Source organism: uncultured Oscillibacter sp. (assembly GCF_910584465.1).
Lineage (GTDB): Bacteria > Bacillota > Clostridia > Oscillospirales > Oscillospiraceae > Oscillibacter.
This window is the reverse complement of record NZ_CAJUBK010000015.1, coordinates 1-45,159: the sequence shown is the minus strand read 5'-3', so window position 1 is coordinate 45,159 and position 45,159 is coordinate 1. Positions and strand designations below refer to the sequence as shown.

At 63.5% G+C, this 45,159-nt stretch carries 57 protein-coding genes, 1 other RNA gene and 1 pseudogene; 35 read left to right on the top strand and 24 right to left on the bottom strand.

Translation table 11 applies throughout. The annotated features are described in order from the left end of the window. Positions 1-640, bottom strand: a 640-nt coding sequence (locus QZ332_RS05810) for an aspartate-semialdehyde dehydrogenase (RefSeq protein WP_295763503.1), incomplete at its 3' end; no start/stop codon positions are given. A 187-nt stretch (positions 641-827) separates the two neighbouring features. Between QZ332_RS05810 and QZ332_RS05805 the strand changes: the two genes are divergently transcribed. The 5 genes from QZ332_RS05805 to QZ332_RS05785 are packed head-to-tail and all read left to right on the top strand — an operon-like array spanning position 828 to position 5,581. Continuing rightward, the gene (locus QZ332_RS05805; RefSeq protein ID WP_295763500.1) at positions 828-2,483 is read left to right on the top strand and encodes a SpoIID/LytB domain-containing protein; all 1,656 of its coding nucleotides are present in this window, start codon (positions 828-830) and stop codon (positions 2,481-2,483) included. 9 nt (positions 2,484-2,492) lie between these two features. After that, positions 2,493-3,518, top strand: a complete 1,026-nt coding sequence (gene queA, locus QZ332_RS05800) for a tRNA preQ1(34) S-adenosylmethionine ribosyltransferase-isomerase QueA (RefSeq protein WP_295763498.1) — start codon at positions 2,493-2,495, stop codon at positions 3,516-3,518. A 16-nt stretch (positions 3,519-3,534) separates the two neighbouring features. Beyond that, positions 3,535-3,807 (top strand): TfoX/Sxy family protein, encoded by a 273-nt coding sequence (locus tag QZ332_RS05795; RefSeq protein WP_295763496.1) that lies wholly within the window; start codon positions 3,535-3,537, stop codon positions 3,805-3,807. Beyond that, positions 3,800-4,933 carry a tRNA guanosine(34) transglycosylase Tgt gene (tgt, locus tag QZ332_RS05790; RefSeq protein WP_295763494.1) on the top strand — a complete coding sequence of 378 codons (1,134 nt, stop codon included), beginning with the start codon at positions 3,800-3,802 and terminating at the stop codon, positions 4,931-4,933. Before QZ332_RS05795 ends, tgt begins: the two co-directional genes overlap by 8 nt. Positions 4,934-4,945: 12 nt before the next feature. Continuing rightward, the gene (locus QZ332_RS05785; RefSeq protein ID WP_295763492.1) at positions 4,946-5,581 is read left to right on the top strand and encodes a class I SAM-dependent methyltransferase; all 636 of its coding nucleotides are present in this window, start codon (positions 4,946-4,948) and stop codon (positions 5,579-5,581) included. A gap of 69 nt (positions 5,582-5,650) precedes the next feature. Here QZ332_RS05785 and rpmB read toward each other — a convergent pair whose 3' ends face one another. Continuing rightward, positions 5,651-5,839 (bottom strand): 50S ribosomal protein L28, encoded by a 189-nt coding sequence (gene rpmB, locus QZ332_RS05780; RefSeq protein ID WP_204789381.1) that lies wholly within the window; start codon positions 5,837-5,839, stop codon positions 5,651-5,653. Between the two features lie 257 nt (positions 5,840-6,096). Here rpmB and hprK point away from each other — a divergent pair, with 257 nt between their 5' ends. The 8 genes from hprK (at position 6,097) to QZ332_RS05740 (ending at position 15,931) form a co-directional block, all read left to right on the top strand. Beyond that, complete coding sequence (gene hprK / locus QZ332_RS05775) at positions 6,097-7,026, top strand: HPr(Ser) kinase/phosphatase (RefSeq protein ID WP_295763490.1); 930 nt, start codon at positions 6,097-6,099, stop codon at positions 7,024-7,026. A 14-nt stretch (positions 7,027-7,040) separates the two neighbouring features. Continuing rightward, positions 7,041-7,955, top strand: coding sequence for an ROK family protein (locus tag QZ332_RS05770; protein WP_295763488.1), 915 nt, complete (start codon positions 7,041-7,043; stop codon positions 7,953-7,955). 170 nt (positions 7,956-8,125) lie between these two features. Beyond that, positions 8,126-9,043 (top strand): UDP-N-acetylmuramate dehydrogenase, encoded by a 918-nt coding sequence (gene murB, locus QZ332_RS05765; protein WP_295763486.1) that lies wholly within the window; start codon positions 8,126-8,128, stop codon positions 9,041-9,043. 22 nt (positions 9,044-9,065) lie between these two features. Next, entirely contained in the window at positions 9,066-9,929 is an 864-nt protein-coding gene (rapZ, locus tag QZ332_RS05760; RefSeq protein WP_295763485.1) for an RNase adapter RapZ, read from the top strand. An 11-nt stretch (positions 9,930-9,940) separates the two neighbouring features. Continuing rightward, a complete protein-coding gene (gene yvcK / locus QZ332_RS05755) occupies positions 9,941-10,969 on the top strand; it encodes a gluconeogenesis factor YvcK family protein (RefSeq protein ID WP_295763484.1) in 1,029 nt (342 codons plus the stop codon). A gap of 38 nt (positions 10,970-11,007) precedes the next feature. Continuing rightward, a complete protein-coding gene (whiA, locus tag QZ332_RS05750; RefSeq protein ID WP_295763483.1) occupies positions 11,008-11,907 on the top strand; it encodes a DNA-binding protein WhiA in 900 nt (299 codons plus the stop codon). A gap of 62 nt (positions 11,908-11,969) precedes the next feature. After that, the gene (locus tag QZ332_RS05745; RefSeq protein WP_295763482.1) at positions 11,970-12,413 is read left to right on the top strand and encodes a DUF3788 domain-containing protein; all 444 of its coding nucleotides are present in this window, start codon (positions 11,970-11,972) and stop codon (positions 12,411-12,413) included. Between the two features lie 20 nt (positions 12,414-12,433). Beyond that, positions 12,434-15,931 carry a DNA polymerase III subunit alpha gene (locus QZ332_RS05740; protein WP_295763481.1) on the top strand — a complete coding sequence of 1,166 codons (3,498 nt, stop codon included), beginning with the start codon at positions 12,434-12,436 and terminating at the stop codon, positions 15,929-15,931. A gap of 116 nt (positions 15,932-16,047) precedes the next feature. On the opposite strand, the gene QZ332_RS05735 is transcribed toward QZ332_RS05740, so the two are convergent. After that, positions 16,048-16,572, bottom strand: coding sequence for a DUF4364 family protein (locus QZ332_RS05735; protein WP_295763480.1), 525 nt, complete (start codon positions 16,570-16,572; stop codon positions 16,048-16,050). Positions 16,573-16,728: 156 nt separating this feature from the next. On the opposite strand from QZ332_RS05735, the gene QZ332_RS05730 reads away from it, so the two are divergent. Beyond that, complete coding sequence (locus QZ332_RS05730; RefSeq protein ID WP_295763479.1) at positions 16,729-17,811, top strand: DUF3048 domain-containing protein; 1,083 nt, start codon at positions 16,729-16,731, stop codon at positions 17,809-17,811. Between the two features lie 237 nt (positions 17,812-18,048). On the opposite strand, the gene QZ332_RS05725 is transcribed toward QZ332_RS05730, so the two are convergent. The 4 genes from QZ332_RS05725 to QZ332_RS05710 form a co-directional block, all read right to left on the bottom strand. After that, a complete protein-coding gene (locus tag QZ332_RS05725) occupies positions 18,049-18,882 on the bottom strand; it encodes a hypothetical protein (protein ID WP_295763478.1) in 834 nt (277 codons plus the stop codon). 100 nt (positions 18,883-18,982) lie between these two features. Beyond that, positions 18,983-19,507 carry a GNAT family N-acetyltransferase gene (locus QZ332_RS05720; protein ID WP_295763475.1) on the bottom strand — a complete coding sequence of 175 codons (525 nt, stop codon included), beginning with the start codon at positions 19,505-19,507 and terminating at the stop codon, positions 18,983-18,985. 156 nt (positions 19,508-19,663) lie between these two features. Beyond that, positions 19,664-20,656, bottom strand: coding sequence for an IS30 family transposase (locus QZ332_RS05715; RefSeq protein WP_295763472.1), 993 nt, complete (start codon positions 20,654-20,656; stop codon positions 19,664-19,666). Between the two features lie 289 nt (positions 20,657-20,945). Then, the gene (locus QZ332_RS05710; RefSeq protein ID WP_295763470.1) at positions 20,946-21,545 is read right to left on the bottom strand and encodes a SprT-like domain-containing protein; all 600 of its coding nucleotides are present in this window, start codon (positions 21,543-21,545) and stop codon (positions 20,946-20,948) included. A gap of 182 nt (positions 21,546-21,727) precedes the next feature. Between QZ332_RS05710 and QZ332_RS05705 the strand changes: the two genes are divergently transcribed. Next, positions 21,728-21,907, top strand: a complete 180-nt coding sequence (locus QZ332_RS05705) for an antitoxin (protein ID WP_295763467.1) — start codon at positions 21,728-21,730, stop codon at positions 21,905-21,907. Positions 21,908-21,929: 22 nt separating this feature from the next. Here QZ332_RS05705 and QZ332_RS05700 read toward each other — a convergent pair whose 3' ends face one another. From QZ332_RS05700 to QZ332_RS05670, 7 genes are all read right to left on the bottom strand, one after another. Continuing rightward, on the bottom strand, positions 21,930-22,553 hold the full coding sequence (locus QZ332_RS05700; protein WP_295763464.1) for a hypothetical protein: 624 nt from the start codon (positions 22,551-22,553) through the stop codon (positions 21,930-21,932). A gap of 75 nt (positions 22,554-22,628) precedes the next feature. Continuing rightward, a complete protein-coding gene (locus QZ332_RS05695) occupies positions 22,629-22,829 on the bottom strand; it encodes a hypothetical protein (protein ID WP_295763461.1) in 201 nt (66 codons plus the stop codon). A gap of 154 nt (positions 22,830-22,983) precedes the next feature. Then, complete coding sequence (locus QZ332_RS05690; protein WP_295763459.1) at positions 22,984-23,781, bottom strand: hypothetical protein; 798 nt, start codon at positions 23,779-23,781, stop codon at positions 22,984-22,986. 5 nt (positions 23,782-23,786) lie between these two features. Next, positions 23,787-24,071: a hypothetical protein gene (locus QZ332_RS05685; protein WP_295763456.1), complete on the bottom strand. Its 285-nt coding sequence runs from the start codon at positions 24,069-24,071 to the stop codon at positions 23,787-23,789. Positions 24,072-24,102: 31 nt separating this feature from the next. Further along, positions 24,103-24,246, bottom strand: coding sequence for a hypothetical protein (locus tag QZ332_RS05680; RefSeq protein WP_295763453.1), 144 nt, complete (start codon positions 24,244-24,246; stop codon positions 24,103-24,105). Between the two features lie 12 nt (positions 24,247-24,258). Continuing rightward, positions 24,259-24,420 carry a hypothetical protein gene (locus QZ332_RS05675; RefSeq protein ID WP_295763449.1) on the bottom strand — a complete coding sequence of 54 codons (162 nt, stop codon included), beginning with the start codon at positions 24,418-24,420 and terminating at the stop codon, positions 24,259-24,261. Further along, entirely contained in the window at positions 24,408-26,114 is a 1,707-nt protein-coding gene (locus tag QZ332_RS05670; protein ID WP_295763447.1) for a hypothetical protein, read from the bottom strand. Before QZ332_RS05670 ends, QZ332_RS05675 begins: the two co-directional genes overlap by 13 nt. A gap of 53 nt (positions 26,115-26,167) precedes the next feature. Between QZ332_RS05670 and QZ332_RS05665 the strand changes: the two genes are divergently transcribed. Continuing rightward, positions 26,168-26,515, top strand: coding sequence for a hypothetical protein (locus tag QZ332_RS05665; RefSeq protein ID WP_295763444.1), 348 nt, complete (start codon positions 26,168-26,170; stop codon positions 26,513-26,515). Here the strand turns inward: QZ332_RS05665 and QZ332_RS05660 are convergent. After that, positions 26,512-26,658, bottom strand: a complete 147-nt coding sequence (locus tag QZ332_RS05660) for a hypothetical protein (RefSeq protein WP_295763441.1) — start codon at positions 26,656-26,658, stop codon at positions 26,512-26,514. The two genes, QZ332_RS05665 and QZ332_RS05660, sit on opposite strands and share 4 nt — an antisense overlap. A gap of 14 nt (positions 26,659-26,672) precedes the next feature. Between QZ332_RS05660 and QZ332_RS05655 the strand changes: the two genes are divergently transcribed. Continuing rightward, on the top strand, positions 26,673-26,843 hold the full coding sequence (locus QZ332_RS05655) for a hypothetical protein (protein ID WP_295763438.1): 171 nt from the start codon (positions 26,673-26,675) through the stop codon (positions 26,841-26,843). On the opposite strand, the gene QZ332_RS05650 is transcribed toward QZ332_RS05655, so the two are convergent. The 5 genes from QZ332_RS05650 to QZ332_RS05630 all read right to left on the bottom strand — a co-directional run bounded on the left by QZ332_RS05650 (position 26,840) and on the right by QZ332_RS05630 (position 29,465). Next, positions 26,840-27,064, bottom strand: coding sequence for a hypothetical protein (locus QZ332_RS05650; protein ID WP_295763436.1), 225 nt, complete (start codon positions 27,062-27,064; stop codon positions 26,840-26,842). The two genes, QZ332_RS05655 and QZ332_RS05650, sit on opposite strands and share 4 nt — an antisense overlap. Positions 27,065-27,202: 138 nt before the next feature. Then, positions 27,203-27,445 (bottom strand): hypothetical protein, encoded by a 243-nt coding sequence (locus QZ332_RS05645; RefSeq protein ID WP_295763434.1) that lies wholly within the window; start codon positions 27,443-27,445, stop codon positions 27,203-27,205. Positions 27,446-27,456: 11 nt separating this feature from the next. Next, complete coding sequence (locus tag QZ332_RS05640; protein ID WP_295763432.1) at positions 27,457-27,612, bottom strand: hypothetical protein; 156 nt, start codon at positions 27,610-27,612, stop codon at positions 27,457-27,459. 485 nt (positions 27,613-28,097) lie between these two features. Next, complete coding sequence (locus tag QZ332_RS05635; RefSeq protein ID WP_295763429.1) at positions 28,098-29,084, bottom strand: hypothetical protein; 987 nt, start codon at positions 29,082-29,084, stop codon at positions 28,098-28,100. A 135-nt stretch (positions 29,085-29,219) separates the two neighbouring features. Continuing rightward, a complete protein-coding gene (locus QZ332_RS05630) occupies positions 29,220-29,465 on the bottom strand; it encodes a hypothetical protein (RefSeq protein ID WP_295763426.1) in 246 nt (81 codons plus the stop codon). Positions 29,466-29,656: 191 nt separating this feature from the next. Between QZ332_RS05630 and yajC the strand changes: the two genes are divergently transcribed. The 16 genes from yajC (at position 29,657) to QZ332_RS05550 (ending at position 40,623) form a co-directional block, all read left to right on the top strand. Then, complete coding sequence (yajC, locus tag QZ332_RS05625) at positions 29,657-30,001, top strand: preprotein translocase subunit YajC (RefSeq protein WP_295763424.1); 345 nt, start codon at positions 29,657-29,659, stop codon at positions 29,999-30,001. A gap of 102 nt (positions 30,002-30,103) precedes the next feature. Then, the gene (locus tag QZ332_RS05620) at positions 30,104-30,496 is read left to right on the top strand and encodes a hypothetical protein (RefSeq protein WP_295763421.1); all 393 of its coding nucleotides are present in this window, start codon (positions 30,104-30,106) and stop codon (positions 30,494-30,496) included. Positions 30,497-30,938: 442 nt separating this feature from the next. Further along, complete coding sequence (locus tag QZ332_RS05615) at positions 30,939-31,562, top strand: hypothetical protein (RefSeq protein WP_295763418.1); 624 nt, start codon at positions 30,939-30,941, stop codon at positions 31,560-31,562. Next, on the top strand, positions 31,559-32,494 hold the full coding sequence (gene xerD / locus QZ332_RS05610; RefSeq protein WP_295763415.1) for a site-specific tyrosine recombinase XerD: 936 nt from the start codon (positions 31,559-31,561) through the stop codon (positions 32,492-32,494). The genes QZ332_RS05615 and xerD overlap by 4 nt, the downstream gene beginning before the upstream one ends. Positions 32,495-32,622: 128 nt before the next feature. Beyond that, positions 32,623-33,132: a crossover junction endodeoxyribonuclease RuvC gene (ruvC, locus tag QZ332_RS05605; RefSeq protein WP_295763412.1), complete on the top strand. Its 510-nt coding sequence runs from the start codon at positions 32,623-32,625 to the stop codon at positions 33,130-33,132. A 21-nt stretch (positions 33,133-33,153) separates the two neighbouring features. Continuing rightward, entirely contained in the window at positions 33,154-33,759 is a 606-nt protein-coding gene (gene ruvA, locus QZ332_RS05600) for a Holliday junction branch migration protein RuvA (RefSeq protein WP_295763409.1), read from the top strand. Between the two features lie 274 nt (positions 33,760-34,033). Further along, on the top strand, positions 34,034-34,249 hold the full coding sequence (locus QZ332_RS05595) for a hypothetical protein (protein ID WP_295763406.1): 216 nt from the start codon (positions 34,034-34,036) through the stop codon (positions 34,247-34,249). A 58-nt stretch (positions 34,250-34,307) separates the two neighbouring features. Continuing rightward, positions 34,308-35,381 (top strand): Holliday junction branch migration DNA helicase RuvB, encoded by a 1,074-nt coding sequence (ruvB, locus tag QZ332_RS05590; RefSeq protein ID WP_295763403.1) that lies wholly within the window; start codon positions 34,308-34,310, stop codon positions 35,379-35,381. After that, the gene (locus tag QZ332_RS05585) at positions 35,378-35,878 is read left to right on the top strand and encodes a hypothetical protein (RefSeq protein ID WP_295763400.1); all 501 of its coding nucleotides are present in this window, start codon (positions 35,378-35,380) and stop codon (positions 35,876-35,878) included. The genes ruvB and QZ332_RS05585 overlap by 4 nt, the downstream gene beginning before the upstream one ends. 206 nt (positions 35,879-36,084) lie before the next feature. Next, positions 36,085-36,726, top strand: coding sequence for a sigma-70 family RNA polymerase sigma factor (locus tag QZ332_RS05580; protein WP_295763396.1), 642 nt, complete (start codon positions 36,085-36,087; stop codon positions 36,724-36,726). Between the two features lie 38 nt (positions 36,727-36,764). Continuing rightward, complete coding sequence (locus QZ332_RS05575; RefSeq protein WP_295763394.1) at positions 36,765-37,046, top strand: zinc-ribbon domain containing protein; 282 nt, start codon at positions 36,765-36,767, stop codon at positions 37,044-37,046. Between the two features lie 237 nt (positions 37,047-37,283). Next, positions 37,284-37,493: a DUF1858 domain-containing protein gene (locus tag QZ332_RS05570; protein WP_295763392.1), complete on the top strand. Its 210-nt coding sequence runs from the start codon at positions 37,284-37,286 to the stop codon at positions 37,491-37,493. An 11-nt stretch (positions 37,494-37,504) separates the two neighbouring features. After that, entirely contained in the window at positions 37,505-38,203 is a 699-nt protein-coding gene (locus tag QZ332_RS05565; RefSeq protein WP_295763388.1) for a class I SAM-dependent methyltransferase, read from the top strand. Further along, positions 38,187-38,975, top strand: coding sequence for a Nif3-like dinuclear metal center hexameric protein (locus QZ332_RS05560; protein ID WP_295763386.1), 789 nt, complete (start codon positions 38,187-38,189; stop codon positions 38,973-38,975). Before QZ332_RS05565 ends, QZ332_RS05560 begins: the two co-directional genes overlap by 17 nt. Positions 38,976-38,980: 5 nt before the next feature. Further along, positions 38,981-39,715: a YebC/PmpR family DNA-binding transcriptional regulator gene (locus tag QZ332_RS05555; protein WP_295763384.1), complete on the top strand. Its 735-nt coding sequence runs from the start codon at positions 38,981-38,983 to the stop codon at positions 39,713-39,715. 293 nt (positions 39,716-40,008) lie between these two features. Next, positions 40,009-40,623, top strand: a complete 615-nt coding sequence (locus QZ332_RS05550; protein ID WP_295763383.1) for a recombinase family protein — start codon at positions 40,009-40,011, stop codon at positions 40,621-40,623. A 274-nt stretch (positions 40,624-40,897) separates the two neighbouring features. On the opposite strand, the gene QZ332_RS05545 is transcribed toward QZ332_RS05550, so the two are convergent. Genes QZ332_RS05545 through QZ332_RS05535 form a run of 3 tightly spaced genes read right to left on the bottom strand, consistent with a single transcriptional unit; the run spans position 40,898 to position 44,164 of the window. After that, positions 40,898-42,790 carry a CotH kinase family protein gene (locus QZ332_RS05545; RefSeq protein WP_295763381.1) on the bottom strand — a complete coding sequence of 631 codons (1,893 nt, stop codon included), beginning with the start codon at positions 42,788-42,790 and terminating at the stop codon, positions 40,898-40,900. A gap of 6 nt (positions 42,791-42,796) precedes the next feature. Then, positions 42,797-43,471 (bottom strand): DUF4956 domain-containing protein, encoded by a 675-nt coding sequence (locus QZ332_RS05540; RefSeq protein ID WP_295763379.1) that lies wholly within the window; start codon positions 43,469-43,471, stop codon positions 42,797-42,799. A gap of 21 nt (positions 43,472-43,492) precedes the next feature. Further along, positions 43,493-44,164 (bottom strand): polyphosphate polymerase domain-containing protein, encoded by a 672-nt coding sequence (locus QZ332_RS05535; protein ID WP_295763377.1) that lies wholly within the window; start codon positions 44,162-44,164, stop codon positions 43,493-43,495. Between the two features lie 194 nt (positions 44,165-44,358). On the opposite strand from QZ332_RS05535, the pseudogene QZ332_RS05530 reads away from it, so the two are divergent. Further along, positions 44,359-44,472 (top strand): annotated as a pseudogene (locus tag QZ332_RS05530) (multiprotein-bridging factor 1 family protein); the annotation flags it as partial. A 59-nt stretch (positions 44,473-44,531) separates the two neighbouring features. Next, on the top strand, positions 44,532-44,768 hold the full coding sequence (locus tag QZ332_RS05525; RefSeq protein WP_295763505.1) for a hypothetical protein: 237 nt from the start codon (positions 44,532-44,534) through the stop codon (positions 44,766-44,768). A 53-nt stretch (positions 44,769-44,821) separates the two neighbouring features. Here the strand turns inward: QZ332_RS05525 and rnpB are convergent. Continuing rightward, positions 44,822-45,159, bottom strand: an RNA gene (gene rnpB, locus QZ332_RS05520) — RNase P RNA component class A; the annotation flags it as partial.

Here is a 45,159-nt window from a genome sequence, read left to right as displayed (position 1 = left end):
TCTTCTCCTCCTCGCCGCCGATGTAGGGGATGCAGTTGTCCACCATCTCCGGCCAGCGCTGGAACGTCTTGCCCGCGCCGGAGATGGCCTGATAGGTGCAGACCAGCGCCCGGTCGACGCCGTACTTCAGCAGGGGATGGAGGGCGGGGACATAGCTCTGGAGGGAGCAGTTGCTCTTCACGGCGATGAAGCCCCGCTTGGTGCCCAGGCGCGCGCGCTGGGCCGCGATAACTTCCAGGTGCTCCGCGTTAAGCTCCGGCACCACCATGGGCACGTCGTCCGTCCAGCGGTGGGCGGAATTGTTGGAGACGATGGGGCACTCCAGCTTGGCATACCGCTCCTCCAGGGCCCGGATCTCCTCCTTCCCCATGTCCACGGCGCAGAAGCAGAAGTCCACCCTGGAGGCCAGCTCCTCCGCGTCGGCGGCGGCATCCAGGACCACCAGGCCCTTGGCCTGCTCCGGTATGGGGGAGGCCATGGCCCAGCGGGGGCCCGCCGCATCTTCATAGGTCTTCCCGGCGCTGCGGGCACTGGCGGCCACCGCCGTCAGACGGAACCAGGGGTGGTCCTCCAAAAGGGTGACGAAGCGCTGGCCCACCATGCCGGTGCAGCCGATGACCCCGACCTTGTACTGTTCCATGATATGTTCCTCCTGCTGTGTTGTTGCGGGACCTCCGAAGAGATTTCCTGGTTGAATTGGACGCGTTTTTGTATTATAATATCCGCATGCGGCGGCGATCGTGCCTGACGCGCGGACAAATGTCTGCTGTACGTCATGGTAGCATGATCTCGAACGAACGTCAAGACGACGGATATTGGGAGGTCCCATGAAAAAAACACTGCTGACCCTGGTCTTCGTTGTGACTTTTTTTGCTCTCGGAGCCGCGCCGGCCTCCGCCGTGACCAACGGCATGGTGAAGGTGGGCCTGCGCTACGGCACCTCGGCCCTGTTCTCCGCGAACCTGGAGAACGCGGTGGGGTCCGGCTATGACTTCGGCTATTTCGAGGACGACCGCTCCTTCACCCCCCTGGGCTGGACGGAGGAGACCGCCATCTCCATGACCGCCGCCGGGACCATCTATATGGACGGCAGCGGGACCTATTCCCCCTCAGTGCCCTCCGGCGGCTACCGGAGCCTGGGGGAGTGGCACGTCCAGCTCGACGGCTTCCGCTCCTATGACGAGGCGCTGAGCCGGGCCCGGGCCGAGGGCGGCTGGCCCGCCTGGGTGGATTGGGAGCATGTGGTCCGGCTGGGCTGCTACGAGTCCCAGGCCGAGGCGGAGGACGCCGCCGGGCGCTGGGGCGGGCGGGCCGTGCGGTCCTCCTCCACCGGCGTGATCGTGACCCGGACGCGGTCCACGGACATCCTCTTCGAGTTCGACTGCAGCGGCGTGCTGGCGCTGGGCGTCCGGCCCTCGGGGCGGGACACGTCCACGTGGTTCAAGGGCTATAAGTACGGCGGGGCCTTCGAGTATCCCCGCGTCACCGGCGGGAGCCTGAACGTGGTGAACGTGATCGATCTGGAGGGCTATGTGAAGGGCGTCATCCCCTATGAGATGGGCGGCGCGTGGCCCCTGGCGGCGCTGGAGGCCCAGGCGGTCTGCGCCCGGACCTTCGTCCAGGGCCACAGCAAGCACCTGGGCGCCAACGGCTTCGACGTTTGCAGCGGTGTGGACTGCCAGGTCTACAACGGCCACGGCAGCGGCGGGGCCGGCCCCTCCGATACCAGCGACCGGGCGGTGGAGGCCACCGCCGGGGAGTGCATCTATTATGACGGCGCCCTGGTCCAGGACGCGGTCTACCACTCCTCCGACGGCGGGGCCACGGAGGACGGGGCCAACGTCTGGGGCACGGAGACCGGATATTTGAAGGGGAAGATGGACCCCTATGAGGCCCAGACCAGCGTCCCCAACAACAGCTGGTCCGTCACCTACACCGCCGAGCAGCTGAGCTGGATCCTGGACCAGAAGGGCCATCCCGTGGGCACGGTCCAGGACGTCTACGTCTCGGAGCACACGCCGCTCGGGAACGTGAAGCGGGTGACCTTCGTGGGCAGCGGCGGCACGGAGACCTTCACCGGCGACGACTGCCGGATGATCTTCTACAGCAGCACCTACCAAAAATCCGTCAACAGCATGCGCTTCGACATCAACGGCCGCCGGGGGGGCTCCGGCCTCGTCGTCAACGGCACGGACCAGCTCTCCTCGCTGCACGGCGTGTCGGTGATCTCCGGCGGCGGGGCCCTGGGCACGCTGTGGGGGGATACCGCCGCGGCGGCCACCTCCTCCGGCACCGTCACGGTCTCCGGCGGCGGCGGGCAGGACCACGGCGCTCCGGCCGGCGACGGGACCTTCACCATCACCGGCACCGGCAGCGGCCACAACGTGGGCATGAGCCAGTACGGCGCCAAGGCCATGGCAGAGCAGGGCCGCAGCTACCGGGAGATCCTGGAGTTCTACTATACTGATATCACGATTCGCTGAGGATATGACATGAAGACGACCGATTTTTATTATGACCTCCCCCAGGAGCTCATCGCCCAGGCCCCCATCGAGGAGCGGGACCGTTCCCGTCTCATGACCCTGGACCGCCGGACGGGGGAGACCGCCCACCGGAGGTTCTATGATCTGCCGGAGTCCCTGCGGCCCGGCGACTGCCTGATCTTGAACGACTCCCGCGTCCTGCCGGCCCGCCTGCTGGGCCGGCGGCTGCCGGGGGGCGGGGCCTGTGAGGTGCTGCTGCTCACCGACAAGGGGGACGGCGTCTGGGAGTGCCTGGTCCGTCCGGGCCGGCGCCTGCGCACCGGGGCCCGGATGACCTTCGGGGAGGGCGAGCTCACCGCCGAGGTGGTGGGGGAGGAGGCGGACGGCGGACGCCTGGTCCGCTTCGAGTATCCCGGCATCTTCCTGGAGGTCTTGGAGCGCCTGGGCAGGATGCCCCTGCCGCCGTATATCAAGGAGGAGCTCCGGGACCAGGAGCGGTACCAGACCGTTTACTCCAGGGTCCCGGGCAGCGCCGCCGCGCCTACGGCGGGGCTCCACTTCACGCCGGAGCTGCTGGAGGCGGTGGCGGCGAAGGGCGTGGGCATCGGCTATGTGACCCTCCATGTGGGCCTGGGGACCTTCCGCCCCGTGAAGGAGGAGACCGTCGAGGACCATCCCATGCACCGTGAGTTCTGCACCATCCCTCCGCAGACCGCGGAGCTCATCAACGCGACCAAGGCGGCGGGGGGCCGGTGCATCTGCGTGGGGACCACCTCCTGCCGGACGCTGGAATCCTGGGCGGGGGAGGACGGGCACATGGAGCCCAGGTCCGGCTGGACGGATATCTACATCTATCCAGGCTACCGCTTCAAGGTGATGGACGGCCTGGTGACGAATTTCCATCTGCCGGAGAGCACGCTGATCATGCTGGTGTCCGCCTTCGCGGGGCGGGAGGCGGTGCTGGCCGCCTATGCGGAGGCGGTGCGGCAGCGGTACCGCTTCTTCTCCTTCGGCGACGCCATGTTCATCTCTTGAAAGGAGGAGCGCGTCCATGACTTTGACCGACCTCCCCAACATCGGCCCCAAGCTGGCGGAGGACCTCCGCCGGGTGGGGATAGACGGCCCCGAGGCGCTCCGGTCCGCGGGGGCGGAGCGGGCCTTCCTGCAGATCCGCGCCCAGGTGGATCCCGCCGCCTGCTTCCACCGGCTCACCGCCCTGGCGGGGGCCGTGCAGGGGGTGCCGAAGGAGGCGCTGACGCCGGAGGAGAAGGCGTCGCTCCGGGAGTTTTTCGACCGTCTGCCCCGGGAGGTGCCCCATGTTTGAATTGCTGAAGACCGAGGGCCGGGCCCGGCGGGGCCGGTTCTCCTGCGCCCACGGCGGCGTGGTCCAGACGCCGGTGTTCATGAACGTGGGCACCCAGGCCGCCATCAAGGGCGGCGTGTCCGCTCAGGACCTCCGGGAGGTGGGGTGCCAGATCGAGCTGAGCAACACCTATCACCTCCACCTCCGTCCCGGCGACGAGCTGATCCGGCAGATGGGGGGGCTCCATGAGTTCATGGGATGGGACGGCCCCATCCTGACGGATTCCGGCGGCTTCCAGGTCTTCTCCCTGGCCCCCCTCCGGCGCATCGAGGAGGAGGGGGTCTATTTCTCCTCCCACGTCGACGGGCGGAAGATCTTCATGGGCCCGGAGGAGTCCATGCAGATCCAGTCCAACTTGGGCAGCGACGTGGCCATGGCCTTCGACGAGTGCGTGGAGAACCCGGCCGCTTATGGATACGCCAAAGCCTCCTGTGAGCGGACCCTGCGCTGGCTGGAGCGCTGCAAGCGGGAGCATGACCGGCTGAACGCCCTGCCGGGGACGATCAACCCCGGGCAGCTCCTCTTCGGCATCAACCAGGGCGCGACCTTCGCGGACCTGCGGGTCTGGCATATGGAGGAGATCGCCAAGCTGGGGTGCGACGGCTACGCCATCGGCGGCCTGGCGGTGGGGGAGCCCACCCAGGTGATGTACGACATCATCGAGGCGGTGGAGCCCCATATGCCCCGGGAGAAGCCCCGGTACCTCATGGGCGTGGGCACGCCCAGCAACATCATCGAGGCCGTGGCCCGGGGGGTGGACTTCTTCGACTGCGTCATGCCCTCCCGGAACGGGCGGCACGGCAAGCTCTTCACCTGGGAGGGCGTCGTGAACATCCTGAACGCCAAGTACGCCATGGACGACCGGCCCATCAGTGAGAGCTGCGGCTGCCCGGTATGCCGGGGCTCCTCCCGGGCGTACCTGCGGCACCTGTTCAAGGCGGGGGAGACCCTGGCCTTGCGGCTGGCGGTGCTGCACAACCTCTATTTTTACAACGAGCTGACCGCCAAGATCCGGCAGGCCCTGGACGAGGGCCGCTTCGCGGAGTTCCGGGCGGAGCACAGCGGGAAGCTGGCGGGAAGGGCCTGAGGCGGCGGCGGTATGCGGGACCACCCTTGGGAGACGATCCCCCTGCGCGATCACGAGGGGCACATGGGCCTGGAGCAGGTCGGGCAGCTGCAGGCCCTGAACGAGATGATGGAGGGCCAATTGGAGGCGCACCGCGCCCCCAAGGTGATGATCCTGGGCATCGCGGGCGGCAATGGCCTGGAGCATGTCCGGGAGGGGCAGTTCGAAACGATCTACGGGGTCGATATCAACGCCTCGTATCTTGCGGCGGCGGCCTCCAGATATCCTGAGCTGGCGGGGGTGCTGGAGTGTCTGCGGGCGGATCTGACGGAGGAGCCCTGCCCCCTGCCGGAGGCAGATCTACTCATCGCGGACCTGCTGGTGGAGTATATCGGCTGTGAGAGCTTCCAGAGGGCGGTGCGGCGGGTGAGGCCCCGCTGGGTCTCCTGCGTGATCCAGATCGACACGGGGGAGGGCTGGGTCTCGGAGTCGCCGTACCTGCATGTGTTCGACGGGCTGGAGCGGGTCCATCGTCGGGTGAGCGGACAGGCCCTGCGGCAGGCGATGCTCGCCATCGGCTATCAGGAGGCCGGGACGCTGACGCGCGGCCTCCCGAACGGGAAGGAGCTCCTCCGGCTGGACTTCGAACGGTGTGCCCGGCCCGGATGAGCGGCCCCGGACAGACGAAAAAACTCCCGGACAGATGTCCGGGAGCTCTTTTCCTCCAGTCGTCTGCGGTCAGACCGCTCGGGTGACCTTGCCGGAGCGCATGCACCGGGTGCAGACATACACGTGGCGGGGGGAACCGTCCACGATCGCCTTGACGCGTTTCACATTGGGCTTCCAGGGACGGTTGGAACGCCGGTGAGAGTGAGAGACCTGGATGCCGAAGGTCACGCCTTTGCCGCAATACTCGCACTTAGCCATCCATTGCACCTCCCTGCTGTCATGTACTGCGTGCGTATCTTCATAAGCACGGATGTTATAATAACAGGATCGGTCGGAAAATGCAAGAAGAATTTTCAAAATGTCCGAAGTTTTTTTCCGAGATCCCCGTCCATCTTCTTCCGGAAAGTGTTGCGCGTTGGGGAGACTTCATATATAATGGGGATAGACGCGCGAAGGACGCGTGAACGAAGGATCGCCCGGAGGGGAGCGGCCCCGCCGGGAAAAGGAGAAACACCATGCGTGAGAATGGTCTGAAAGTGAAGGATCTCGTGTCCCTCTTCAACCTGGAGGTGCTGAACCAGGGGAGCGATTTCGGCACGGCCGTGCTGACCGTGCCGGACCTGAACCGGCCCGGCCTCCAGTTCCAAAGCTTCTATGACTACTTCGACCCCTGCCGCCTCCAGGTCATCGGCAAGGCGGAGGTCACCTATCTGCGCGGGCTCAGCGAGGCCCAGCGCCGCAAGTGCTTCGACGACCTCTTCCTCTACGACATCCCCGCCCTGGTCATCGCCAGGAGCCTGGACTGCTTCCCGGAGTGCATCGAGAGCGCCGTCGAGCACCAGAAGACCCTGCTCCGGACCAGCGAGGTGACGGTGAGCTTCACCAGCCGCACGATCGAATACCTGAACAAGGTCCTGGCCCCCTGCGTCACCCGCCACGGCGTCCTGCTGGACATCTATGGCGAGGGCGTCATGATCACCGGCGACTCCGGCGTGGGCAAGAGCGAGGCCGCCATCGAGCTGATCATGCGGGGCCACCGCCTGGTGGCCGACGACGCGGTGGAGTTGCGGCGCATCTCCGGCCAGCTGATGGGCACCGCTCCGGAGGTCATCCGCAATTACATCGAGCTGCGGGGCATCGGCGTCATCGACGTGCGCCAGCTCTTCGGCGTCCGGGCCATCAAGAACGAGGCCCAGCTGGATCTCGTGGTGAATTTCGAGCCCTGGGACAGCAACAAGTTCTATGACCGCCTGGGCATCGAGGATCATTTCATCGACATCCTGGACATCCAGGTCCCCATCGTCACCATCCCGGTGCGGCCGGGCCGGAACCTCGCCAGCATCGTCGAGGTGGCGGCCATGAACAACCGCCACCGGAAATTCGGCTACAACGCGGCGGAGGAGCTGGCGAAGAAAGTGGACGCCCGGGCGGACGGGAAACTGTGAGGGAGGACAGGGCCATGTATATCGGCATCGACGTAGGCGGCACGAACCTGAAGGCGGGCCTCGTGGACGAGGCGGGCGCTATCGTGAAGGCGGAGCGGGTCCCCCTGGACTTCCAGGGCCCGGAGCCCTTCGCGGCGGCCCTGGCGGAGCTGGCGGGGAAGGTGTGGCAGGAGGGCGTCCAGTGGGTGGGCGTGGGCCTGCCCGGCGCGGTGGACGGCGGCGACGTGCTCTTCACCACCAACATCCCTATGGAGGACGTGCCCCTGGAGGCGCTGTTCCGCCGCCATCTGGACCTGCCGCTGCTGCTGGGCAACGACGCGGACTGCGCCGCGGCGGGCGAGTTCTTCAGCGGCGCGGGCCGGGGGGCCCGGGACCTCGTCGTGGTGACCCTGGGCACCGGCGTGGGCTGCGGAGCGATCTTGGACGGGAAGCTCCGGGGCGGCGCGGCCTCCAGCGAGGCGGGGCATATCGTCATCTGCCAGGACGGCGAGCCCTGCAACTGCGGCCGCCGGGGCTGCTGGGAGCGCTATGCCTCCGCCACCGGCCTGATCCAGCAGACGGAGCGGGCCATGGAGGCCCATCCGGAGAGCGCGCTCCACGCCTTCGCCGCGGAGCGCGGCGTGGAGGGCCGGACGGCTTTCCAGGCGGCGGAGGCGGGGGACGAGACCGCCCTGGCCGTCTGCCGGCAGTACGCGGGCTATCTGGCCAGCGGCCTGGTGAGCCTGATCAACGTCCTGCGCCCGGAGGTCGTGGCCATCGGCGGCGGCGTGGCGGGGGCGCCGGAGCGTCTGCTGCTGGAGCCGGTGCGGGAGATCGTGGACCGGGAGTCCTTCGCCAGCCACGGGGGCCGGAGGACCCGGGTCGTCACGGCGGAGCTGGGGAACGACGCGGGCATCATCGGCGCGGCCATGCTGGGCCGGGTGCTCTGAGGCGCGTGCCCTTGCATGGCTCGGGGCCTCCCGGCGGCTTTGCCGCCTCGGGGCCCCGCATGTCCGGCGGACCGGGAGCGCCCCGGCCCGCCGGACGGATTGCGCCCGCCGCGCGGCGGCGGAGAGCGGACTTATCGGAAGATCGAGATCGGCAGCAGGGAGGCCCTTGTATGGATTGGGTGAAACAGCTTGACGAACGAGCGGCGGCGCTTTTGCCGGACGTGCCGCTTTTGGAAGAGGAACCGATGGCGAAGCACACCTCCTTCCGGGTGGGCGGCCCGGCGAAGCGGATGGCGTTCCCGGAGAGGGGGGAGCAGCTGGTGCTGCTGCTGTCCATCGCCCGGGAGTGCGGGGCCCGGCCCTTGGTGATCGGCAACGGCACGGACCTGCTGGCCCCGGACGAGGGGGTGGACCGGCTGATCGTCGGCACCGGCCGCCTCAGCCGCCTGGAGGCGGGGGAGGAGCCGGGCAGCCTCGTCGCGGAGGCCGGCGTCCCCCTGGCCCGGCTGGCGGACTTCGCCTGCAGCCAGGGACTGACGGGCCTGGAGTTCGCCCATGGCATCCCGGGCACGGTGGGCGGCGGCGTGTATATGAACGCCGGGGCCTACGGCGGGGAGCTGGCGCAGGTGGTCGGCCGCGTGACGGTGCTCTTCCCGGAGGAGGGCGTGGAGACCCTGTCCGGGGAGGCGCTGGCCTTCGGCTACCGCCGGAGCTTCCTCACGGACCGCCCGGGAGCGGTGCTGCTGTCCGCGGTGTTCCATCTGTCCCCCGGCGATCCGGCGGCGATCCGGGAGACCATGCGGGAGCTGATGGCGAAGCGCAGGGCCAGCCAGCCCCTGGAATGGCCCAGCGCGGGGAGCACCTTCAAGCGCCCGGAGGGCCACTTCGCCGGGACCCTCATCGACCGGTGCGGCCTGAAGGGCCTGACGGTGGGCGGGGCCCAGGTGTCGGAGAAGCACGCGGGCTTCGTGATCAATCGGGGCGGCGCTACCTGCGCCGACGTCCGGGGACTGATCCGGAAGATCCAGGAGACGGTCTATGAGGAGACCGGGGTCCGCCTGGAGCCGGAGGTCGGATTCATAGATTGAATGTTTGTTGGGGGGCGTTATCATGGAGATCCTGATCATCTCCGGCCTTTCCGGCGGGGGGAAGAGCAAGGCGGCGTCCTTCCTGGAGGACAGCGGCTTTTATATCGTGGACAATATGCCCGCCGCCATGATCTTGAAATTCGCGGAGTTCTGCGCCGCAGGCGGCGGACGCTACGCCCGCGTGGCCCTGGTGTACGACGTGCGGACGGCGGAGTCCTTCACGGAGCTCTTCGGCGTGCTCGATCAGCTGCGGGGCATGGAGGCCACCTGCCGGATGCTGTTCCTGGAGGCGTCCCCGGCGGCCATCATCAAGCGCTATAAGGAGACCCGCCGCCGCCATCCTCTGGAGAAGGAGTCCGATTCCCTGGAGGAGGCCGTGGAGAAGGAGCGGGAGCTGATGGAACCGGTCAAGGAACGGGCGGACTTCGTGATCGACACGACCCGGCTCTCCACCGCCCGCCTGCGGCGGGAGCTCCTCCGCCTCTTCGACGGGGAGGGGGAGCAGGCGGGCATGAGCGTGAGCGTCACTTCCTTCGGCTTCAAGTACGGCCTCCCGCTGGAGGCCGATCTGGTGCTGGACGTGCGGTTCATGCCGAACCCCTTCTATATCGAGGAGCTGCGTCATCAGACCGGCCTGGACGGGCCGGTGGCGGACTATGTGTTCAGCTTCCAGCAGACCCGGGATTTCCTCCGCAGGGTGGAAGACCTCCTGTCGTTCACCCTGCCGCTTTACGCGGAGGAGGGGAAGACCGGCCTGGTCATCGCCGTGGGCTGCACCGGCGGGCACCACCGCTCCGTGGCCATCGCCCACGCGCTGTCGGAGTTCGTCCGGCGGCAGGGCTACCGGACGGCGGAGCACCACCGGGACATGGAACGGGCAGTTTAGAAAGGAGCCCTATGGGATATCGACCTTACCGCACGCCCCGGGGACAGGGGCCCCGGATCGCCGTCATCGGCGGCGGCCACGGCCTGTCCAACATGCTCCGGGGCCTGAAGGACTATACGGAGGATCTCTCCGCCATCGTCACGGTGGCGGACGACGGCGGCGGCTCCGGCGTGCTGCGCCAGGACCTGGGGATGCCCCCGCCGGGGGACATCCGCAACTGCCTGGAGGCCCTGGCCAATACGGAGCCGCTGATGAAGCAGCTGATCGATTACCGCTTCCAGGAGGGGACCCTGGCCGGGCAGAGCTTCGGCAACCTCTTCCTGGCGGCGCTGAACGGCATCTCCCCCAGCTTCGACGCGGCGGTCCGGCGGATGAGCGAGGTCCTGGCCATCACCGGCCGGGTCCTGCCCGTGACCACCGCCGACGTGCAGCTGGAGGCGGAGTTCGAGAACGGCGCCTCCGTCATCGGCGAGTCCAAGATCTCCTACTGCAAGAAGAAGGAGGACTGCCGCATCACCAAGGTGCGCCTGCTGCCGGAGCACCCCAAGGCCCTGCCGGAGGCGCTGGCCGCCATCGATGCGGCGGACATGATCGTCCTGGGGCCCGGGAGCCTCTACACCAGCATCATCCCGAACCTCCTGGTGGACGGCATCGTGGAGGCGATCCGGGCGTCCTCCGCCTTGAAGGTCTATGTCTGCAACGTCATGACCCAGGAGGGGGAGACCGAGGGCTATACCGCCTCGGACCACATCGCGGCCCTCTTCCAGCACTCGGTGGAGGGGCTGTTCCACCTGTGCCTGGTGAACTCCTCGCCCATCCCGGAGGGCGTAGCGGCCCGCTATGCCGAGGAGGGGGCGGAGATGCTTCGCTACGACACGGACCGCTGCGCCGCCCTGGGGGTGGAGCTGGTCAGCCGCCCCATCATCATGGTGCAGGACGGCTTCGTCCGCCACCATCCCGACCGGCTGGCCCAGGAGCTGATCTTGCTCCACGCGGAGCGGAACGTCCGCATCGCGGGCGGACGCTACTGCAAGGAATAAGGCTTTATATGGACTGATCTCAGAGAGGAGGACGGCGGGTGTCCTTTTCCTTCGACACGAAGAACGAACTGTGCAGGCTGCCGGTGCAGCGGCGCTGCTGCGCCCAGGCGGAGGCTTACGGCATCCTGCTCTACTGCCATACCTTCAGCTCCTCCGAGGTCCGCATCATCACGGCGAACCCCAATCTCGCCGCCCGGCTCCCGAAGCTGTTCCACCGGGCCTTCGACCTGCGCTTCGACCGGCAGCCCGCCGTCGAGGAGGGGCGGAAGATGGTCTTCCAGATCACGGAGCGGGAGAAGCTGGACCACATCATCGACCTCCTGGGCTATGCGCCCCGGCAGAGCCTAGCCCTCCACATCAACTTCGCCATGCTGGAGGAGGACCATTGCCGGGCGGCGTTCCTCCGGGGGTGCTTCTTCGCCGGGGGGAGCATCACGGATCCCTCCAAGCGCTACCACCTGGAGCTGACCAGCTCCCACCTCCAGGCCAGCCGGGAGCTGGAGGTGCTCCTCCGGGAGAGCGGATACCCGCCCAAGAGCGTCGCCCGGAACGGGAGCTCCGTCACCTATTTCAAGCAGAGCGACCAGATCGAGGATTTCTTGACCCTCATCGGCGCGCCGGTAGCGGCGATGGAGATCATGTCCACCAAGCTGGAGAAGGGCCTGCGGAACAGCGTGAACCGCCGGCTGAACTGCGACAGTGCGAACCTGGACAAGGCGGTGGAGGCCGCCCAGAGCCAGGGGGAGGCCATCCGGAAGCTCCAGGCGGCGGGGCGGCTCATGGAGCTGCCGGACAAGCTCCAGCAGACGGCGGCGCTGCGGCTGGAGTTCCCGGAGCTGAGCCTGTCCGAGCTGGCGGAGGAGTTCGATCCGCCGGTGACGAAGTCCTGCCTGAACCACCGGCTCCGGAAGCTGGTGGAGCTGGCGGAAGGACTTTGACCCCCACATGTGATGCGTGAAGCGGTATCGCTTTACAGAGATGACAGGAGGATGCTTTTACGATGCCAGAGATGCGGGAGTGGGCCCTCCGGTACCCCATGGACCGGGAGCCCTCTATGGAGGAGATCGACCGCTATGTGGACGGGCCCCTTTGGCCGGAGCTGCGGCGGTACTTCAAGGACGCTTACGGGGCGGAGCCCCAGATGGGATACAGCCGGTGCGGCCTGGAGCCGGGATGGAACGTGAAGTTCAGGAAGGGGAGCAGGCCCCTGGCGACCGTGTATCTCCGGCCGGGCTATGTGACGGCGATGATCTCCGTCGCGCCAAAAGACGAGGCCGCGGCGGAGCGGGTCCTCCCGCTCTGTACGGAGCGCACCCGGACGCTGTACCGGGAGACGGCGTCCTCGAAGATGGGGCGCTGGCTGATGATCGACCTGACTTCCCCGGAGATCTTGGAGGACATCAAGGCCCTGCTGGCCCTCCGGGCGAGGCCGGCTGCGAGATGAGAGAGGGGAGGTGAGGCCCCATGGCCTTCGTGCACCTGCATGTGCATACGGAATACAGCCTCCTGGACGGCGCGTGCCGCATCCGGGACCTGCCGAAGATCGTGAAGGGGATGGGCCAGACGGCCTGCGCGATCACCGATCACGGGGTCATGTACGGTGCGGTGGATTTCTACCGGGCCTGCAAGGCGGAGGGGATCGAGCCCATCATCGGCTGCGAGGTCTACGTGGCCCCGGAGGGCCGGACCCGGTTCGACAAGGTCCACGAGTTCGACGCGGAGAGCCGCCACCTGGTCCTCCTCTGCGAGGACGAGGAGGGGTACCGCAACCTCTCCTACCTGGTCTCCATGGGCTGGACGGAGGGCTTCTACATCCGGCCCCGGATCGACCTGTCCCTCCTGCGGGAGCACAGCAGGGGACTGATCGCCCTGTCCGCCTGCCTGGCGGGGGAGATCCCCCGGCGGCTGCGGAACGGGGAGTATGAGAACGCCAAGCGCTATGCCCTGGAGCTGGCGGGGATCTTCGGCCCGGACCATTTCTATCTGGAGCTCCAGGACCACGGCATCCGGGATCAGGCCGTGGTGGATCGGGGGATCTTGAAGATCCACCAGGAGACGGGCCTGCCCATGGTCTGCACCAACGACGCTCACTACCTGCGGAAAGAGGACGCGGAGGCCCACGACGTGCTGCTTTGCATCCAGACCGGCAAGACCCTGGACGACGAGGACCGGATGCGCTACGAGCCCCGGAACTTCTACCTCCGGAGCGAGGAGGAGATGGCGGAGCTCTTCGCCGGCTATGAGGGCGCGCTGGAGAACACGGTGAAGATCGCGGGGATGTGCCATATGGACTTCATCTTCGGCAAGTACCACCTGCCGGAGTTCCAGCTCCCGCCGGGCTACGACAGCTTCTCCTATTTGAAGGAGCTCTGCGACGAGGGCTACCGGGCCCGCTACGGCAGGGACGAGGCCCATCGGGAGCAGCTGGAGTACGAGCAGGACATGATCGAGAAGATGGGCTTCACGGACTACTTCCTCATCGTCTCCGACTTCGTCCGCTACGCCCGGAGCGCAGGCATCCCCGTGGGGCCGGGCCGGGGCAGTGCGGCGGGATCCATGGTCAGCTACTGCCTCCACATCACGGACATCGACCCGGTGAAGTACGGCCTCTATTTCGAGCGGTTCCTGAACCCGGAGCGGGTGAGCATGCCGGATATCGACATGGATTTCGGCGACACCCGCCGGGGCGAGGTCATCGAATACGTCCGCCGGAAGTACGGCGAGGACCATGTGGCCCAGATCGTGACCTTCGGCACCATGGCCGCCCGGGGCGTGGTCCGGGACGTGGGCCGGGTGATGAACCTGCCTTACGCCGAGGTGGACCAGATCGCCAAGCAGATCCCCAATCCCCCCGGCTCCCACATCACGCTGGCCGAGGCCCTGCGCCTGACGAAGTCACTCAGCGACCTCTATGGCAGCGACGAGACGGTGAAGCGCCTGATCGACACCGCCCGGATGCTGGAGGGGATGCCCCGGAACGCCTCCACCCACGCCGCTGGCGTGGTCATCACGAAACGGCCCGTCTACGAATATGTGCCGCTGGCGCGGAACGACGACATCGTGGTCTGCCAATACGGTATGGTGACGCTGGAGGAGCTGGGCCTGCTCAAGATGGACTTCCTGGCCCTCCGGAACCTGACGGTGCTGGAGGACGCGGTACAGCTCCTGAAAGAGCGCCAGCCGGGGTTCCGCCTGGAGGACATCCCGGAGGACGACCCGGCGACCTATGAGATGCTGGCGGCGGGGAAGACCTCCGGCGTGTTCCAGATGGAGTCCACCGGCATGACCGGCGTGTGCATGGGGCTGAGGCCCCGGAGCATCGAGGACATCACCGCCATCATCGCCCTCTACCGCCCGGGCCCCATGGACTCCATCCCCCAGTTCCTGGAGTGCGCGCACGACCCGCAGAAGGTGAAGTACGACCACCCCCTGCTGGAGCCCATCCTGGCCAACACCTATGGCTGCATCGTCTACCAGGAGCAGGTCATCAAGATCTTCCAGGTCCTGGCCGGGTATTCCCTGGGACAGGCGGACATGGTCCGCCGGGCCATGAGCAAGAAGAAGGCGAAAGACCTGGAGAAGGAGCGCGAGGCGTTCCTGCACGGTGACAAGGGGAGGGGCATCACAGGCTGCGCCGCCAACGGGATACCGGAGGAGACCGCCCGGCGGATCTACGATAAGATCTACGATTTCGCGGAGTACGCCTTCAACAAGGCCCACGCCGTCAGCTACGCGGTGGTGGCCTACCAGACGGCTTATTTCAAATGCCACTACACCCGGGAGTACATGGCGGCGCTGCTGACCAGCGTCCTGGACAACTCCGACAAGGTGGCGGGCTATATCAACGAATGCCGGGACATCGGCATCGCCCTCCTGCCGCCGGACATCGACCGCTCTTTGGACCGCTTCACCGTGGAGGAGGGGGGCATCCGCTTCGGGCTGGTGGCCATCAAGAACATCGGCCGGGGCTTCATCCAGGCCGTCATGAAGGAGCGGGAGGAGAACGGCGCGTTCGCGTCCCTCCACGACTTCTGCCGCCGGATGGCGGGCAGCGACATGAACAAGCGGGCGGTGGAGAACCTGATCCGGGCCGGCGCCTTCGATTCCACCGGGGCCCGCCGCTCCCAGCTGATCCAGGTCTATGAGAAGGTGCTGGACGCCGCCGCCGCCCGGCAGCGGCAGAACCTGGAGGGGCAGATGGATTTCTTCAGCCTCGCCGCCCCCGGCGGGCTGCCCGCCGCCGGAGAGGATCCCCACCTGCCGGACATCCCGGAGTTCACCGCGCAGGAGCGGATGAACATGGAGAAGGAGACCACGGGCCTCTACCTCTCCGGGCATCCGATGGACGCCTATCGGGACATCGTGCGGCGGCTGCGGGTCCCGCAGATCGGCGCGGTCATGGAGGACTTCGCGCAGGAGACCGGGCCCGGCCGCTTCGCCGACGGGCAGTACCTGACCCTGGCCGGCGTGGTGACCTCCAGCAAGACCAAGACCACGAAGAACAACTCGCTGATGGCCTATGTGGTCCTGGAGGACGAGACCGGGTCCATCGAGATGCTGTGCTTCAGCAGGACCCTGGACCTCTGCGGCTCCTACCTCCGGGAGAACCAGGCCGTGGTGGTGAAGGGGAAGCTGTCCGTCCGGGACGAGAAGTCCCCGCAGCTCATGTGCGACTCCGCCTATCCGCTGGAGATGGCGGAGGCGGGCGCGCCCGCCCGGCCCCCCGCCGCGGCGCCGGGCAAGCTGGTGGAGGGGGAGACGCTGTACCTGAAGTTCCCCTCGCTGGAGGACCCCAGCGTCCGGCACATGAAGCTGGTGTTCACCATGTTCCCCGGCACGACCCAGGTGAAGATGGTCATGGCGGACACCCGGAAGATGTTCGGCACCCAGGTGCTGCTACACCGGGCCCTGATCCGGGAGGCCCGGGAGACCCTGGGGGAGGAAAACGTCGTGGTGAAGTGAACGAGGCGCGGGTACGGGACGGTCCCGCACCCGCGCCGGCTCGCCGGAAGAAGAGGCGCACGCGCTGCGAGAGGGGCCCCCGCGGGGGCCCCCTCTCGTTTTCGATCGGGCGTTTTTCACGGCGCGTCCGGCAAGAGGAGCTGGATGATCTGGCCGTAGAGCTCCTCCGGGGAGCTCTCGAAACGCTTCGCCACCGCCTTGGCCTGGGCCTGGTCCACCATCATCAGACGCAGGTCCATGACACCGCCCTTGTCGTCGTTCAGGGTCAGCTTCACCGTGTAGGTGCCGTTGGGCCGCCGCTCGACGGAGGAGCGCACCTGCCGCTGCCGGCGGAGCTTGCGGTTCCACGCCTCCAAATCCCGGTCGCAGCGCCGGCGGACGGAGTAGGGGAGGCTGGACTCGCAGATGGCGCTGTTCCTGCGGCCCTTCTCCGTGAGGGCGTAGAGGCCGCTGTCCGAGAGGGTCATGTGCTCCGTGCGGACCAGGTCGGCCAGGCAGTCGGAGAAGTCGAAGTAGTCGATGGCGTCGTCGCAGAGGGCCAGGTCCAAGATCGTGTCGAAGGGCACGGGCTCGATGACCCTGGCGGCGATGTAGAGGATGAGGAATTTGATCTCCAGCTTGTCTTGGATGAAACCCGGCATAGCGGCACCTCCTTGGGATAGTCCCAAGGCTATTATACTCCAGATCCGGTGGGATCGTATAGGGGGAGATCGAAATTTGGCAGATCTTGTCTTGACGCACCCACAGGATGTTGGTATCATAAGGGAGCGAGATCGAAAAAGAAAGGCGGCGGCGAGATGAAAAAGAGGACGCTCGCGTTATCCCTGGCGGTGTGGATGATATTGGCCCTGGCGGCCTGCGGGGAGGACCCGGAGCCGGAGCCCGCTCCTGAGCCTGCGGGACAAGAGGAGCCGGCCGTCCCGGAGCCGGAGCCGGATCCAGGGCCCCAGGTCCCGGCGGGGACCGACCCGCTGACGGGCCTGCCCATGGAGCCGGTATATGAGGACAGCCGGCCCATCGCCATCATGCTGAACAACCTGAAGGCCGCGCAGCCCCAGCTGGGCATCTCCCAGGCGGACATCATCTATGAGGTCCCGGTGGAGGGCGGCATCACCCGGATGCTCTGCCTGTACCAGTCGGTGGAGGACGTGGGGATCCTGGGCAGCGTCCGCTCCGCCCGGCCCTACTTCGTGGAACTGGCCCTGGGGCATGACGCCGTCTATGTCCACGCCGGCGGCAGCCAGGAGGCGTACGCCGACCTGCGGGACTGGAAGGTGGACCACATGGACGGCGTCCGGGGCGGCGACGACGCGCAGATCTTCTGGCGGGATCCGGACCGGCGGAGGGAAAACGGCTATGAGCACAGCCTGATCACCTCCGGCGAGAAGATCCTGGAGTACCTGGCGAAGGGGAAGATCGCGACGGAGCATGCGAGCGGCTGGGACTATCCCCAGGACTTCAAAGAGGACGGGACCCCGGCGGGAGGGGAGCCGGCGGAGCATATCGAGGTCCGCTTCTCCGGCTATAAGACCGGCACCTTCGACTACGACGCCGCCAGCGGGAGATACCTGGTGGGACAGTACGGGAAGGAGCACGTCGACGGCAGCACCGGCGATCAGGTCAGCGTGACGAACGTGCTGGTGCTGGAGACCTCTACCACCGTCCTGGACGACGTGGGCCGGCTCCGGGTCCGGACCACCGGCGAAGGGGAGGGGCTGTATTCCTGCGGCGGCAGGGCGGTCCCCATCCGGTGGAGCCGGGAGGACCGGGACCATCCCTTCTCCTATACGCTGGAGGACGGGAGCCCCCTGGTCCTGGGACAGGGGAGCAGCTACGTGTGCATCATGAGCCCCAAGACCAGCACGGTGGGATACCAGTGAGAGGGGAGCGGCCCGTCCCGGGATCGGGACGGGCCGCTCGGTCTGTCGAAAAACGTGGAGAGCGCATCGACGGGAAGGGAGGCCATGTGCGGGAGACCCAGGAAGGACCTCCTGCGCCATTTAGATCCGTAAGTTTTCCGAACTTCAAAAAAGTCCGGAAAACTTACTCAGCCTGTCGAAAAGACATCCTCGACAGGCTGAGAGGACCGTCCCGATCCCGGGACGGTCCTCGTTCGCTCATCTATGGCAGGCGCAGCAGCATTCCTCGTAATTCTCGGGCATCCGCACCGTGTTGGGCGGGAAGAACTCGCCCACCGGGAAGGAGATGTTCCGGAAGATGCCGCAGGGGTCCTCGCTGCCGCTGCCGCAGGCGCACTCCTTGTCGGGCATGCAGTAGTCATACACGGGCACCAGGAGCTGGGAGTCCCGCTCCAGGCGGACGATGGAGAACTGGCCCAGGGTGACGTAGATGCGGCGGCTGTCGTCCCCGCTGGAGAGCTCCCCGCCGAAGCAGCTGTTGACGAAGGAGGGCACCTCGCACAGGTCGCAGTCACAGTCCCGCTTGCCGCAGCAGTCCATGATCCGGGCGTCCAGGACGATGGGATCCACGGCCTCCACCACGGCGATGGGCAGGTTGGAGCGGCTCATGAGCTGCAGGTCCGGCTCGCCGGTGCGGAGCTCGGAGGAGAAGATCTTGGCGTTGCCCTCGCTGCCGAACAGGATGGCCCGCTTGTCGAACACGCACAGGCCCTCTACGGTGACGGGGGCGGGGCAGCTCAGGTAAGCCTGGAGGGTGACGGAGTAGAAGAAGCGCATGTCGACGGTGTAGAAGCCCCGGTTGAAGCTGACGGGCTCCACGTCGACGTAGACATAAAGGAGCTTGGCGCTGCCGCCCTTGACGGACAGCGCGCGGTCGATGACGTCCACATACTGGAGCTTGGGGTAGAAGCGCAGGTCTTCGATGCAGTCTTTATCTCGGCAGGAATCGTAGATCTTCCTGGTATGGATGCAAACCGCCTCTCGGATGCCGCTGAGGTCCTCCACGGGACCGGGCATGACTTTCTCGGGCATTGCAATACCTCCTAATAAGTAACTGGGTGAAAGGATGGGACCCTCTCAATCCAGTGTATGCGCCATCGCCCCGGAGGTGAGGGGGGAGATGCGCCGCCGTTCATGGACGATCCAGCTCCCTGCGCAGCAGGGAATAGATGCAATAGGAATGGACCGCCCCGTTCTTATAGATGCCGTCCCGCATGGTGCCCTCATAGGTGAAGCCCGCCTTCTCCAGCACCCGCCGGGAGCCCAGGTTATCGGCGAAGGGCTCGGCGAAGATGCGGATGATATCGAAACGCTCGAAAGCCTCCCGGCAGATCTGCCGCACCGCCGCCGTCATCACGCCCTGGCCCCAGTGCTCCTGCGCCAGCCAGTAGCCCAGCTCGGCGGACTTCTCATACACGTCGTCCTTCACGAAGACGCCGATGCTCCCGGCGGCCCTCCCGCCGATCAGGATGCCCCGCGTGAGCTGCCGTCCCCCTTCCTTGGAAACGCAGTCGCCCACGAACCATTCGGCGTCCGCCAGGGTGTAGGGGGTCGGGAAGACGTTCCGCAGGTTCGCCGCGATCTTGGGATCGTTGGCCGCGGAGGCGACGTCTCCTGCATCCTCCAGCTGCCAGGGCCTCAAAACGAATGGGATCATCTCGCACCTCCAAAACATGTGATCCTTACCATCATACTACGAGAGGCGGCCCCTGTCAAACGCGTCCGCCCGCCGGACACGGGGGAGGGGCGGAAAGTTCTGAAGTTTGTCAATAGTATTTGGAAAATTTCCATGCAAAAGATATTTACTAGGAGGCTAGGGGGCGGGGAAAGGGCAAACTTCCGCCCAGCGTTCCCTGGGGGTCTTGCCGTCCAGGGAGCGGCGGGGGTAGTCGTTGAGCCAGTCCTGGACGTTGTTGCAGTCCTGTTGTGTGAGCTTGGAGAAGTCGGAGCCTTTGGGGAAGAAACGGCGTATCATACGGTTCATGCGCTCATTGGAGCCACGTTCGCAGGAGGTGTACGGGTGGCAGTAGTAGACGGGGGCTATTTTCTTCATGCTGGCGTAATCCTGAAACTCGGAGCCGTTGTCTACGGTGAGGCTCTTTATGAACTTGGCCCTGCCCTGGCGTTTCAGGCGGTTTAGGGCCCTAGTGACGGAGGCCGTGGTTTTGTCTTTCAGCTTTAGGATGAGCTCATATCTGGTGAGGCGTTCGGTGAGGACGAGACAGGTTTGATTTTTGCCCTTGGCCCGGCCTATCACGGTATCCATTTCCCAATGGCCCCAGGTGGTGCGGGAGGCGATTTCCTTTGGGCGCTTCTCTATGCTAGTGCCTTTGGGATGCCGGGCGGGCTTGGTCTTTGTTTGTTTCTTGTTTGGTTTGGGCTTCTTCTCTGGAAGGTGCTTACTTGTGAGGTTTGGGAAGTAGAGGCCGGAATCTATGTAACGGTAGAGGGTATTTATGGAGATGGTCCAGGCGTGGGTTTTGGCCCAGCGTTTCAGGGCGGCGTAGGGGCTGGCCTTGTGGTTTATAATTTGGTCCTCTATGAAATGGATGAAGGTCCAGTTGTTGCCGAGCTTTGGAGGGCGGCCCTTAGCGGTTTGCTTATAATCGTAATCCTGCTGGGCGATATCGGCGGAATAGCGCCAATGGTCTACGAGGTTTTTATCTGTATGCCAATAGCCGCCACGGTTGAACTCGTAGTAGACGGTGGAGAGACTGCAACCGATATCGCTGGCAAGCTGTTTCTTTGTCAGATGGTGCTGGTGCTTCTCTATGTAAAGCCTGTCCATGTACGTGATTTTCGTCATTTTACTCTCCTCTTTCCTTTTGTGAGTGCGCAGGGCATCGGAAGGGGGCGCAGGGGCGCAAGGCATACAAAGCAAGCATTTTTGCTTTACGGAGTGCGGCTATGCGCACGGGGCCGGGCGGGCGGCTGGGCTTGGCGGCGGGCGGTTCGAGGGTGCGGCGGGGAACTCGCCGGACCCGCCGGGAACACGCTTCGCGTATCCTTGGAGGGGCTGGGAGCGGCTGGGGGAGGCGTGAGGGCATGGGAAAGCCGCCTGGGGTCCCGTGGGGTGGGATTCCAGGCGGCTTGGCTTAGGCAAGTTCCATATCCAGGCCACAGTCACCACAGATTATGTTGACGGCCTTGGTAGCTCTTACGGAGTTGCCGCAACATGGGCACACGTATTTCCGGGTACTGGAGGGCTTGGGCTCTTTGGGGTCCTTGGGGGTCCAGGAGCGGTGGGCGGTCAGCTTGCCGTTCCAATGCTGGCGGGCGCAGAGGGAGCGGAGTTCTTTTGTGGGCTGGGTGATACTCCAGCCGATGCGCTTGTCGTATTCGATGGAAAGGGCCCGCTTTTCGGCTTCCTGCTTGAAGCGGCTGTTATGGTAGGTGCCGTTCCGGCTGGTGTCCTTGATTCCGTTTTGGTCACAGTACATATGGGTCATTTCGTGAACGAGGGTTGCGATGACGTTGGCCGTGGGGCGGTCCAGGCTTTCGGCTCCCAGGTTGATTTCTCGGAAGCCCTTGCCCTGCCGGGGGGCTGTCCATGCGTCGTAGGTGGTATAATGGCCGAAGGTGCCGGGGGTGGACTGGATGGTGATGAGGGGCTTTGAAAGTGTATTTTCAAAATATTCCTTGTTCAGCACGTCGAAGGCGTCTTCCAGGAATTTCGTGGCTTGGCTGATGGTCATGGTAAGGGCTCCTTTCTCTTTTTGTTCGTGTAGGTTCAAAGGGGAATATCTTCACAAAAATGCGGGCAGATGTCACAGCACTCCGGATGTAGGCAGAAATCGCAGGACGATAAATTCAAAATTTCCTCGTTATCAGGGTTCATAGCGGCTTCCTTTCCGGGCTGGGGCCCTGGGTGGTTTTTTTGGGGAAGGACAAATACCGGGCCAAGACATATGACCGCATTGAATTGCAAGTCCCCAAGGGGACCCGTGAGGAATGGCGGACGCTGGCGGAGGCGGAGGGCAAGAGCCTGACGGCTTATATCGTCGACTGCGTGAAGCGTGCCGCCGAGAACGGCGAAAGCGAAGCCCCGGAGGATTGACCTTCCGGGGCCTTTGCGGTTGTTACCATTCCTGCCACACTTTCTCCGGCAGGGGTTTACGGCTGTACGTGTTGAACAGTTTCCAGAGGGGCGGGCAAAAAATCAGCTTTGTGCCCAGGGGCTTCCAGAAGTATTCATCAATGATCTGGTGCGTGTTCTGGTCGATGCCGACACGGCGGCTTATCTCCTTGCGTTCGATGAAGAACGGGAGGATAGAACTGCGGACAAGGTAGATGTGGCGGGCCAGCTTGCGTATTTTAATATCCATGTCCAGGCCCTGGGAGAAGAAATCCACGTCCATTTGATAATGCCGATGATACTTGTAGAAGTAGATTTCCTCATCGGTCATTTTCATTTTGCGGTTATCGTAATCAAGGCCCGCTTCATCCCAAATCAGACGGCCATCGCAGAGCATGGTATGTCCGATATCGGCTTTATCCACCTTCATGGTCCCGGTAATGGGGACGTTGGAATAGACCTTACGGCCACGCTTCATATCCGTTTTAGACAGGTAAGCCGCCATGGTAGTCTTTCCGGCACCGGGGATGCCGAAGTACAGGGAAAGGGCGTAGCCCTTGCGCTTCTTCCGTTTGGGTTTCGGAGAAGAAAAGGCGGGCCACTGGAATTTTAAGTCAGGCAGTTTCATCGATTTTGTTCCTACACTTTCAAAGGATGAAGGGAGGGGCGGCAAACTTCGTTTTTGCCGCCCCTCCCCTCTAGATCAGGCACGGGCAGAGAGCAGACGCTTGAACATCGTCACGCCCAGGCCGCACAGGGGGATACCCACACAGGCCAGGAACAGGATGGGCTCAGAGCCGACGGTGGAGGCGATGGTGCCGACCCAGCCGATAGCGGCCTCAAAGACAGAGCCCACATTGGTGATCATGCCGGACAGGGAAGTGGTGGTAGTCGTAGGGTCCATGATAATACTCCTTTCGTTTCAATTTTGGGAAAGCAATATCTTGACCGCTTTGCACACAGCGCAGAAGCAGAAAAGACCGAAGAGGTAGGAAATGGGGGGCGCGGAGAGGAAGTCACAGACGAGGCTTAGCATCGCCGTAGAGAACTCTATCATTTCAGACATTTTTGAAGAACACCCCCAGCAATTTGAACAGGGACCACAGGACAATGATGAACAGAAGCACTCCGGCTATCCAGTTGAAGTCCATCCCGGCAACGCCGGGGACGTACTGGTCATAGGAAACGCTGGTGCCGTCGGAGAGGTACTCCGTTACGGTTTGGGTCCGGGGCTGGTATTCGCCGAACAGACGGGCGGTGATATCGGCAAGAGTACCGGAGGCACGGTCCAGGGAATCGCCGCCGATGGAGTATGTAGAGTAAGGGGCCATGGTGGGCTCCTGCTGGACGGTATAGAGGGAATCCGGGGCGAAGCCGCCGAAATCAGGGAGAACGCCCGGGAGAGTGCCGGGGAGGGCATCAGGAGGGGCGGAGGGCTCCGGGGTGGGTTCAGGCTCCGGGACGGGTTCAGGCTCCGGGGCGGGTTCAGGCTCCGGGGCGGGCTCGGGCTCCGGGGCGGGCTCGGGCTCCGGGGCGGGTTCAGGCTCCGGGGCAGGTTCAGGCTCCGGGGCGGGCTCGGGCTCCGGGACAGGTTCGGGCTCCGGGGCGGGTTCAGGCTCCGGGACGGGTTCAGGCTCGGGGGCGGGCTCGGGCTCCGGGGCGGGCTCGGGCTCCGGGGCGGGCTCGGGCTCCGGGGCGGGTTCGGGCTCCGGAGCAGGTTCGGGCTCCGGAGCCGTATCCTCATAAGCGGGGGAATCGGTATCGCTGGAATCTCCGTCCAGGTCCTCCGCATAGGCCGTGACGCTAAGGCATAGGACCAGGGCCAGGAACAGGGCAAGGTATTTCTTCATCTTCATCACCTTTAAAATTCGTCGTTTTTTCTTGCGTCGGATATCGTGAGCTCTCCGCCCTTGGAATTGCCGTAGCCCTTGAATTGGGAGGACAGCCAGTCCGCCATGTCCATGGAATCATCCATGCTGAAATGCCAGCCGAAAATGTAGGACAGGACACGGAAGCCGAAGGAAACCATGAGGAGGCCCACCAGGAGGGCGGCGACGGAGAAACCCACGCCGGGGATGTCCGTTTCCGTCAGGAGCTTCCAGCCGCCCTCCAGGATTGCGCCGATGACCTGCAATGCGTCGTTCATGGGGCTTCCCTCCTTTTTTGAAAGTGCAGATTCAATAGCCGGGGATGTACTCCAGAATGAATTTCAGGAGGCGGAGGAAGAACAGGAGACCGAAGCCTACGAAGGCCATGGAGCAGACGCAGAACAGCGGGTAGGGCATCCAGAGGAAACAGGCGCGAATCAAGGTCCAGAGCATGAGGGACCTCCTTTACATGAGCCAGCGTATCATTCCCAGGAGAATGACCATGCCGAAGGATACATAGGCCAGCATTTGGACCACCATGGGGAGCAGGTCCCAGAACTGGCGGAAGAACATCATGAAATCGACGACGGCGGAGAGCATCACGTCGAGAGCGTTTAAGAGGCCCATACACTTACCCCGCTAAATGTTGAAGGACTGTTATAGAAGTCATAGTTTGACTGACTATCGCCGCCGAAGAAGAAATCAAGGGTCTTCAGGATAGCGTCGATGATACCTTCTATCAGCTTTTTGACTGCATCGGTCAGGACGCTCCAAAGCCAGGCGAAGAAGCCTTTTTTCTCCTCCTCCTCTCCGGGGTCCTCCGGAGGAGTATCCGGGGGGCTTGTCCCATCTTCGGACTTGTATTGTTCGTGACAGCGGGAGCACTCAAAGATGGTGTAGCCCTTTTGGACTAGCTGGCCTGTATCGTCATATTCCGTGGCGACGGTCTGCTTCACCTTCCAGTCGTGGCCCAGGGCCGGGATGGGGTCGGTCCTGGGCTTCTGGCACTTGGAGCAGGTGAAGAGCTTGGAGCCGGGGAGCGTGCAAGTGGCGGGGGTGGTGTCGGTCTCCGTCCAGTCGTGGGCACAAACTTCACCGGAGCCGGAGCCGTCTATGAGGTAATATATCGTGTAGTTATTGGTGATGGTGTCCCCTTTGGAGTTGTCTATTTCCTGGATGGTGATGTATTCGTCTCCATAGGTGATGGTGGAGGTATTCGTTACCGTGTCTCCGGTGGTGTTGGAGGTGGTGTAGTCTACCCTATAGGAGCGGTCCGAGTAGTCATAGGACCAGTTGGTGATGGGAACGGTGACGCCGGTTGCGGGGTTGTAGTAGGTGTTGTTCGTCTCGTTGATGATAGTGCTGTTGTCTTCTACTTTGGTGTATGAGCCTGTAAGCTGGCCGTTAGCATCAACATCGGCAATCCCGAGAGCTCCGCCAGAGATGGAAGTCGGGCGGGTGGTGGTGTTGTAGGTATTATTTACTTGCCCGATGCCGGAATCAAAAGGAACGACCTCGTACACGGGAGGATAGTAAGAATATGATGCGTGCTGAATAGAATTAGAAGAACCATCTACCACACGTTTAGAAAAATCGTAAGATACACCAGCATAATACAAAGTGGCCTTAGATTCAGCTTCATAGAAAAGAGAATAAGATTTAGACGTAGAACCTCCAATAACAGTGGAATTGGAAGCCAAGGACTTTGTTAGTCTATAATAACCGTCTATTGGATATTTCCCTGAAAATCCAGCTTGAGCATACCGATGAGTAAAAGAATTAGACCCAGCGACTGGACGCAAAAGGATAGTTTTATTTGCACAATCAAAAACGGAAATATATCCATCGTCCAACTTATCATATGAACCACTATAATGAGGACAATAACGACGATAACTGTTCCAAAAGGTATACACATACGAAATTTCGGGGGACCAGAGAATAGCGCCGTCCGAGGTGTAGCCCGTAGCCGGGAGGGTGGTCACGTAGTCGTTGTAGGCGGCGGGCAGGTCCGAGGCATAGCCTTTAAACTCCCTGCCGCAATCTCTGCAAACGCATAGAAAATATCCGTCTCCACCATCTTTTGTAAATCCGTTTGAATGGTGATAGCCATCATCAGACTTTGCGCAGACATTATCTCTAGAGCCGATGGGGACATGGGATAAAATTCCCTGGGCAATATCACCGCTGCCAGCTACCCAATTCCAAAACGACTCTACAGAAGTGTATTCAGTGTCGACAGCTTGGGCAGGAAATACAGATAGAGACAGAACAATCAAAGCCAAGAAACAGAAGAAAAATCTTAGTGCATTTTTCCGCATTGATTGACACCGCCTATCTAAACGTGATACTATCCCTAAAAGGGGGATTTGACATGAAAGAACCAAAATTAAAGTTCTGGCATCCCATCATTGGATTTATCATTATAGGAGCAATAGATACCTTAAACTGGGGCCTAAACCTTCCCGTATCAACAAAATTCCTAATTGCGGATTTAATTGATTGGGCCTCTGGCATATGCTTATTACTACTCCTTTACATCATCGTTCGGAACATCATCCGGGCCGTGAAGGGGCTGATAGCCCGGCGGAGCTCCGAAGAAACCGAGGAGCTGGAACGCCAGCGGGAGGCGGAGCGGCGGGAGGTTGAGATAGTGCGGAAGTCGAATGAAATCCTGCTACATCTTATCCAGGACGAACACCGGGAGGAGGAGGACCGCTAGGGGCGGTCCTTCTTGAAGCGGGAGAAAAACCAAACAGCAGAACTCTGGATGATATACACTAGGGCTTCAAAGCCCTGAAAGCCTATGGCAAGCGCAAAGCCAGCGCCAACATACGCAAAGAAATACGCAAATATAGAATTCATAAAGGAGCCTCCAAATGAAAGAGTTACTGTCTCAAATAGGAATGGTGTTTAAAGCCATGTTCACGGAATGGATACCAATTATTGCAAACGCAGACCTTGGTCCAATTGGAACAATCGGAACAGGCTTAGCTATTTTCGGCGCTATTATTGGACTTATTAAGCTACTACATAAACGGGGCCGCTAGATGCGGTCCTTTTTCTTGCGGTCTTGAAAGTGCGTTTTCAAAGAACGCCAGAGCCAGGAAAACAGTTTGTCAAGCGCCCAAAGGACAAAATCCAAAGAGTATTTAAGTGCGCCGAGCAAGCACAGAATGAAACACAACTGGAAAAAGCCAACGAAAAGCTCTTCCGGGGTCAAACGATGGCCCGAAGCGGCCAAAGCGAAAAGTGCGGCAGAAGCTCCCATGATAGGCCCTCCTTACGGTTATTTGTCGAAATGAGCCTTGATTTTGTCGAAGAGCCAGCACAGGAGCAGTACCAGGGCAAAGGCCAGGCCGAAGACGGCCCCAAGGAACACGAATAGCTTAAACAGCATGACAGCCATTTACTGCGCCTCCCAATACTCGGCGGGTTTGGGCTCCGCCATGGCGGCGTGGACGGCGATGATGGTGCGGAGCTCCATTGCCTCCAAGCGGGTGACACGGCCCAGGATAGCGGCGATGTCGACATAGGCGGCGGCTTTGCCCAGGAGGTACAGGGGGGCGCTTTCGGACTTCTCCACGGCGGAGGCGATAAAATCGCCGATGCCGTCATAGCTTAGGTCCTCGAAGTAAAGACGAGGTTCCATGTTGTTCTCCTTTATGTACAGGATTTCTTGTGGTGGTCATCGGGCGGGATTTCGATTTTGATATAGCCACGAAGGAGGAAATAAGCCACGGTGAAGGAAATCGCCATGCTTAGGCCCTCCAGGATTGCCAGGATAAGGCACGGGAGGCCGAGAAGAACACTGTACATTTGGATTCCCTCCTTTTGAAAGTGTACTTACAAAATGCGGTTTTTCACGGTTTGTTCATTTGACACGGTACTTTTGTTCTGATAAAATGCTAGCGGCCAAACTAAAACAATTTTTCAGAACGCCCCTGGAAGGGGGCATACCAACCAATCCACATAGAAAGAGAAGATCAGCCCTTAACTATTGAAGAAAAGAGGTAACCAAGAAATGAACGCAATCCTTAAATTTGCAACATCAAGCAGCGGATTACTGGTTATTCTCATGCTAGGAATACAGTTCGTCGCACAGCGGGTAGGAAAATAACCGCATAGGCCCGGTACGTGACAGCGTGCCGGGTTTTGCAAGCACACTTTCAGAAAGAGGGAATCAGAACGGCCTGCCGCCGAAGGGACACCAGACGGGACGGACGTAATATTCCCGCTGGGTGATAGGGTAGTTCTTGTGTGCGGCGCAGGACGGGGGATTGTTGCCGCAGAAGATACATTTGCTACAGGTTATCCTGCTTTCGGGATTTGCTTTCTTCATCAAAATTACTCCGGTCAAATTCCTCGTTGACGATTTTCACGTCACGGAATACCGTGGATTCATATTGCTGGCCTGTTGCCAGCTTTGCCTCGTCAACGAAGGAATCATAGTCTAGTCCCCATTCCAAGGGGACGATTTCCGGCTTTTTGCGGAGCGTGCGGGAGGACAGGTAATACTTGCCGAGGATTTTTTCTTCCTGCTTGGCTATGTACTTGGTGACGTAGTTGACGGCCCTTTCATAGTCATCATCCAGGGGAACGACGGTAGACCAGCCAAAGCCCCAATCGGTCATGTTATAGACGGGCCGCCCATGCTTGTCCACCCTTGGAGAGCCGGAGGGCAGAAGGGCCCTTTCGATGCGGACGGAGCCCAGGGAGCAGAGGCCGTGGAAGTGGATCGCGGGGCGGGTCTCGCCCTCTTTTAGCGTGTGATACTCCGGGATGACCACGTAGAGGAAGCCCTTGCGCTGGGTCATGTTGGAGAGGAAGGGCCGGACCTTTTTATAGACCTGTTCGGGGTCGTAGCGGTCCACCTTCTCCTTGTCCAGCGTCCAGGTAAGCATATGGGTGAACTGGTTACACAAGGCGATGTCCCGGACCTTGGACTTTGCACGGCGGCGGGCTTCCTCTGACGCACGTTGGGGGTCTGCCGCTTTGCCTTTGGACGGGACATCGTAGGCACGGCCTTTCAGGCCCTTGTCATCTTCCCAATCTGCCGTGGGGAAAATATTGTCGTTGGAAACTTGAAGGACGGCCTTTGAACGGTAGAGCTTATACCGTGCGTTGGTATGGGTATTGGCGAAGCCATAGCCACGGAATTTTTCCGTGTAGGCTTTCCGCAGGTCCTCAAAGCGGCAGTCGTCCCAGGAGGCACGAGGGAGAACGTGCGGATGGAGCCAGTCCCCCAGGGGGATAGGGTCCCCCCATGGGTCGAGGATGAACTCCGGCATACGCAAGCACTCCCATTTTCAGGTGATGTCAATTTGTTGCCCTATCGAGTAGGGGGCAACGCCCAGCCCCACACGGTGGTGGAGGCCGGGCGCAGAGCAAAGCGGAAGAGCTTGCGGATGGTGGGAGGGGCGGCGTCACTTTGCCGTCACGGGGGAGAAGGTGACGACGTTGCCACGGTTATCGAACTCGACGTTCACGTCACAGCCGACGGGAATCGCGTCGAAGTTGTAGCTCTGGGGTTCGAGGGCCAGGGTAAGCGCCGCCTTGCCGGTAACACCACGGTCCGAACCCAGGTAATGGATCTGGATGAAGTCGTAGGGCTGGCCAGTCTTCTTGGACGTGCCCTTGAGATGCGCTTTTCCTTCCACTTTGATTCTCATGTTCGTTTACTCCTTTTACATTCTTTTTCATTCGTTTTGATGGTTCGGCCCCTGGTATTTTCTGGTTCGGGGCTTTCTTAATAAAAGTGTAAACCAACAGGGGCGGAAAGTTCTTGCAGAAAAGGCTTGCAAAACTCCCCTCATCTGGTATAATGGATACATTCTGATCACACGAAGGAAGGAAGCTGTCAATGGATCCTACGATTATCATGCTGATCGTCATGGTCGCGGTCATGTATTTCCTGATGATCCGGCCGGAGAACAAACGGAAGAAGAAGGCCCAGGAGATGCGGGACAGCCTGAAGAAGGGCGACGTCGTCACCTCGATCGGAGGCATCGTCGGCAAGATCGTCTCCGTCGGCAAGGACACCATCATCATCGAGACCAGCGACGACCGGGTCCGCATGGAACTGACCAAGTGGGCCGTCAGCTCCGTGGGCGTGCAGAGCACCGAGCAGCCCGAGGGGAAGAAGGACGAGAAGAAAGAGGACAAGAAGGACGAGAAGAAGGGGATCGGCAGCGGCGAGGAGGACTGAGCCGCCCTCCAAAGTTTTGGATACTGCCTGTCCCAAACGCATAAAAGCACCCTCCCGAAGAATATGCTCCTCTCAAGAGCATGTTTCGAGGGAGGGCTTTTTATGGCGAAAGGACGGAAAAAGCGGGCCATGTGGCAGGGGTTCCTGGCGGGGGGAGCGCTGTCCCTGGGCGTATACCTGCTGGGCCTGCTGCTTTTGACGCTGCTGCTGGTGAAGGGCACGGTATCGGAAGGGGGGAGCTTCCCCCTGGTGGCCGTACTGTGCGGCCTGTCTGCCTTGGCCGGGGGCGTGCTGACGGTGCGCCTGACCGGCTGGCGGGCCGGGGGGGCGCTGACGGCGGCGGCCTTCCTGTCCGTGCTGATCCTGCTGGGCCTGGGCTTCTGGGAGCAGATCGCCTGGCTGGGCCGCGGCGGCATCCTGCTGCTGTGCGGCCTGGCGGGGGGGCTGCTGGCCGGAGCGGCCGGCCCCAAGAAGCGGCGGCGGGCGAGGGCGTGACGGGGTTCTCGTTGGATCGCACAAGATCGCCGCTCTCCGGGGAGATCCGGCTCCGGCGGCGTCCCATCCGGGACGCCGGACGGGGGGAGGGGAGGGGACGGCAGATATGGGATATCCGGGGAGCGGCGCCCCCTAAATGTGGACGCCACTCCTCCTGGCGCGGGCCCTCCGCGCATACGGTCCGATAGGTTTACATAACGCAGTTTACATAACATTTTGTCATAACTCCCAAAAAAACGCTTTTTTTCCAAAACGTCTTGCGAAGATCGGGAAAACGAGCTATATTAGGAGTGTGCTCGAACATGTATGCAGTCACACGCCTTCTCCCATGTCCCCATAGACAGGAGGGCGTTTTCTTATCCGGCTGTCGGATCTCCCGGCTTTTTCCGGGATGCGTATGATCCGCCGCCGTCCTTCATAGGATGCGGTGAGGTGAGGCGCTTTGAACTGGAAGAGGCTGGAGACGATCGAGTGGAGACGGCAGCTGTCTCGTCTGTTGTTCCTGGCGCTGTTTTTTTTCGCCGGCATCCTTTTGGGACAGGTCTTTTCCGGCTGGGTCCCGGACGCCACCGGAGACGAGCTGGCCCGCTACCTGACCGGCTTCCTGGAGCTGGAAGGGCCGGAGCCGCCCCGGACGGCGCTGTCGGCGGCGGTGCTGTATTTCCGCTATCCGCTGGCGGCGTTCCTGCTGGGCTTCGCCTCCATCGGGATCTTGCTGCTGCCGCTCACGGCCGGGGCCTTCGGCTTCTCCCTGTCCTTCTCCGTCTGCTGCTTCACGGCGGCGTTCGGGGCCGACGGGGTGCTGCTGGCGCTGGCGGTGTTCGGCCTGCGGTGCGCGGTGACGCTGCCCTGCTTCTTCCTGCTGGCTGTCCCGTCGCTGGAGCGCTCCATGGCCCTGGCCTGCCTGTCCTTCGGGAAGGGGAGGCGGTCCGCCCCGGTGGCGTACGGCCGGGAGTGGTGGGCCCGCCTGGGCATAGTCTCCGGGGCGCTCCTGGCCGGGATGTGCGCCGAGCTGATGCTGGCCCCGTGGTTTTTGCGGCAGCTGCTGGAGCGGATGCTTTTATGAACGAGACCCGTCCCCGGGACCTCCGGAGGCGGCTAAAGAGAGAAGGGATCGTTACGGACGAGATCGCGCGCTATGGGGAATACCTGGTGAGGGAGAAGCACGCCTCCCAGAATACGGTCGCGTCTTATCTGCGGGACGTGACGCAGTTCTCAGCCTACCTGGAGATCCGGGGCCCCAGCCTGCTGGAGGCCACCTCCGAGACGGTCCGGTCCTACATGGACTGGATGCTGAGCCGGGGCAAGTCCGCCGCCTCCGTCACCCGCTTCCTGGCCTCCGTGAAGTCCTTCTATGATTTCCAGCTCTTCAGCGGGAAGCTGGCGGCGAACCCCGCCAAGGGCGTGGCCGCCGCCAAGGTGGAACGGAAGTATCCGGAGATCCTGACCTCCAGGGAAGTGGACCTGTTCCTGGAGCAGCCCCAGTGCGTGGACGCCAAGGGCTTCCGGGACCACGCCATGCTGGAGCTGCTGTACGCCACCGGCATCCGGGTCAGCGAGCTGACCGCCCTGGACCTGGACGATCTAAACCTGGCCGCCGGCTTCGTCCACTGCTCCAGCAAGGGCAAGGAGCGGATCATCCCCCTTTACCGCACGGCGGTGAAGGCCCTCCAGGATTACGTGTGGAAGATCCGGCCCCAGCTGGTCTCCGATGAGGGAGAGACGGCCCTGTTCGTCAACATGAGCGGCGAGCGGATGAGCCGCCAGGGCTTTTGGAAGATCATCAAGCATTATCAGGAGAAGGCGGGCATCGAGAAGGAGATCACGCCCCACACCCTGCGGCACTCTTTCGCGGTGCATCTGCTGGAGAACGGCGCGGACCTGCGCTCCATCCAGGAGATGCTGGGCCATGCGGACATCTCCTCCACGCAGATCTACACCCACGTGGTGAAGGGGCATTTGAAGGACGTCTATCAAAAGGCCCATCCCCGGGCATGAAAGATCCCATCAGGCAGGCGCCGCCGCTGGCGGCGCCGCCTTTTTGCGCCCCGCCCGTTTTGGTGGTTGCGTATCTTGGCCGGATCTGCTATACTCTAACGGGAGATGTGAGCCGAAAGGGGCAGACTATGCGGATATTAGGCATCGACCCCGGCTTCGCCACCATCGGCTTCGGCCTGGTGGAGGCGGACCGGGGACAGGTACATATGGTGACCTACGGGGCCATCACCACTCCGGCGGGCCTGCCCCTGAGCCGCAGGCTCTACCAGATCGGCACCGACATGGAGGAGCTGATCGGCCGGCTGGCGCCGGAGGTCATCTCCATCGAGGAGCTGTTCTTCAACACGAACATCACCACCGGCATCGCCGTGGCCCACGGCAGGGGGGTGCTGCTCTACGCCGCGGAGAAGTGCGGCGTGCCCCTGTACGAGTACACCCCTTCCCAGGTCAAGCTGGCGGTGACGGGGTACGGCAAGGCGGAGAAGCGGCAGGTGATGGACATGACCCGGCGGCTCCTGAAACTGCAGAAGATCCCCCGGCCCGACGACGCCGCCGACGCCCTGGCCCTGGCCCTGTGCCACGCCCGGAGCGCTACCTCCCGGCTGCCGCAGGGGAGGGACGTGCGGGAGACGGTCTGACCGGGAGAGGACGGAGGCGCTATGTTTCACTATCTGGACGGCACCGTGGCGGAGATCCTGCCCTATCTGGCGGTGATCGACTGCGGAGGCGTGGGCTATGCCTGCAAGACGACCAACCACACGCTGGCGGCTTTGAAGAAGGGCCAGCGGAAAAAGCTCTACACCTACCTGAACGTAGGGGAGGGCCTGTTCGAGCTCTACGGCTTCGCGGCCCAGAGCGAGCTGAACAGCTTCAAGCATCTGATCGGCGTCTCCGGCGTGGGGCCCAAGGCGGCGCTGGCGATCTTGTCCTCCAGCACGCCGGAGGCCCTGGCGATGGCCATCGTCACCGGGGACGAGAAGGCCCTGACGGCGGCGCCGGGGGTAGGGAAGAAGATCGCCCAGCGCATCATCCTGGAATTGAAGGACAAAATGGCGAAGGAGCCCTCCGGCGGGCTGGACCTCTCCGGAGGCAAGGGCGCGCCTGCCCCGGCGCTGTTCGGGGACAAGGCCGCGGAGGCCGCCCAGGCGCTGGCGGTCCTGGGCTACTCCAGCCAGGAGGTCTCCGTGGCGCTGAAGGGCCTGGACATGGGGCTGCCGCTGGAGGAGATCGTCCGGCAGGGGCTGAAGCGGATGGCGAAGCTGTGACGGCGCCGTCCCTGCGGCCCCAGCGTCTGTGAAGCGGGGGCGCTTCCCGGATATCTGGGGGCGGCGCTCCGGTCGGCACGGCTCCCATCTGCTGGCGCTGTTGTAAAGCAAAGGTACTTCACATACATTGGGCGTCCATCGATTGGATGGCTTTCGATGCGGAGCAGGGCAGTCCCTATGGCGGACCATGGACACAGGTCCCGCGGGGACTTCCAGACGACGCTGGACCGCCTGCACGGCGGCATCCTGCACGGCAGGGAGAGGGGGGAGACGCGTGCTCTTATATCTTGCGGTCAACCTGGGGATCGGCGGCAGCATCCTCACGATGATGCGGTTCGCCAAGTACTGCCGCCTCCTGGACCAGGGCTGGTCCCTGGACCCTGAGACGATGGAGCTTTACCAGGCCAAGGCCCGGCATTACCTGGCAGCGACCGGATGCCTCCTCGTGACGGCGTTCGTCGCCATGTTCCTGTCGGCAGTCCTCAGCTGACTGCCGGCAGGCGAGAGCAGCCTCCCCGGATGGATAGGGGGAGAAGGGGAGTGAGCGTTTGAGCATCGATTTTGGAAGCGATATCTATGAAGAGCCCATCGTGGCGAAGACCTTCCTCCAGGAGGACGCCCAGGAGGGCTCCCTCCGGCCGAAGGCCCTGCGGGACTACATCGGGCAGGAGAAGGCCAAGGAGAACCTCTCCATCTTCATCGAGGCCGCCCGGAAGCGGGGGGAGTCCCTGGACCACGTCCTGCTCCACGGCCCGCCGGGCCTGGGCAAGACCACCCTGGCGGGCATCATCGCCCAGGAGATGGGGGTCGATATCCGCATCACCTCCGGCCCCGCCATCGAGAAGCCGGGGGACCTGGCGGCGCTCTTGACCAACCTGGGCGAGGGGGACATCCTCTTCGTGGACGAGATCCACCGGCTGGACCGCTCCGTGGAGGAGATCTTGTATCCGGCCATGGAGGACTACGTGCTGGACATCATCGTGGGGAAGGGCCCCTCCGCCAATTCCATCCGGCTGGACCTGCCGCGGTTCACGCTGATCGGGGCCACCACCCGGGCGGGCCAGCTCTCCGCGCCCCTGCGGGACCGCTTCGGCGTGACGCTGCGGCTGGAGCTCTACACGCCGGAGGAGCTGGCGAGGATCGTCGGCCGTTCCGCCGGGATCTTGAACGTGGACATCGTGCCGGAGGGGGCTTATGAGATCGCCCGGCGTTCCCGGGGCACCCCCCGGATCGCCAACCGGATGCTCCGCCGGGTCCGGGACTTCGCCCAGGTGAGGGCCGACGGCGTCATCACCAAGGACGTGGCGGACCAGTCCCTCTGCGCCCTGGAGATCGACCGGCTGGGCTTGGATCCCACGGACCGGCGGATGATGGAGGCCATCATCGACAACTACAACGGGGGCCCGGTGGGGCTGGAGACCCTGGCGGCCACCATCGGGGAGGAGCCCGTGACCCTGGAAGACGTCTATGAGCCCTATCTGATGCAGCTGGGCTTCGTGACCCGGACGCCCCGGGGGCGCTGCGTGACGCAGAAGGCGTACCAGCACCTGCATAAGCCCATCCCCGGCGGCGCGGCCCCGGAGGACGTCATGGAACAGCTGACCCTGCGGGGGCAGCCATGAAGGGGAAGCATGGACTGCTCCTGGCCTTCCTGCTCCTCACGGGGACGGCCTTTTGGATGAGGCCCGAGGATCTGGGGGCCAGCGGCAAGATCGAAGTGGACGATCCCTATGAGGCGGAGGGCGCGTGGGAGTGCCCCGTCCGGCCCGGGACGGAGGAATGGATAGACCTGGGGAGCACGGCGGAGCGCAGGGCCGCCTGCCAGCCTCCCCGAGAGACGCTGGAGGCCATGGACACGGCGGCTTTGCTGGAGACTGCCCTGGACTACCCCTTCTGTTCAGACATGCTGTGCTTCGACCGGGAGGAGGACGGGTATCAGGTCCAGCTCCGGCACAACAGCGCTCTGGCGGCCCTGGCGGACAGGAGCGACCGGCACGAGGTGCTGCGGGCCCGGCTGGAGGGGATGGATGCCTGGATGGACGAGGTGGGGCGGACCTGCAGCGCCAGATCGTCCGAGCGGCATCACTACCTGACGATCTTCGAACGATGCATGGACTGAGAGCCGGAGGGGGCCGCGGGATCGTCCGCGGCCCGCGGACCGGGGCCCCGATCGGGGCCATAGCGGAGGCGGAGGCCGCGGAGAGCGCCTGAAGATCTGCCGGACCGGCCGGTTAGCCTCATAAAATCACTAAGATCTTACGGGGATCTCCGGAAATTTTTGATAATTTGCTTGACAATTTCCTTGACAGATGGGTATAATACATCATGCGTGATACTTACGAGAACGACGTGACGGATCTGGGACGGCAGACCGACGAGGCGCTGTGCCTCCTGGCCGCGGCGGGGGACCGCTTGGCGGAGGAGACGCTGGTCACCCGGTACAACCGCCTGGTCCGCACTTGCGCCCGCCCCTTTTTCCTGGCGGGCGGCGACAGCGAGGATCTCACCCAGGAGGGCATGGTCGGCCTGATCACGGCCGTCCGGGGGTTCGACGCCGGGAAAGAGACGTCTTTCCGCACCTTCGCGGAGATCTGTATCCGCAGCCGCCTGTATTCTGTGCTCCGCGCCGCGGCGCGGGATAAGCACCAGCCGCTCAATCAATCGCTCTCACTGGACGATTCCCATTTCGACAGCGATCCCCTCACCTCTGGGACCAATAATTTGGCGCAGCGTAATCCTGAAGATTTCCTGATCGACCGGGAGCACACGGCAGCCCTCTTATCCGGTGTCCGGAAACAGTTGTCCGAATTCGAAGCAAAGATCTTGGGGTTCTATTTGGACGGTCTTTCCTGCAGGGAAATTGCAAAAGCGGTGGATAAACCCCCAAAATCTGTGGACAACGCCGTGCAGCGCATTCGACGCAAGGTGGCGCGGCAATTACTTTCCGGCGATTTCAGCAGACGCTGAACGCAATATAATTTTCTTTTCAAAGAGAGGGTAAGATCATGTACGAAGACAAGACCTTAGTGTGCAAAGAGTGCGGTCAGGAGTTCGTGTTCACCGCCGGTGAGCAGGAGTTCTATGCCGAGCGCGGCTTCCAGAACGAGCCCCAGCGCTGCAAGTCCTGCCGCGACGCCCGCAAGAACGCCGCCCGCGGTCCCCGGGAGTATTTCACCGCCGTCTGCGCCGCCTGCGGCGGCGAGGCCCGTGTGCCCTTCGAGCCCCGTTCTGACCGTCCGGTCTATTGCAGCGAGTGCTTCGCCAAGATGCGTGAGCAGCAGCGGTGACCGGCCTGTCCGGGCCCGTCTCTTGCACCAAATGATCGAAATGGCCCTGCGCTCCGGCGCGGGGCCGTTTTCCTGCCCGCCATTTCGGGCTTTTGTCGAATCGTCTCTTGAATTCGTGCAGATAATAGAGTATAATATCGGAGCGATGGCCGCCCTGCGGGAGCGCCGTCCCGAACGGACGGGCCCCAGGCGGCAGATCCCTGCGCATCCACTATTTTCGATACGGAGGATCCAAACATGATCGAGATCACGAAAGACACCATCATCGGCGATATCTTGGACCTGGCCCCCCAGACCGCGCCCATCTTCCTGTCCATCGGCATGCACTGCCTGGGCTGCCCGTCCTCCCGGGGCGAGACCGTGGAGGAGGCCTGCATGGTCCACGGCATCGACGTGGAGAAGCTGCTGGCCCTGGTCAACGAAGAGGCCAACAAGAAGGCGGAGTGACGCCCCCTGCCGTGCGGAGACTGGGACTGTCGCCCCGCCTGCAGCTGCTGGCGGACTGGGTGCCGCCCGGCGCGCGGCTCGCTGATGTTGGCACGGATCACGCATACCTGCCCGTGTGGCTCCGGCTCCACGGGCGCGTGGTCTCTGCCATTGCCTGCGATCTGCGGGAGGGCCCTCTGGCCAGGGCCCGGGAGACCGGGCGGACCTACGGCGCGGACGCGGTCGACTATCGTCTGGGGGACGGGCTGGCGGTGGTCTCGCCGGAGGAGGCGGACACCGTCGTCATCGCCGGGATGGGCGGGGAGAACATCGCCTCCATCCTGGCCGGGGCGCCCTGGACCGCCGATGGGGCGCATACCCTGCTGCTCCAGCCCCAGACCCGGGCGGAGGTCCTGCGGGCGTTCCTGGCGGACCATGGCTACGCCATCCGCCGGGAGGCCCTGGCAGAGGACCGGGGCACCCTCTACCCGGTGATCGAGGCCGGGGGAGGGGAGATGTCCCTCACGCTGGGCCAGCTCCACGGCGGGGCGGCCCTGCTCCGCGACCCGCTGGGGGAGCGGTACATCATCGAGAAGATCGTCCGGTACCAGATCGCCGCGGCGGGCGCGGCCCGTTCCGGCGGGGACCGGCAAAAAGGAGACGCGCTGCGGGATGTCATCACCGCGCTGCTGTCGATGAGAGAGGAGTGGCGGCGTGCCAACTGTCCGTGAGATCGAAGGGGCCATCTTCGAGGCCGCGCCCCGGGAGCTGGCCATGGAGTGGGACAACGTGGGCCATCTGCTGGGGGACCCGGACCAGTGGGTCCAGCGCTGTCTGGTGGCGCTGGACGCCACCCCGGACACAGCGGAGGAGGCCATCGCGGGAGGGTGCCAGCTGCTGGTGACCCACCACCCCATCATGAACTGCCGGTGGCAGCAGGTCCAGTCCATCCGGGACGATGTCCCCCAAGGGGCGCTGCTGGCCCGGCTGCTGCGGGCGGATGTGTCCGTGATCTCCATGCATACGAACCTGGACATCGCGGAGGGCGGCGTGAACGACGTCCTGGCGGAGACGCTGCGGATCGTCGATCCCGGGCCCTTCACCCAGGAGGGGGTGGGCCGCTGCGGCTGTTTGGCGGAGCCTATGGAGCTGCGGAGCTTCGTCCGCTTCGTCTCCCGCGCGCTGCACTGCAACGGCGTGCGCTATGCCGACGCCGGGAAGCCCGTCCATCGGGTGGCGGTGGGAGGCGGGGCCTGCGGTGAGTTCGAGGACGCCGCGATCGCCGCCGGGTGCGACACCTTCGTCACCTCCGATCTGAGCTATCACCAGTTCCTGGACGCCAAGGGGAAGGGGATCAACCTCATCGACGCCGGGCATTTCCCGACGGAGGACCCCATCTGCGCGAAGCTGGTCGCGTATCTGGCCGGCCGGTTCCCGGGACTGTCCGTCCGGAGATCGGCTTCCCACCGGGAAGTCATCCAGTATTATGTGGAAGGAGAATGAACGCCATGTCTGGACATTCTAAGTGGCACAATATCCAAAAGACCAAGGGCGCGGCGGACGCCAAGCGCTCCGCCGCCTTCACCAAGATCGCCCGCGAGATCATCGTGGCCGTCAAAGAGGGCGGCTCCGGCGACCCCAACAACAACTCCCGCCTGGCCACGGTCATCGCCAAGGCCAAAGCGGTCAATATGCCCAATGACAATATCAAGCGCACCATCGACAAGGCCCTGGGGGCCGGGAACACCGACAGCTACGAGGCCGTCACCTACGAGGGCTACGGCCCCGGCGGCGTGGCCGTCATCGTGGAGGCCCTGACCGACAACCGCCAGCGCACCGCGCCGGAGGTCCGCCATGCCTTCGACAAGTGCAACGGCAACCTGGGCGCCATCGGCTGCGTGTCCTGGTCCTTCGACAAGAAGGGCGTCATCGTCATCGACAATGAGGATGGGGGACTGGACGAGGAGACCGTCATGATGGACGCACTGGACGCCGGCGCCGCCGATCTCGAGGCCGACGGCCCCGCGCTGGAGATCACCTGCGACCCGGATGCCTTCAACGATGTGGTGAAGGCCCTGGAGGAGAAGGGGTACAGCTTCGTCAACGCCGATGTGGAGATGGTGCCCCAGAATTACATCACGCTCAGCAGCGAGGGCGACGTGAAGAACATGCAGAAGCTCATCGACATGCTGGAAGACAGCGACGACGTGCAGAACGTCTGGCATAACTGGGACCAGGACTGATCGGGCCCCCAGGGCCCCGCAGATACTGAGATATCGTCTGACCGGAAAGGCCGCCTCCCCCGAAAGGGGGAGGCGGCCTTTCCTCATCATGCCTGCGCATGGCCGCCTGTCCCGCCGAAGGCGGCGGCCGCGTCCGGCGGGAGCTACCGCGGGCAGGCGCGGCGGTCAGGGAGGCGGCGGGGGCCGGGGCCGGGCGCGGCCCCGCCTGGATCGCCGGCAGGCCGCGCCGGCTGTTATAATGTACCTCGACGTCCGGCATCATTTCAAAATACGTGAGAGGAGAGGATCGTGCCGTGGCCAATATCTATGGCTATATCCGAGTCAGCACGCGGGAGCAGAACGAGGACCGCCAGCTCATCGCGCTCCGGGGGGCCGCCGTCCCGGAGCGCAGCATCTACCTCGACAAGCAGTCCGGTAAGGACTTCCAGCGGCCCAACTATCAAAAACTGGTCAAAAAAGTCAAGCCGGGCGACCTGTTATATATCAAGAGCATCGACCGGCTGGGGCGTGATTATGAGGAGATCCAAGATCAGTGGCGGATATTGACCAAGGAAAAGGGCATCGACATCGTGGTGCTGGATATGCCCCTGCTGGACACCCGGCGGGGGAAAGACCTGGTGGGCACGTTCCTCAGCGACATCGTGCTGCAGGTGCTCTCCTTCGCGGCGGAGAACGAGCGCACCAATATCCGCCAGCGCCAGGCGGAGGGCATCGCCGCCGCGAAGGAACGGGGCGTCCGGTTCGGGCGGCCCTATGTGCGGCCGCCGGATGACTTCCCGGAGATCGTAGCGGAATGGGAGGATGGGCGGCTGCGCTTCCAGGACGCGCTGGTCCGGAGCGGATTGGCAGAAGCGACTTTCTACCGGCGTCTCCGGGAGCACCGCCTGGTGGCAGGGGGCCAAAAATAAGAGCGGCTATCAAAAAGTACGCCTTTTGATAGTTGCGGACGAATGGCGGACAGGAGGCAGGACTTCCATTTCCTTTTTGCAGTTCCGATGAAGAATGCAGCATCGCGGCAAAGCGGGGGAGCGGGGCATCCTTTGAAAGGACGCCCCGCTCCTTTCATGTCGATATTGCACAAAACCAATATTTTGTGCAATATGAGACGAACGGACAGCGACCGCCCGCTCCCGGACACGAGGAAGAGGACCGCCGTTCGATGCATCGAACGGCGGTCCCGTCTCAGCGTCCCCTGCGCCGGTAGGAGGAAGCGGCTATGATCCCCGCAAGCAGGACCGCCGATGACAGGACGGCCAGCATCAAGGAGTCCCCGCTCCCCGCCGGGACCGTCTCGCCAGGGAAGGAGGGGAGGCCCCCGGCGGGCCCGCTCCTCTCCGGCGATCGGTCTCCCTCAGTGCGGCCCGGCAGGACCTGCGCCGCCGGAGCCTCCGGATCTGCCTCCTCCAAGGGCCGCTCAGGGGAGGAGAGGGCCGCCTCCGGCTCCGTCCCCTCCCGCGTCTCCGGCCGGTCCGGGGAGCGCCCCTCTCCCGGCATCCGCGGCCTGTCTCCGTCGCCCCGCCCGCCTCCGGCTCTGCCGCCGCGATCCATCGTGCCCATATCCGAGAGCGTGATCGAGGACGCGTCGACAAGGCTGGCGGGATCCGCCGCCTGTCCGGCTTCCGTGGAGGGGATGGAACCGTCCAGCTGTCCGGCGATGCTCTCCGCCCGGAGGCGGCAGAAGTCCCGCAGGGTCTCCACGCCGGTCTCGAACTCCTCCCAGGTGTAGAACGCGGTGGGGTCCTTTTCCACGTAGGGGGCGATCAGGGCCTCCGCGTGGTCGATCAGGCCGGTGATATCCACGGTCTCCAGGAACTCCCGGAGATACTGATGGTACCGCTCCGTATACGCCGGGCTGTCGAAGATCCAGTCCACCATGGGGCGGCTGTCCCCGCCGGAGACCGGGTCGTCGATGGGCGCGTTCACCGCCCCGGCGGCATCGCCGCTCTGGAAGGTGCCGTAGGCCAGGTTATAGTCCCATGGGATCATGGAGAGCCTGCCGTCCTCCTCATAGAGGTAGTAGTTGTGGACCATGGAGCCGGTGTAGCTGTCGCCGTTGCAGACGAAGCCATGGACCACGAAGTAACGGAGGACCTCGTCGATGTCCAAGATATCCTCCAGGTCCCGGCCGTCTCCCAGGGCTTCCAGCGCGGCGATCAGCCGGGCCTGGTCCGCCCCGGTGATGCCGGTCTTGGCGTTTTGGAAGATGTTGGGATAGCTCTCCGGGTCGTCGTCGATGTAGCGCAGCTTCACGTCGTCGCTCCCCATGCCGCCTCCGGGCGCACCGGGGCCCCCGCCGAAGCCTCCGCCCTCGGACAGGGCAGGGGAGGGAGCTCCTTCAAAGAGCGCGGCCGGATCGAAGCCCTCCGGGGGGGAGGACCGGTCTCCCTCCCGGTCCCCGGCGGCGTCCATGAGGCCGTCCATATCGAAGGCCCGGCCGTTGCCCCGGCCCCCTCCGAAACTCATGCTGTCCGGCTTATAGAGCGCGCCGGGATCGCTGCCGTAGTTCCGGCGGAGGAAGGCGTCCTCCACGCCCTCCACCGCCAGATAGAGCCCCCAGTCCTCGCCGTTGACGGTGATGTAGACATAGCTGCAAAGGGGCGCGTCCACGCCGAAGGCCCCCATCATCCGATAGGTGAGGTAGTCCTTCATATAGGTGGTGTCCTGGATGGTGTTGTTCAGGCTCAGCTTATCCAGGCCATAGTAGGTCCGGGCGCCGTCATAGTGGTCGAACTCCAGCTTGAAGCTGTAGCGGTCGCTGCCCATGGCGGAGACCATGCTGAGGGAGGTGTTGCCCTTGGCCCGGATGCCGATGTCCTGATACGCCTCGCCGTCGATGACCACGTCGCACCGGGCGTACTCCTCGTCCTCACAGGTCTCCAGGAAGCCGTCCCAGTCGTCCATGACGAGGTCGATGGTATGGACCCGGCCGGTATCGAACAGCCGGGAGCCATAGCCCATGGCGGAGGCGGCGGGCTGGAGGCCCAGGGCCTCGCCGTTCATGAAGGCGGCGGTCAGCAGCAGGCAGAGGAGCAGCGCGGCGGCGCAGATCCGGTCGATGTGCTTGTGGGTCGACATATGGCATCACCCCATGTAATCGCCGTTATAGCTCACCAATACGGCGCTCCGGACGCCGGGGAGATCGGCCAGCGCGTTGACGAAGTCCGTATCCTCATCCTTCAGCCGGATCTCCAGATCCAGCTCCACGGCCTCCTTCTGGACCGTCTTGCTCTTCACCACGCAGCGGCGGGTCCTCTGCCGGAGGAAGTCCGCGGCCTTGGCCTCGCTTTCATGCCCGTCGCACTGGAGGACGACGATGTAGGGGTCGCAGTGGGACTTCCGGTTGACGAACACCAGCAGGACCACGCCGATGACCACGCTGCCGACCGCCGCCAGTGGGATCATGCCCGCCGCCAGGACGATGCCCACGGCGATGGCCCAAAAGAGGAAGGCGATGTCCAGGGGCTCTTTGATGGCGGTGCGGAAGCGGACGATGGACAGCGCGCCCACCATGCCCAGGGACAGCACCACGTTGCTGGTGACGGCCAGGATGACCATGGTGGTGATCATGGTCAGGGCCACCAGCGTCACGCCGAAGCTGGAGGAGTACATGACGCCGGAGAAGGTCTTCTGATAGACCAGGAAGATGAAAAGGCCCAGGCCGAAGGCCAGGATCAGGGCCAGCCCCATGTCCAGGAGGCTGACGCTGGTGACGTTCTCCAAAAAGCTGGAGCGGAAGATGTCCTGAAAAGTAGTCATATCGTTCGTTCCCTTTCTCGTTCAGCCATAGATGCGGCAGGCCGCGTATTTGGAAAAGGCAGAGGACCGGCGTCCGGGGAGCTGCACCGCCGCCCGGATGACGTCGGGCAGGAACTCGTCCCACTTGACCTCCAGGATGATGGGGGCGTCCCCGGCAGGGACGGTGACGCAGGCGGGGCCCAGGGACTCGGTGGAGCGCAGGCCGGTGCGGATGTTGGAGTCCAGCGTCACCCGCACGTTCCCGGCGGGGAAGACGTAGGCGTCCCGTGTGTAGTCCACGATGGTCTTTGGGCGGAGGAGATCGCCCTTCATCTTGCAGTAGAGCTCCTGGACCAGGGGCCGGCCGCTGCCCGGCATCCACGCCAGGTCCCCGTCCAGGAGATCTTGGACCTCCCGGGCGCTGAGCAGGACGGAGCGCTTGCCGCACAGGCCGTCCCGCTTGCTCTTTTTCTCCAGGCAGATGTAGGAGGTGTCGCCGTCGTAATACCGTATCCGGAATTTTTCCCTCCGGTCCGCGCCGTCGATCTTCTCCCGCAGGGCCTTGTCCAGCGGGTCGTCGAAATACAGGCTCCGTATCTCGTAGCGGCCGCTGTGCCCGTGGACGTCCCGCCGGGCCACCGCGGAGAGGCGGGCGGTCAGGACGCGGCAGTCGGCGGCAGTGATCTCGTGCTTCCATTCGTGCCGAAGCTTCATGGATCCGTCTCCTTTCCTTATGTTGGATGAGGGCATGATACAGGGCGTTCCTTAGTTCAATCTTAAAGACCGGGAGCCCGGGAAGCATTCCCCGGGACCTGGCCTCCCTGGGCGGGAGGGGATCTGCCGGATCCTACCAACGGACGGTCGCTTTTTTCCACGGTCCGGTGTATACTGGCGGGGAGGTGGATCGTATGGACAAGCAAAGATCCGGGGACTTCATCGCCCAGGAGCGGAAAGCCGCCGGGCTGACCCAGAGGGAGCTGGCCGGGCGGCTGCATGTGACGGACAAGGCGGTGAGCAAGTGGGAGCAGGCCCTGAGCTATCCGGACGTGACCCTGCTGGAGCCTCTGGCGGAGGCCCTGGAGTGGAAGGAGGCGCCGTGGTGGAGGACATCGACCAGGACGGGCACAACGAGGTGGTGGTCCGCACCCGCCGGCCGGAAAAGCCCTATACCGTTTACGACTGGGGAGACGACTTCCAGGTCAAAGAGATCCGCCAGTACTGGCCGGAGAGCGTCCCGCCGGAGCTGGAGGGACGGCTGATGCCGCCCTGGGAGCGCCAGGCACAGCTGGAAGCGGAGCCGGGCCGTGCCCCGTCCTGAGATCGGCGCATGAAAACAGGCCCCGGCGGCGTATCACGCCGTCGGGGCCGTATTTTGCGAGCAAGACTGTAAGCCGGGTTCTGTATCCGACAGTCATCTATCTAGGCGCGCTGTTGCCAGCGCGCTCCAGCCACCCCGGGAGCGGCCGGGCCAGCCTGTGTGCTCCCATACCGGTGTTGCTCCGGATAGAGTTTACAGCATCGGACGCTTCCGCGCCGACGGGTGCGCTCTTACCGCACCTTTCCACCCTTACTGGCCCGGCGGAGCCGCGCCAGCGGTATATCTCTGTTGCACTTTTCCTGAAGTCGCCTTCGGCGGGCGTTACCCGTTATCCTTGCCCTGTGGAGCCCGGACTTTCCTCATGGACGGCCTTTCGGCCTGCCCACGCGAC

Coding starts and splice junctions, on each gene's coding strand:
- QZ332_RS05805 (WP_295763500.1), top strand. CDS start 828: ATGAAAAAAACACTGCTGACCCTGGTCTTCGTTGTGACTTTTTTTGCT.
- queA (WP_295763498.1), top strand. CDS start 2,493: ATGAAGACGACCGATTTTTATTATGACCTCCCCCAGGAGCTCATCGCC.
- QZ332_RS05795 (WP_295763496.1), top strand. CDS start 3,535: ATGACTTTGACCGACCTCCCCAACATCGGCCCCAAGCTGGCGGAGGAC.
- tgt (WP_295763494.1), top strand. CDS start 3,800: ATGTTTGAATTGCTGAAGACCGAGGGCCGGGCCCGGCGGGGCCGGTTC.
- QZ332_RS05785 (WP_295763492.1), top strand. CDS start 4,946: ATGCGGGACCACCCTTGGGAGACGATCCCCCTGCGCGATCACGAGGGG.
- rpmB (WP_204789381.1), bottom strand. CDS start 5,839: ATGGCTAAGTGCGAGTATTGCGGCAAAGGCGTGACCTTCGGCATCCAG.
- hprK (WP_295763490.1), top strand. CDS start 6,097: ATGCGTGAGAATGGTCTGAAAGTGAAGGATCTCGTGTCCCTCTTCAAC.
- QZ332_RS05770 (WP_295763488.1), top strand. CDS start 7,041: ATGTATATCGGCATCGACGTAGGCGGCACGAACCTGAAGGCGGGCCTC.
- murB (WP_295763486.1), top strand. CDS start 8,126: ATGGATTGGGTGAAACAGCTTGACGAACGAGCGGCGGCGCTTTTGCCG.
- rapZ (WP_295763485.1), top strand. CDS start 9,066: ATGGAGATCCTGATCATCTCCGGCCTTTCCGGCGGGGGGAAGAGCAAG.
- yvcK (WP_295763484.1), top strand. CDS start 9,941: ATGGGATATCGACCTTACCGCACGCCCCGGGGACAGGGGCCCCGGATC.
- QZ332_RS05745 (WP_295763482.1), top strand. CDS start 11,970: ATGCCAGAGATGCGGGAGTGGGCCCTCCGGTACCCCATGGACCGGGAG.
- QZ332_RS05740 (WP_295763481.1), top strand. CDS start 12,434: ATGGCCTTCGTGCACCTGCATGTGCATACGGAATACAGCCTCCTGGAC.
- QZ332_RS05735 (WP_295763480.1), bottom strand. CDS start 16,572: ATGCCGGGTTTCATCCAAGACAAGCTGGAGATCAAATTCCTCATCCTC.
- QZ332_RS05730 (WP_295763479.1), top strand. CDS start 16,729: ATGAAAAAGAGGACGCTCGCGTTATCCCTGGCGGTGTGGATGATATTG.
- QZ332_RS05725 (WP_295763478.1), bottom strand. CDS start 18,882: ATGCCCGAGAAAGTCATGCCCGGTCCCGTGGAGGACCTCAGCGGCATC.
- QZ332_RS05720 (WP_295763475.1), bottom strand. CDS start 19,507: ATGATCCCATTCGTTTTGAGGCCCTGGCAGCTGGAGGATGCAGGAGAC.
- QZ332_RS05715 (WP_295763472.1), bottom strand. CDS start 20,656: ATGACGAAAATCACGTACATGGACAGGCTTTACATAGAGAAGCACCAG.
- QZ332_RS05710 (WP_295763470.1), bottom strand. CDS start 21,545: ATGACCATCAGCCAAGCCACGAAATTCCTGGAAGACGCCTTCGACGTG.
- QZ332_RS05700 (WP_295763464.1), bottom strand. CDS start 22,553: ATGAAACTGCCTGACTTAAAATTCCAGTGGCCCGCCTTTTCTTCTCCG.
- QZ332_RS05695 (WP_295763461.1), bottom strand. CDS start 22,829: ATGGACCCTACGACTACCACCACTTCCCTGTCCGGCATGATCACCAAT.
- QZ332_RS05690 (WP_295763459.1), bottom strand. CDS start 23,781: ATGAAGATGAAGAAATACCTTGCCCTGTTCCTGGCCCTGGTCCTATGC.
- QZ332_RS05685 (WP_295763456.1), bottom strand. CDS start 24,071: ATGAACGACGCATTGCAGGTCATCGGCGCAATCCTGGAGGGCGGCTGG.
- QZ332_RS05680 (WP_295763453.1), bottom strand. CDS start 24,246: ATGCTCTGGACCTTGATTCGCGCCTGTTTCCTCTGGATGCCCTACCCG.
- QZ332_RS05675 (WP_295763449.1), bottom strand. CDS start 24,420: ATGGGCCTCTTAAACGCTCTCGACGTGATGCTCTCCGCCGTCGTCGAT.
- QZ332_RS05670 (WP_295763447.1), bottom strand. CDS start 26,114: ATGCGGAAAAATGCACTAAGATTTTTCTTCTGTTTCTTGGCTTTGATT.
- QZ332_RS05665 (WP_295763444.1), top strand. CDS start 26,168: ATGAAAGAACCAAAATTAAAGTTCTGGCATCCCATCATTGGATTTATC.
- QZ332_RS05660 (WP_295763441.1), bottom strand. CDS start 26,658: ATGAATTCTATATTTGCGTATTTCTTTGCGTATGTTGGCGCTGGCTTT.
- QZ332_RS05655 (WP_295763438.1), top strand. CDS start 26,673: ATGAAAGAGTTACTGTCTCAAATAGGAATGGTGTTTAAAGCCATGTTC.
- QZ332_RS05650 (WP_295763436.1), bottom strand. CDS start 27,064: ATGGGAGCTTCTGCCGCACTTTTCGCTTTGGCCGCTTCGGGCCATCGT.
- QZ332_RS05645 (WP_295763434.1), bottom strand. CDS start 27,445: ATGGAACCTCGTCTTTACTTCGAGGACCTAAGCTATGACGGCATCGGC.
- QZ332_RS05640 (WP_295763432.1), bottom strand. CDS start 27,612: ATGTACAGTGTTCTTCTCGGCCTCCCGTGCCTTATCCTGGCAATCCTG.
- QZ332_RS05635 (WP_295763429.1), bottom strand. CDS start 29,084: ATGCCGGAGTTCATCCTCGACCCATGGGGGGACCCTATCCCCCTGGGG.
- QZ332_RS05630 (WP_295763426.1), bottom strand. CDS start 29,465: ATGAGAATCAAAGTGGAAGGAAAAGCGCATCTCAAGGGCACGTCCAAG.
- yajC (WP_295763424.1), top strand. CDS start 29,657: ATGGATCCTACGATTATCATGCTGATCGTCATGGTCGCGGTCATGTAT.
- QZ332_RS05620 (WP_295763421.1), top strand. CDS start 30,104: ATGGCGAAAGGACGGAAAAAGCGGGCCATGTGGCAGGGGTTCCTGGCG.
- xerD (WP_295763415.1), top strand. CDS start 31,559: ATGAACGAGACCCGTCCCCGGGACCTCCGGAGGCGGCTAAAGAGAGAA.
- ruvC (WP_295763412.1), top strand. CDS start 32,623: ATGCGGATATTAGGCATCGACCCCGGCTTCGCCACCATCGGCTTCGGC.
- ruvA (WP_295763409.1), top strand. CDS start 33,154: ATGTTTCACTATCTGGACGGCACCGTGGCGGAGATCCTGCCCTATCTG.
- QZ332_RS05585 (WP_295763400.1), top strand. CDS start 35,378: ATGAAGGGGAAGCATGGACTGCTCCTGGCCTTCCTGCTCCTCACGGGG.
- QZ332_RS05580 (WP_295763396.1), top strand. CDS start 36,085: ATGCGTGATACTTACGAGAACGACGTGACGGATCTGGGACGGCAGACC.
- QZ332_RS05575 (WP_295763394.1), top strand. CDS start 36,765: ATGTACGAAGACAAGACCTTAGTGTGCAAAGAGTGCGGTCAGGAGTTC.
- QZ332_RS05570 (WP_295763392.1), top strand. CDS start 37,284: ATGATCGAGATCACGAAAGACACCATCATCGGCGATATCTTGGACCTG.
- QZ332_RS05555 (WP_295763384.1), top strand. CDS start 38,981: ATGTCTGGACATTCTAAGTGGCACAATATCCAAAAGACCAAGGGCGCG.
- QZ332_RS05545 (WP_295763381.1), bottom strand. CDS start 42,790: ATGTCGACCCACAAGCACATCGACCGGATCTGCGCCGCCGCGCTGCTC.
- QZ332_RS05540 (WP_295763379.1), bottom strand. CDS start 43,471: ATGACTACTTTTCAGGACATCTTCCGCTCCAGCTTTTTGGAGAACGTC.
- QZ332_RS05535 (WP_295763377.1), bottom strand. CDS start 44,164: ATGAAGCTTCGGCACGAATGGAAGCACGAGATCACTGCCGCCGACTGC.